Annotated in this window: 43 protein-coding genes, 2 tRNA genes, 1 other RNA gene and 4 pseudogenes (1 of these 50 cut by a window edge); 19 read left to right on the top strand and 31 right to left on the bottom strand. The window is 35.7% G+C overall.

Features of this window, described 5'->3' with window-relative positions; all coding sequences use genetic code 11:
• From ACFIJQ_RS05585 to ettA, 9 genes are all read right to left on the bottom strand, one after another.
• A protein-coding gene (locus ACFIJQ_RS05585; RefSeq protein WP_273788047.1) for a penicillin-binding protein 2 crosses the window boundary here: on the bottom strand, positions 1 to 214 show its start. Its footprint begins 1,529 nt before the window's first position; only the first 214 of its 1,743 coding nucleotides appear in the window; its start codon is at positions 212 to 214; its stop codon lies off the left edge, out of view.
• Positions 214 to 618, bottom strand: a complete 405-nt coding sequence (locus tag ACFIJQ_RS05590) for a hypothetical protein (protein ID WP_015856648.1) — start codon at positions 616 to 618, stop codon at positions 214 to 216. Before ACFIJQ_RS05590 ends, ACFIJQ_RS05585 begins: the two co-directional genes overlap by 1 nt.
• A complete protein-coding gene (gene rsmH / locus ACFIJQ_RS05595) occupies positions 615 to 1,613 on the bottom strand; it encodes a 16S rRNA (cytosine(1402)-N(4))-methyltransferase RsmH (RefSeq protein WP_273788046.1) in 999 nt (332 codons plus the stop codon). Before rsmH ends, ACFIJQ_RS05590 begins: the two co-directional genes overlap by 4 nt.
• Before the next feature lie 262 nt (positions 1,614 to 1,875).
• Positions 1,876 to 2,266, bottom strand: an RNA gene (gene rnpB, locus ACFIJQ_RS05600) — RNase P RNA component class A.
• A gap of 83 nt (positions 2,267 to 2,349) precedes the next feature.
• Positions 2,350 to 2,859, bottom strand: coding sequence for a lytic transglycosylase domain-containing protein (locus tag ACFIJQ_RS05605; protein WP_273788045.1), 510 nt, complete (start codon positions 2,857 to 2,859; stop codon positions 2,350 to 2,352).
• Between the two features lie 1,316 nt (positions 2,860 to 4,175).
• A complete protein-coding gene (locus ACFIJQ_RS05610; protein WP_375619649.1) occupies positions 4,176 to 4,553 on the bottom strand; it encodes a hypothetical protein in 378 nt (125 codons plus the stop codon).
• Positions 4,554 to 6,201: 1,648 nt separating this feature from the next.
• The gene (locus ACFIJQ_RS05615) at positions 6,202 to 6,462 is read right to left on the bottom strand and encodes a hypothetical protein (protein ID WP_375628996.1); all 261 of its coding nucleotides are present in this window, start codon (positions 6,460 to 6,462) and stop codon (positions 6,202 to 6,204) included.
• Between the two features lie 651 nt (positions 6,463 to 7,113).
• Positions 7,114 to 8,052 (bottom strand): ArsR/SmtB family transcription factor, encoded by a 939-nt coding sequence (locus tag ACFIJQ_RS05620; protein WP_375628998.1) that lies wholly within the window; start codon positions 8,050 to 8,052, stop codon positions 7,114 to 7,116.
• 669 nt (positions 8,053 to 8,721) lie between these two features.
• Positions 8,722 to 10,371, bottom strand: coding sequence for an energy-dependent translational throttle protein EttA (gene ettA / locus ACFIJQ_RS05625; RefSeq protein WP_375629000.1), 1,650 nt, complete (start codon positions 10,369 to 10,371; stop codon positions 8,722 to 8,724).
• Positions 10,372 to 10,532: 161 nt separating this feature from the next.
• Between ettA and ACFIJQ_RS05630 the strand changes: the two genes are divergently transcribed.
• Both ACFIJQ_RS05630 and pncA read left to right on the top strand, forming a co-directional pair.
• Entirely contained in the window at positions 10,533 to 11,069 is a 537-nt protein-coding gene (locus tag ACFIJQ_RS05630) for a hypothetical protein (protein WP_330167867.1), read from the top strand.
• A 46-nt stretch (positions 11,070 to 11,115) separates the two neighbouring features.
• Positions 11,116 to 11,724 carry a bifunctional nicotinamidase/pyrazinamidase gene (gene pncA, locus ACFIJQ_RS05635; protein WP_273722866.1) on the top strand — a complete coding sequence of 203 codons (609 nt, stop codon included), beginning with the start codon at positions 11,116 to 11,118 and terminating at the stop codon, positions 11,722 to 11,724.
• A gap of 455 nt (positions 11,725 to 12,179) precedes the next feature.
• On the opposite strand, the gene ACFIJQ_RS05640 is transcribed toward pncA, so the two are convergent.
• Positions 12,180 to 13,232: a DUF475 domain-containing protein gene (locus ACFIJQ_RS05640; RefSeq protein ID WP_375629002.1), complete on the bottom strand. Its 1,053-nt coding sequence runs from the start codon at positions 13,230 to 13,232 to the stop codon at positions 12,180 to 12,182.
• Between the two features lie 362 nt (positions 13,233 to 13,594).
• On the opposite strand from ACFIJQ_RS05640, the gene ACFIJQ_RS05645 reads away from it, so the two are divergent.
• Both ACFIJQ_RS05645 and ACFIJQ_RS05650 read left to right on the top strand, forming a co-directional pair.
• Positions 13,595 to 14,134, top strand: coding sequence for a helix-turn-helix domain-containing protein (locus ACFIJQ_RS05645; RefSeq protein WP_026500335.1), 540 nt, complete (start codon positions 13,595 to 13,597; stop codon positions 14,132 to 14,134).
• A 392-nt stretch (positions 14,135 to 14,526) separates the two neighbouring features.
• A complete protein-coding gene (locus tag ACFIJQ_RS05650; protein WP_015856658.1) occupies positions 14,527 to 14,706 on the top strand; it encodes a DUF1508 domain-containing protein in 180 nt (59 codons plus the stop codon).
• A 514-nt stretch (positions 14,707 to 15,220) separates the two neighbouring features.
• On the opposite strand, the gene ACFIJQ_RS05655 is transcribed toward ACFIJQ_RS05650, so the two are convergent.
• The 3 genes from ACFIJQ_RS05655 to ACFIJQ_RS05665 all read right to left on the bottom strand — a co-directional run bounded on the left by ACFIJQ_RS05655 (position 15,221) and on the right by ACFIJQ_RS05665 (position 16,326).
• Entirely contained in the window at positions 15,221 to 15,403 is a 183-nt protein-coding gene (locus tag ACFIJQ_RS05655; RefSeq protein ID WP_375629004.1) for a hypothetical protein, read from the bottom strand.
• A gap of 52 nt (positions 15,404 to 15,455) precedes the next feature.
• Positions 15,456 to 15,767 (bottom strand): hypothetical protein, encoded by a 312-nt coding sequence (locus ACFIJQ_RS05660; protein WP_273788037.1) that lies wholly within the window; start codon positions 15,765 to 15,767, stop codon positions 15,456 to 15,458.
• A 310-nt stretch (positions 15,768 to 16,077) separates the two neighbouring features.
• Positions 16,078 to 16,326 carry a hypothetical protein gene (locus ACFIJQ_RS05665; RefSeq protein ID WP_375629005.1) on the bottom strand — a complete coding sequence of 83 codons (249 nt, stop codon included), beginning with the start codon at positions 16,324 to 16,326 and terminating at the stop codon, positions 16,078 to 16,080.
• 759 nt (positions 16,327 to 17,085) lie between these two features.
• On the opposite strand from ACFIJQ_RS05665, the gene ACFIJQ_RS05670 reads away from it, so the two are divergent.
• Complete coding sequence (locus tag ACFIJQ_RS05670; RefSeq protein WP_007347852.1) at positions 17,086 to 17,400, top strand: helix-turn-helix domain-containing protein; 315 nt, start codon at positions 17,086 to 17,088, stop codon at positions 17,398 to 17,400.
• Here ACFIJQ_RS05670 and ACFIJQ_RS05675 read toward each other — a convergent pair.
• Positions 17,324 to 17,506 (bottom strand): hypothetical protein, encoded by a 183-nt coding sequence (locus ACFIJQ_RS05675; RefSeq protein ID WP_015856659.1) that lies wholly within the window; start codon positions 17,504 to 17,506, stop codon positions 17,324 to 17,326. The two genes, ACFIJQ_RS05670 and ACFIJQ_RS05675, sit on opposite strands and share 77 nt — an antisense overlap.
• Before the next feature lie 1,683 nt (positions 17,507 to 19,189).
• Positions 19,190 to 19,266 (bottom strand) — tRNA-Ile (locus ACFIJQ_RS05680).
• Between the two features lie 172 nt (positions 19,267 to 19,438).
• On the opposite strand from ACFIJQ_RS05680, the gene ACFIJQ_RS05685 reads away from it, so the two are divergent.
• Positions 19,439 to 20,182 (top strand): SIMPL domain-containing protein, encoded by a 744-nt coding sequence (locus ACFIJQ_RS05685; RefSeq protein WP_273788035.1) that lies wholly within the window; start codon positions 19,439 to 19,441, stop codon positions 20,180 to 20,182.
• A 28-nt stretch (positions 20,183 to 20,210) separates the two neighbouring features.
• Here the strand turns inward: ACFIJQ_RS05685 and ACFIJQ_RS05690 are convergent, their stop codons facing one another.
• From ACFIJQ_RS05690 to dnaG, 3 genes are all read right to left on the bottom strand, one after another.
• Entirely contained in the window at positions 20,211 to 20,672 is a 462-nt protein-coding gene (locus ACFIJQ_RS05690) for a YcgN family cysteine cluster protein (protein ID WP_015856661.1), read from the bottom strand.
• A gap of 592 nt (positions 20,673 to 21,264) precedes the next feature.
• A complete protein-coding gene (gene rpoD, locus ACFIJQ_RS05695; protein ID WP_375629007.1) occupies positions 21,265 to 23,280 on the bottom strand; it encodes an RNA polymerase sigma factor RpoD in 2,016 nt (671 codons plus the stop codon).
• Between the two features lie 390 nt (positions 23,281 to 23,670).
• Positions 23,671 to 25,608 carry a DNA primase gene (dnaG, locus tag ACFIJQ_RS05700; RefSeq protein ID WP_375629008.1) on the bottom strand — a complete coding sequence of 646 codons (1,938 nt, stop codon included), beginning with the start codon at positions 25,606 to 25,608 and terminating at the stop codon, positions 23,671 to 23,673.
• Positions 25,609 to 25,743: 135 nt separating this feature from the next.
• Between dnaG and ACFIJQ_RS05705 the strand changes: the two genes are divergently transcribed.
• The 4 genes from ACFIJQ_RS05705 to ubiC all read left to right on the top strand — a co-directional run bounded on the left by ACFIJQ_RS05705 (position 25,744) and on the right by ubiC (position 31,474).
• Complete coding sequence (locus tag ACFIJQ_RS05705; RefSeq protein ID WP_375629009.1) at positions 25,744 to 26,976, top strand: mechanosensitive ion channel family protein; 1,233 nt, start codon at positions 25,744 to 25,746, stop codon at positions 26,974 to 26,976.
• Between the two features lie 70 nt (positions 26,977 to 27,046).
• Positions 27,047 to 28,738 (top strand): Na/Pi cotransporter family protein, encoded by a 1,692-nt coding sequence (locus tag ACFIJQ_RS05710; RefSeq protein ID WP_375629011.1) that lies wholly within the window; start codon positions 27,047 to 27,049, stop codon positions 28,736 to 28,738.
• Positions 28,739 to 29,601: 863 nt separating this feature from the next.
• Positions 29,602 to 29,853, top strand: a complete 252-nt coding sequence (locus ACFIJQ_RS05715; protein ID WP_015856666.1) for a GlsB/YeaQ/YmgE family stress response membrane protein — start codon at positions 29,602 to 29,604, stop codon at positions 29,851 to 29,853.
• 1,111 nt (positions 29,854 to 30,964) lie between these two features.
• The gene (gene ubiC / locus ACFIJQ_RS05720) at positions 30,965 to 31,474 is read left to right on the top strand and encodes a chorismate lyase (protein ID WP_375629032.1); all 510 of its coding nucleotides are present in this window, start codon (positions 30,965 to 30,967) and stop codon (positions 31,472 to 31,474) included.
• A 677-nt stretch (positions 31,475 to 32,151) separates the two neighbouring features.
• On the opposite strand, the gene ACFIJQ_RS05725 is transcribed toward ubiC, so the two are convergent.
• Positions 32,152 to 32,604 carry a GatB/YqeY domain-containing protein gene (locus ACFIJQ_RS05725; protein WP_015856668.1) on the bottom strand — a complete coding sequence of 151 codons (453 nt, stop codon included), beginning with the start codon at positions 32,602 to 32,604 and terminating at the stop codon, positions 32,152 to 32,154.
• Positions 32,605 to 32,861: 257 nt separating this feature from the next.
• On the opposite strand from ACFIJQ_RS05725, the gene carA reads away from it, so the two are divergent.
• Both carA and ACFIJQ_RS05735 read left to right on the top strand, forming a co-directional pair.
• Positions 32,862 to 34,058: a glutamine-hydrolyzing carbamoyl-phosphate synthase small subunit gene (carA, locus tag ACFIJQ_RS05730; RefSeq protein ID WP_273788030.1), complete on the top strand. Its 1,197-nt coding sequence runs from the start codon at positions 32,862 to 32,864 to the stop codon at positions 34,056 to 34,058.
• A 581-nt stretch (positions 34,059 to 34,639) separates the two neighbouring features.
• Entirely contained in the window at positions 34,640 to 35,005 is a 366-nt protein-coding gene (locus ACFIJQ_RS05735) for a hypothetical protein (protein ID WP_375629014.1), read from the top strand.
• A gap of 24 nt (positions 35,006 to 35,029) precedes the next feature.
• Here ACFIJQ_RS05735 and ACFIJQ_RS05740 read toward each other — a convergent pair whose 3' ends face one another.
• A complete protein-coding gene (locus ACFIJQ_RS05740; RefSeq protein ID WP_375629016.1) occupies positions 35,030 to 36,250 on the bottom strand; it encodes an MFS transporter in 1,221 nt (406 codons plus the stop codon).
• Between the two features lie 770 nt (positions 36,251 to 37,020).
• Here ACFIJQ_RS05740 and ACFIJQ_RS05745 point away from each other — a divergent pair.
• A complete protein-coding gene (locus ACFIJQ_RS05745; RefSeq protein ID WP_375629018.1) occupies positions 37,021 to 37,857 on the top strand; it encodes a DUF1460 domain-containing protein in 837 nt (278 codons plus the stop codon).
• Positions 37,858 to 39,091: 1,234 nt separating this feature from the next.
• On the opposite strand, the gene ACFIJQ_RS05750 is transcribed toward ACFIJQ_RS05745, so the two are convergent.
• Positions 39,092 to 40,000 (bottom strand): cation diffusion facilitator family transporter, encoded by a 909-nt coding sequence (locus ACFIJQ_RS05750; RefSeq protein WP_375629020.1) that lies wholly within the window; start codon positions 39,998 to 40,000, stop codon positions 39,092 to 39,094.
• 764 nt (positions 40,001 to 40,764) lie between these two features.
• On the opposite strand from ACFIJQ_RS05750, the gene ACFIJQ_RS05755 reads away from it, so the two are divergent.
• Positions 40,765 to 41,574: a TrmH family RNA methyltransferase gene (locus tag ACFIJQ_RS05755; protein ID WP_375629021.1), complete on the top strand. Its 810-nt coding sequence runs from the start codon at positions 40,765 to 40,767 to the stop codon at positions 41,572 to 41,574.
• A 272-nt stretch (positions 41,575 to 41,846) separates the two neighbouring features.
• Here ACFIJQ_RS05755 and mnmA read toward each other — a convergent pair whose 3' ends face one another.
• Positions 41,847 to 43,076 carry a tRNA 2-thiouridine(34) synthase MnmA gene (gene mnmA / locus ACFIJQ_RS05760; protein ID WP_273788025.1) on the bottom strand — a complete coding sequence of 410 codons (1,230 nt, stop codon included), beginning with the start codon at positions 43,074 to 43,076 and terminating at the stop codon, positions 41,847 to 41,849.
• Positions 43,077 to 43,215: 139 nt separating this feature from the next.
• Positions 43,216 to 43,419, bottom strand: coding sequence for a hypothetical protein (locus ACFIJQ_RS05765; RefSeq protein ID WP_375629024.1), 204 nt, complete (start codon positions 43,417 to 43,419; stop codon positions 43,216 to 43,218).
• A 45-nt stretch (positions 43,420 to 43,464) separates the two neighbouring features.
• Here ACFIJQ_RS05765 and ACFIJQ_RS05770 point away from each other — a divergent pair, with 45 nt between their 5' ends.
• Positions 43,465 to 43,740, top strand: a complete 276-nt coding sequence (locus tag ACFIJQ_RS05770) for a DUF1153 domain-containing protein (protein ID WP_015856675.1) — start codon at positions 43,465 to 43,467, stop codon at positions 43,738 to 43,740.
• Positions 43,741 to 43,886: 146 nt separating this feature from the next.
• On the opposite strand, the gene ACFIJQ_RS05775 is transcribed toward ACFIJQ_RS05770, so the two are convergent.
• Positions 43,887 to 44,273, bottom strand: coding sequence for a hypothetical protein (locus tag ACFIJQ_RS05775; protein ID WP_015856676.1), 387 nt, complete (start codon positions 44,271 to 44,273; stop codon positions 43,887 to 43,889).
• Between the two features lie 563 nt (positions 44,274 to 44,836).
• On the opposite strand from ACFIJQ_RS05775, the gene ctrA reads away from it, so the two are divergent.
• A complete protein-coding gene (gene ctrA / locus ACFIJQ_RS05780; protein WP_015856677.1) occupies positions 44,837 to 45,538 on the top strand; it encodes a response regulator transcription factor CtrA in 702 nt (233 codons plus the stop codon).
• A gap of 219 nt (positions 45,539 to 45,757) precedes the next feature.
• Here the strand turns inward: ctrA and chpT are convergent, their stop codons facing one another.
• Positions 45,758 to 46,399 carry a histidine phosphotransferase ChpT gene (chpT, locus tag ACFIJQ_RS05785; RefSeq protein WP_375629026.1) on the bottom strand — a complete coding sequence of 214 codons (642 nt, stop codon included), beginning with the start codon at positions 46,397 to 46,399 and terminating at the stop codon, positions 45,758 to 45,760.
• A 216-nt stretch (positions 46,400 to 46,615) separates the two neighbouring features.
• On the opposite strand from chpT, the gene ACFIJQ_RS05790 reads away from it, so the two are divergent.
• Entirely contained in the window at positions 46,616 to 47,212 is a 597-nt protein-coding gene (locus ACFIJQ_RS05790) for a DUF1134 domain-containing protein (RefSeq protein WP_015856679.1), read from the top strand.
• Positions 47,213 to 47,239: 27 nt separating this feature from the next.
• Positions 47,240 to 47,882: pseudogene (locus ACFIJQ_RS05795) on the top strand (hypothetical protein).
• 325 nt (positions 47,883 to 48,207) lie between these two features.
• Here ACFIJQ_RS05795 and ACFIJQ_RS05800 read toward each other — a convergent pair.
• A complete protein-coding gene (locus ACFIJQ_RS05800; protein ID WP_375629029.1) occupies positions 48,208 to 49,326 on the bottom strand; it encodes a DegT/DnrJ/EryC1/StrS family aminotransferase in 1,119 nt (372 codons plus the stop codon).
• A gap of 49 nt (positions 49,327 to 49,375) precedes the next feature.
• Entirely contained in the window at positions 49,376 to 50,332 is a 957-nt protein-coding gene (locus ACFIJQ_RS05805; protein ID WP_273788085.1) for a Gfo/Idh/MocA family protein, read from the bottom strand.
• 180 nt (positions 50,333 to 50,512) lie between these two features.
• On the opposite strand from ACFIJQ_RS05805, the gene ACFIJQ_RS05810 reads away from it, so the two are divergent.
• Positions 50,513 to 50,589: transfer RNA gene (locus tag ACFIJQ_RS05810), tRNA-Met, on the top strand.
• 178 nt (positions 50,590 to 50,767) lie between these two features.
• Here the strand turns inward: ACFIJQ_RS05810 and ACFIJQ_RS05815 are convergent.
• The 4 genes and pseudogenes from ACFIJQ_RS05815 to ACFIJQ_RS05825 form a co-directional block, all read right to left on the bottom strand.
• A pseudogene (locus ACFIJQ_RS05815) lies at positions 50,768 to 51,436 on the bottom strand (DNA adenine methylase).
• Positions 51,437 to 51,708: 272 nt separating this feature from the next.
• On the bottom strand, positions 51,709 to 52,098 hold the full coding sequence (locus tag ACFIJQ_RS05820; RefSeq protein WP_273788019.1) for a VOC family protein: 390 nt from the start codon (positions 52,096 to 52,098) through the stop codon (positions 51,709 to 51,711).
• Positions 52,099 to 52,245: 147 nt separating this feature from the next.
• Positions 52,246 to 52,341 (bottom strand): annotated as a pseudogene (locus ACFIJQ_RS08940) (DNA adenine methylase); the annotation flags it as partial.
• A gap of 141 nt (positions 52,342 to 52,482) precedes the next feature.
• Positions 52,483 to 52,725: pseudogene (locus tag ACFIJQ_RS05825) on the bottom strand (late control protein); the annotation flags it as partial.

Below are 52,725 nucleotides of genomic sequence, written 5' to 3' on the forward strand. Positions count from 1 at the left end.
GAACTCCTGGCCCCTTTGCTTCTTCAATCTGTCCACCTTCCAACCCATAAGAAATAAGGCAAGCCCCCATGATGCCATATAAAATTAAAAAGCAGAACAACGAAAAAAGCAAACGTGGACGACTAGAATAGGGACGACGAACAGAAACATTATGATTATTCAACGAATTCTTTAAGCGCTTTTTCTTCTGTGAGAATAAAAAAGTCGATTTCATTACTGCGCGCCTTTTTGGACAACACCATTTATCTGAGAAGCCCGATTATTTGTCAAAATATCCTGATTATCTTCCAAAATATTTTGTTTAATCACTTCTTCAATTTGATCATGTATCCGTACCGGAATATCTTTAAACGCCACGATTTGACGCGGCTGTATAACCTCTAACTCAAGTTCTTTTTGATAACGTTTTGCAAGTTTTTGCATGCGTGAAGGCCTTATCATCACAGCCCACTCAGCACGAAGCAAACTTACCGTATTTTTTGCTGCAGCAATTTCATGCTCAAGATGACGAACTTCGTTCATTCGTTTTTGAACATCATATTTTACTTTATAAGTAAGACCTGCCATACAAATCATAATCATCACTAAGATCATATCAAATGTACGAAAAACTGTCATTTCTTGCCGCCTTCAAAACTGGCAATCTCTGCTAAACCAAATAATTTCATATCTGCTGCAAGAGCCTCTGCTTCAGTTCGTACACCAATACGCAACCGCGCAGAACGTGAACGAGGATTTTGCTGTAACTCCTCTTCACTTGCAGTTATCCCCCCTTTAAACAAAGGAAAAAATGTTGCTGGAGCCGTTTTTATTTCAGGAAGATAGCGTGATCTCATACACTCTCCTGAACGAAAAGAAAAAAATCTTTTGACCATACGATCTTCAAGAGAATGAAAACTGACAACACCCAAACGACCACCCGGTTTCAAAATGCGTTCAGCAGCAAATAAGCCACGTGCAAGTTCACCAATTTCATCATTAACATAAATGCGAAGAGCCTGAAATACACGCGTTGCAGGATGAATGCGATCTCCCGGCTTACGTCCTATCAACGCTTCGATAGCATACGCCAAATCACCTGTACGCAAAAAAGGCTGAACAACACGACGCTTTTCAATCATCCGTGCAATTCGCCCCGCATAACGCTCTTCTCCTAATATCTTAAAGATACGTGCCAAATCCCTTGCTTTTAAGTGATTTACAACATCGCCAGCAGTAAAACCAGTCTGAGCCATTCGCATATCTAATGGACCATCTTTTTGAAAAGAAAATCCCCTTTCAGCTTCATCAAGCTGCATTGAAGAGACACCAATATCCAAAATAACAGCGTCTACCTTCTCTTCAACAACGCGATCCAACTGTGAAAATTCGATTTGCACCAAACGAAGTCGTGGAAAAAATTCTTCAACAAGCGATTGTCCCGCACTAATAGCATGAGGATCACGATCAAGAGCGATCACCTCCGCCCCTGCCTTTAACAAAGCACGCGTGTAACCACCAGCACCAAAGGTGCCATCAATCACTTTTGCTCCAACCAATGGCATAAGCCCAGCCAAAACTGGCTGCAACAACACTGGAATATGGCGTTCAGCTCTTTGATCCTGCTTTATCAAAATAATCCGTCTTGAAGTTATGCTGTCTCAAATTAACAGCTCTCTCATAGCAACTGATTTTAGAGTAACCTAGCCTTCAACTTTCATATTAATCACAATGAACGAAAAAACTAAAGTTATCCCAAGACAGATCCTAACGCATTATACTTAAAGAAATGTTATAATTTTTTAAAATACTCTTTGCTCACGTGTCCATTTCAAACATATAGACTCCATAAAAGACCATATAATCGATCTTATAAAATATCGCGTATCATCATGAAATATCAGTCGGCCTATAAGCCGGGTTCTGTAGAGTAAAGCTTACACTTTACATGGCAACCATTCATCTGGGACGGATGTTACCATCCGCCTCGTGCAACCTACCCGAATGACTCGCCCGGAAATCGGCTGCAAATTAAATTTTGCACGTCATTTCTATTTGGTCTTGCTCCCGGTGGGGTTTACCTTGCCACATTCATTACTGAATGCGCGGTGGGCTCTTACTCCACCCTTTCACCCTTACCTATAAAAATAGGCGGTTTACTTTCTGTGGCACTTTCCCTAGGGTCACCCCCGCCGGGTGTTACCCGGCACCGTCTTTCCATGGAGCCCGGACTTTCCTCACCTGCCGCATTTCAGCATTAGACAAGCGCGGCTGCCCAGCCGACTGACGCATTAATTTATAAAGCATTTTCTGCTCCGTGAAAATAGCATCTTAAAATATTTTATAGCAAACCCGTCTAAAAAGATGTTTTTATTTTAATGAAGCCAGATAAGTTTTCACTTTTGCGCAATATTTCGCCGAAATGGAATTCATTTTTTTTGCAGCATGACCTGCGTTATATTTAAGGATTGTACCACACGTACTTCCACCACTGAGTTTATACGCCCGTGCCAAATAACGCATACCATATTCAAGATTGGTCGCAGGATCGTACAAATCCTGTACAGAACCACTAAAGCCCAACCCTCGTGCCGTAGAGGGTTTAATTTGCATCAAACCTATTTCGCCAGCAGCCCCCTTTATACCTGCCTTATAATTACTTTCAACTTTTACAACAGCATGTGCTAAATTAACGGGAACATTATATTTATTCGCAAGTTTCTGAATAAGAAACTCATAAGGACGATCAGGAATCTTAGAAGCAACAATCACTGAGGCTTCTCCTGATTCCGCAACATTTAAGACACTATGAGCCCAACTTACATCAAATACAAAAAATACAGCACACGCTGTATTTAACAAGATTTTCAAAAATTGCATTTTCTTTCTCTTCACTCAAACATTCTCAAATTCTAGCTGCAAATAATTTGCAAACGTATTGTACAAAAAAAGAAAGCAAAAGAACGGCTTGAAAAAGGAAAGAGTAAGACAATTTCAAGATAAAATTCTGCAACAAAAGAAAATCTCTTTATGCACAAATTATAGATTTATCTATATCATAAAATAAAAAAAATAAAGAGACTATAATTAATCTTATAGCGTATTAAATAAAATGATATAATCTGTAAGTTTCTGCTATCACTATTGTATCACTCAATTTTTATATTTAAAAAATAGCATCTTAAAGAGAGACAAGAACATCTTTTTACCGAAGATCCTCAATATCAAAAAAGTTTCACAAAAAATATAAACTGTTATCAACACTTCTCTCTGGTTAATAAACACCCACAGCACTCTTTATGTCCGATAAAACCCCAACAAATCATAAAACAAATCCCCACTCCCATCATTGCGCATAAAAAATTCATAAATATACTAAAACCATCATACTCTTTACCAATTCAAAATATTGCAACAGACTTTTAGCTCTCAAGATGCCTCAAAGAAGCTTTTTACTTCTTCTTTTGAAAGAGCTTTTATCCACACAAGCCTCTCACTTGTAGTGTACAAGAAACTAATTTTGATTTTTTCACCATGAATAAATTTAAAACGAGAGAATTTTACAATTCTTAAGATTCTCACTCAATATGAAAATGACAAATTATCATTATAAAACAATATGCTAAAAAAGCTATATACGTCTTTGTCTCTACAACAAAGCTTAACAATTACTTTTGTCTGTTTTTTGAAAAATGTTAGGAAACTCAATACCCCCAAAGCCTTTTAAATAAAAATAAACCCTCATCTTCATTCAAATATTTTTTTCTTTGTCACAAACTATCACCTTATCAGCCTTGCACCTCATTTTCAGAAATCATACAAATGAATAAATATCCTAAGATCCGTAGAACAAAGGAAGCTTAAATCCTTTAAAAATTTTTTTATTTGCCTATACAAGATAAAAAAATAACTGGCATATAAAATACGATTAACGTGCTTTATTATAGCCAATACTGCTTTTGCTTTTGTCATTGTAGCGATTGATAATACAATTAACTCGACCAATACCCTTGACAGACTTGCTTTCACTCCTGCAATGATTGCAACATTATCCTTATACTCCGATTGCTTACCTTTTGAGTAAGATAAACTTTGCTAATTATCTTACAAATTGATTATCTCCTCGCACTTTTCAAAAATTCATGAAAAGCTCTTGCTGCTTAAAATAAAACCCAAAAGCGCGATTAAAAAAACAGCTAAAAATAAGCATTAGCAATGGAAGGACGAGAAATCGCTTTTGAAAGAGCCATAGCAACAGTTTCACCAGATTTGTGAGCCTGCTCACGACTCTGACCACTTTTAAAAGCAAGCGCAATTACATCACGACGCAGCTGCGCAATAAACAACTCTTGCTGTTGAGGACTCATCTTAGAAAGATGCTTGATAATATCTGGAAAAGATACAGACAATCTTTCTAACAACTCCTCCTCTGTTACATCAAGCTTCTGAGAAGAAAAAGAAGAGCGGCCGGAAAAAAACTGATAAACAGCACCGCTTCGAGAAGCAAAAAAGACAGCGCCAAAAATAAAAAATACAAATAAAATAAAAACAATACGACGCGAAAAAGATTCCATTATCTCTTACCTAAAGATCACAGAACACAAACATAGATTCCTTTTATGATTCTCCTTATAGCATTCAACGATGCCTCAATAAAGAAAAATCAAATTATTGAAAATGAATACGCTAACACGATCCGCCCAACAAGACCTGCCCCTCTATGTATTTAGGTAGTATAGGCGAAACAATAACAGATCTTACACTTCCCCCCTAATAACACGCCACAACATCCCCCAAAACAATTATAAAAAGCCTGACTGAGGAAATCCTCAGTCAGGCCAGACAATCTAGGGGATCCACGCGGGGGGGGGGGAGGAGGTTCCCCGATCGTCCTCTCACATCAACCACTAAGATAGCCGATGCAATATTCTTGCTATGGAATAAAATTCTTTAAACAACAAGAAATTCTTATCATCTTCTACGCAAAAAAACATAAAAGAGTTATAAATTGTTTAAAAATGTTTAAATTTAGGCAAAAAAAGTTTAAAATGACCCAATTTGAAGCAATTTTATTTCAAGAAGCATCAATTAGAATCTACGATCATTATAACTTTTAAATAGTTTCTTTCATAACTCTGATGATCATAATTAAAAAAACCGTAATTTCTACGTATCCACCCTATAAAAATCAAACTATGTAAAAGTAGAATCACTTTTCCAACAGCAATCACCACAAAAATAAAAATGTAGATTTTTAAAATCTTACACAAATAACCGTAAAAAATGAAAAACATCTTCTTGCAAGAAAACAATAAATTAGAGAAATAAAATCTTATCTATCTTCATAAAAAATTCTGTAAATGATTATTAAAATATTGTCGCATCTCTCATGTAACAATCAATGAAGAATTTAAACAGCTTAATTTTATGAAAAAATGAGAACTCTGAAGATATTTGTTTCGAATCACGTTCTATAATCATTCCAAATAACGATAAACTATTTTACAATAACCAACAGGCTCTAACGCATTTTAACATAACAAACCGAGATCAATGCAGACAGTTTCTCTTAATCTCTATCATTTAAATGATTCCGTAAAATAATACACACAGTAGTTTCTACACTCAAAAATTGTTATAGTCTGTTCTTCTAACGTAAATAATGCATTGATTTACAATCATAACTCATCATTTTACAACTTACATGAGAGACCTCAAGAACGTAAGATTCCCTTATTTTAAATCTTCGTCTATTGAATCAATGAATAGCCATACTACGGCACATCACAAACAAGAAAAAGCATATGGATAAAAAACATAAAACGATGATTCCCTATCAATTTTACGCTATACTAACGAGCTGCGTCATAAAATGAACGGTAAGAATAAAAAGAAAAAATCACTTTTGGCAAGAAAAATGGACTTATTTAATAACCTTTTTAATAACCTTCATACTTCTCATGATAAAGAGATACGAAACTTTAGTGTAATATCACGCTTTTCTTTTCTACTTTCAGCCACGGACTATCCATAGATTATCGTCAATCTTATTTTTATGAATATAATAAAAAACACATAGACGAACGCCATATATGAAGCTTGTAAGAAGAAATAAACGTAAAGTCAGATACGCTATTATAACCATTGTTGTACAAAATGTTTTTAAAATTCAGAATATCACTCCAATCCATTACTAATTTATGAGTAATTTTATGGCGTCATCTACCAAGCTTTTACGTTTGCTATTACTTGTAAATCAACACCTGCTCCTAACATGGCAATATGCTTGAGATAAAGACTAGAGCAAATGAGAACCATGTAAACAGTCCCAGATTTTATATGCCCAATTAGAGTAAAAATATTTACGTCTGTTTGAGTAATCTTAAAAAAGCCATCATTTATTTTGAACGAAACATAAAAGCCCAAAGATAAAAACCTATTGCCATCTTTACCATCCCTTTCATTTGCCTTTACGACTTTCAAACACGCTCATAACGCTGTGTTTTAAATAATGAAAATCATGCATTGTCTTACCCTTTTACCCCTTCGTCTTTTTAGAGCATCTTTTTGCACCCCTCACTAAAAATTCCAAGGTACTTCTTATCTAAGCACCTGTTTTAAAGAGACATCGTAAGATCTATTGGGTACCACCATTTTTGACATTTATGAAGGTATGAGCCATCACTATATTGTATTGTGCGCTGTTACATCATATCGCCGCCGCTCTCATATTTAGAAATATGTATTTCCTTTTACAAACGGTATTATTTAGATAAATATCTTCTCTTGTAACAAACAAACAGACTCTTTTGGATTCTGAAACAGGAAATTTGAAATGAAAAAATATTCCTATATTCGAGCCTCTCATTGAAGTCTAAAAAATCAATATATTGGCTAATAAAACAAATATGATATCAAGACACCTTAAATAACGATCCTCATAGGCTTATCTCTATAGAAGGTGCTTTCATTACACAGTACACAGCCACCAAGCCCCTGTAAAACACCAATACTCTCATATAAAAACATAATACACATGTAAAAAACAATAGATTATCAATGATTGAATAAAGGTTTATCTCTACGCTATTCCTTAAGAAAAATCAGAGAATAAAGCAGGTCAACAAATGCGATTTATGCAAAATCGACTTGTTTATCTTTGATATCGTCAACTAATAAACGCGGATCACGAGCAAGCCAAAGCGTAACCATACCCTTCTCACTGTTTTCATTTTGTATAGGAGTAAGACAAACCGTTTGTTCTAGAACAAGTCCCGTATTTTTAAGCCATTGTTCTATTTGTAAAGCCGAAAATCCAAAACGTATATGTGCTTGATCAGAATATGAAGACTCAATTTCATGATAACCAAAATCCACAATCAATAAACGTCCATGAGGACGCAAAACACTTGATATCTCATGAAGAAACATTTCAGGATTTTCAAGAAAATGTAAAACCCAATGAAGAATAACTAAATCAAAAGTTGTATCTCCAACAGATAAGTGAAAAACATTGCTATCAAGCACAACTTCAACCGCATGCGTATAAAGATTAGAAAACAATTTTAAGACAGAGTCTCCACCTATTCCAATATTCAGCATCGTTTGAAATGGCTTATCGCCAATGATTTCAAGTAAAGCGTTTTCCACACCATGATCTGCCATATAGGATGACCGTAATACATCCCATTGCAACGTATTTTGTAAAAAATGCTTCTTCCTCGTTTTTTGACGCTGCTTTTTAACATCCTTCAAACGTTCTAAATCATGCGCTAACAACATATCATGCTTTGGCAAAGTCGAAAGAACACCCATCACAATGTCTTTACCCCAAAAATCATGACAAAGCTTAAAATAAAGGCTATCTCCCTTCTGATAACGCTCAATCAATCGTGCTTCGTACAACAAACGTAAATATCGTGATATACACGCTTGCGACTGATCAAGAATAAAAATAAAATCAGGAATTGTTAAATCTTCATGACGCAAGAGCGTAAGAACACGTAAATGGTTTATTTCTGCGACCGCTTTTAGCAGCACAATCATTGCATCTAAACTTGCACTTTTTTTCATAATTATCCCTTAAACATTCCTATAAACATTTGTTTACAGAAAAAAAAGTCAAGTATAAAACGCATATTCTCGTCTATTTTGTTCTCTCTATTTTATTATACTATGAAAAAAATAGGCTACTGTAAAAAACGAACAGATTATTCCCCTGCTTCTCGTTATAATGATAATGAATTGATTTATAATAACAATTAATCATTTTCAACTTGAATAAACATCGGAGTACCGTAAATTTTCCTCATTTCAAACCTATTCATGATAAATCAATCCAAATTATTCTCTTACAGCTCATAAACAGAGGAGACATATGGATAAAAATACTTTTTATAGTCATCTCAAAACAAGAACTGCACACTATTGAGAGAAAATAAATAACATGATGGTGCCAGCTTGCATTTTTATTAAGTAAAAATGATAATGCTCAATGACTAGAGCATTTGTAGAAATAGCGCTATACTCTTCATCCCCTCCTTTTCATTGCAATTTTACAAGCAATAGTCGGTTATATATCATGAGTAGAATAACCCTATCTAGGTCGTAATTTCATAAAGTATCTCTTACTATTTTCAATGAATAAAAACTTCCACAGAGTACACACACACTTTATTTATGAAATAACAAATGCAAAAAATACACCATTTTTTCAAAAACGTTGAGATAAGATAAAAAATTCTAGCGTGTAAGAGGTTTATAATTTGCATGCTTAGGATTAAGAGATTCCGCCCCAAGACGACGAACTTTATCAGCCTCATATTCAGCAAAATTACCTTCAAACCATTCTACATGGCCATCACCTTCAAAGGCTAAAATATGTGTTGCCAATCGATCAAGAAACATACGGTCATGCGATATGATAACTGCACAACCAGCGAAATTTTCCAATGCATCTTCCAATGCACCCAATGTTTCAGTATCAAGATCATTTGTCGGTTCATCAAGAAGAAGCACATTCCCCCCCTCTTTTAGAAGTTTTGCCAAATGTACGCGATTGCGCTGCCCTCCTGATAAATTTGCCACCTTCTGCTGTTGATCTGCCCCCTTGAAATTAAAAGCCCCGCAATAAGCGCGACTATTCATCTCATATTTGCCTAATTTAATAATGTCATTTCCACCAGAAATTTCCTCCCAAACAGTTTTATTCCCCACCAAGGAATCGCGACTCTGATCCACATAACTCATGTGAACTGTTTCACCGATACGTATTTGACCTGAATCGGGCTTTTCCTGTCCCGTCAACATTTTAAACAAGGTCGACTTTCCCATACCATTGGCCCCAATAACGCCGACAATGCCACCAGCAGGAAGTTTAAAAGAAAGAGAATCAATCAATACACGCTCACCATAAGCTTTAGAGAGATTATCAACTTCAATAACAACCTGTCCTAATCTTTCTCCAATAGGGATAATGATTTGCGCCTCTCCAGGACGACGCTCACGTGCTGCTTGAACCAACTCATCATAAGCCTTAATCCGAGCTTTTGACTTTGCTTGTCGCCCTTTTGGACTAGAAGCAATCCATTCTTGCTCACGTGATAACGCACGTTGACGCGCTGCCTCTTCACGTCCTTCTTGAGCCAAACGCTTGGCTTTAGCCCCCAAATAAGCAGAATAGTTCCCCTCATAAGGAATACCTCTCCCGCGATCTAACTCTAAAATCCAACCCGTTACATTGTCGAGAAAATAACGATCATGGGTTATCAAAAGCACAGCCCCAGGATATTCACGTAGATGCCTTTCAAGCCAAGCCGTCGTTTCAGCATCTAAATGGTTTGTCGGTTCATCCAAAAGTAACAAATCAGGTTTTGACAAAAGCAATTTACAAAGTGCAACACGCCGCTTCTCACCACCTGAAAGTTTTGTTACATCCCCATCGGCTGGCGGACAACCAAGAGCAGCCATAGCCATTTCCACTTGACTTTCTAAATCCCAAAGATTCTGACTATCAATAATGTCCTGAAGCCGTGCACTTTCATCAGCCGTTTCCTCGCTATAATTCATCATCAATTCGTTATAACGCTCAAGAATTTCTTGTTTATCTGCAACACCTTCCATCACATTGCCACGCACATCTTTGCTCACATCAAGCAAAGGTTCTTGTGGTAGATAGCCACAGCGTGCTCCTTCAGAAATCCATGCTTCTCCCGTATATTCCTTATCTAGCCCAGCCATAATACGTAAAATAGTTGACTTCCCTGCACCATTCGGCCCTAAAATACCGATCTTCGCATCTGGATAAAAAGACAAATGAATATTTTCTAGAACTTTTTTATTGCCGTAAGACTTGTTAAGCCCAGCCATATGATAGATAAATTGACGTGCCATAAATTTCTCTTTATATTGTGCGATATTAAAGATTAGGATTTTGAAAAAACTGCTTTTGCTTTTTGAAACTGTACAGTAAATAGCACTTACATTGTATCAAAAGCTTTCCGCTTTATATTGGTACATTTTTTCTAATCTCACAAGCCCCAGTATGGTCCTGAATGCAAAAAAACATCCCCCCAAAAAGCAAAAAGCAAATCTTTTTAGCTGTACCTGAAACCTGTTATCAAACATTGCCTCTCTTTTCCATACCAGATATAACATTGTATTTTTATCGTATTAAACCAACTTATCAATGTAATATGGTACCAAAAAGAAAAGCAATTCTCTATGCACCTTCTTTTTTCGCTTTATGGGCTTTATATTACGCAGTAAAAAATCCTTCCCTTTTTTCATCGATTTTTTGCTACGGGAAACAATGGTCTTCCCCCCTTGCCTTGATATGGCTTAAATTACGTTTACAAAATGATCGCCGCCTTATGGGATCTGACGTCCCAAGCCCAATGATCATGAAAGCTTTGCATCAACACGTAGCAACAAATGACTACAGTGCACTTCCCATTGGTACGTGGTTACAATTCGTAAAAAACTATAAAACCAATTGTAAAAACTTATCCATCCCCCTCTTTTGGCTTGATAATTATAAAAATAATATCAATATTCAGCAAATCATTTCAAAACTTCAAGACGAAATATAGCTTTTTAAAAATACGATAAAAGATCATCTCATATAGGAATATATTTATGGAAAAAAAAGCCTTAATCGTCATTGATGTTCAAAATGACTTCTTACTAGGTGGAGCACTTGCCGTACCACAAGGTGATGCTATCTTACCCGCCGTCAATAATCTCATAAATCATTTTGACCACGTTATCTTAACCCAAGACTGGCACCCAAAAAACCATTGTAGCTTTGCTTCCTGCTATCCTGAAAAAAAGCCCTATGATACCATCATTCTTGACTATGGTCCTCAAATACTCTGGCCTGATCATTGCATACGAGGAACACAAGGAGCAGAATTTCATCCATCTCTTAGAGTAGAAAAAGCACAACTTATCCTTAGAAAAGGCTATAATCAAAAAATGGATAGCTATTCTGCTTTTCTTGAAAATGATCAAAAAACACCAACAGGTTTACAAGTTTATCTCAAAGAACATGGTTTTACCAAGCTCATTATGTGTGGCTTAGCAACTGATTTTTGTGTCGGATTTTCTGCTCTTCACGCTATACAATGCGGTTTTAAAGTCAGTGTTTCATTAAATGCCTGTGCTGGTATTGATGTAAACGGATCACTAAACACTATGCTTAAAACTATGAACGAAGCTGGTATAGAGCTTTTAATGGTCTCTTAAAATATTCTTCTCTAATCTACTACTATAATATACTGATTTATAAAGGATAAATTATTTTTCACATATTTAAGTGAGAGTCCAGAATATTGTAAATTCTCTGATTTCAAACCTGTTTCAAAACCATTCTCCTACACGTTACAAAGAGAATCAATGTATGAATAAAAATCATTCAAAAAAACAGTAAAAACACTTCTCATGAACCATTAAATGCAGGAGCTTGTCATAATATTGAAAGCTGGTAAAAAGTATAGCATCAGCTTTCTGTCTTAAATTTAGGTCAAAAAGCACCCTAGAGATTGTACACGATTCCCTTCATGGGTAGTATCATGCAATGGACTCAACTTTAAAACAAAAACGCAAATAAGCAATAAAATAGTATTTTATTTTGCATAAAAGACCTCTTTCTATTCAAAGATATGCGATAAATAAAAGCCTGAGAAAAGAAGAAATCTCCATTACTTAGACACAACATGTTTATCCAATTGACGATGCTTAAAACGAATCGAAGAATATAATGCCATTCCAATAATACAGACTCCCACAAGTCCTGTTAAAACTTCAGGAACCGATATAATCGTTTGCAGATACATAATCACTGCAAGAACCAAAATTGCATAAAAAGCACCATGCTCCAAATAACGATAATGCAATAATGTTCCTGATTCAACCAACATAATTGTCATAGAACGAACGTAAAATGCACCGATACCAAGACCTATCGCAATAATAAAAAGGTTGTGTGAAAAGGCAAAAGCACCAACCACGCCATCGAAAGAAAAACTAGCATCAAGAACTTCTAAATAAAGAAACGCCCCTACTCCCCCGTGAGTTACTGTTGTTAAAGTCTTTTGAGGGGTATCCAAGAGATGACCGACAACTTCAACACCGATAAAGGTCAAAAGTCCATAAAGGGCTGCCAATAAAAAAGTTATTTTATCTTCTGTGTCAATCTGACCTGAAACAAATAAGATCAAAATCAAAACAATTGCAATATCAATCCCAACAAGCGCCCCAAACTTTTGAGCAGGTCTCTCTATAACATTAAGCCAATGTACCTCTTTTTCAGAATCAAAAAAATATTTTAAGCCAACCATCATAAGGAAAGTGCCTCCAAAAGCAGCAATCCCCATATGTGCATCGGTTAAAATTTCCGCATATCGGTGTGGTTCCCATATCGCTAATTTGACTGCCGCAATTGGATTAATCCCAACAGCAACGACAACCACCAATAATGGAAAAACAATTCGCATCCCAAATACAGCTATCAAAATGCCCCATATAAGAAAACGACGACGCCACAACGGATCCATTCTACTAAGAACACGCGCATTGATAATAGAATTATCAAAAGATAAAGAAATTTCTAAAACTCCTAAAACAAAGCAAATAAAAAAATATTTAAGAAAACCAGTAATACTTTCCGTTTCAAACCAACCAATAACCCCTCCTAAAAAAACACCAATAATCGTGAAAAAAAAAGCAAACCCAAAATAGCGTAATAGGGCCATGATCATTCCTCAAAGTTTATTTTCTCATTCATCTAAAACACACCCAGTCCAAATCCAAAGTTTGCATCTCTTTAAAGTTGCATCTATTGATGCAGAAGTGTATAGAATATATATGGTAAAGTTACATGAAAATTCTCTCAAAAAAAGCAAGAGACAAATGTAGCAAACAGAGAATTTTGTTTTGAAATGAATATCAATTGTCAATACAACAAGCGAAAGATTTCTTTCTATCCACGAAAATAAAAAAAATAAAAAGAAATTAAAGCTATAAATATTGACATTATATCATAGAATATTAATACATAGTGTGCTTTTATTATTTAATGATTTATACCATGATGATTTACTGAGGGAGATAATTCGTGGCACGTCCTGAAACTGAATCAAAAACCATATTTGGAAAACGTTTACGTTATGTACGTCTTGCTTTAGGCGATCCATCACGTGAGACCTTAGCTAAAAACTTTAGCATGACAAAAAATTCCATTGCTTTTTACGAGCGTGGAGAGAGAGAACCCAATCTTAGTGTCTTACAAACATACCGCACGTTATATGGTGTCAATATTAATTGGCTTTTAACTGGGCAAGGAAAAATGTTTGACACCGAATATACAAAAGGTGATTTTGACTGGAATTATTTTATTAAAAAAATCGAAGGACTGGAAGAAACACTTGCCAATAGTGATCGTAATGAAAAACCAAATCAAGAAAAAATCGACAGTTCTTATGAAAAATTGCAGCAATATTTGTCAAGACAAGGTTTATCAAATGGACTTAACCCCAAGACTACAACCTCTCTGATCGATATGAAAGCTAAAATGGCCAATTCTTATACTCTTAGCTTATTCATTGATTTACTCATTCGAAGCGTATCCCAAAAAGAGGTTATAGCTAATCAATAAACGTCTGTTTCAAAAGAAAAAGCAAGAAATGATAAAACTCTACCAGTATGGAGAAGAGTATTTTTTACTTTATCCATGCTGGTGAAATTTTGTATAATTTATAAAACTTATTTCTGTAATGACAATAAAAACATTCGCATTTTAAATGAAAGTATAGTGTCTTTAAATTAAAAAAAATAATTTTATAGTATAAAATTCTCATTCATATCTTATTGACAAGAATTTTTTTCTTGTTAAAAGAATAATAGCTCTCATAGAAATTATTTTTTAAGGTCAGAAAATTTAAGGGGAATATATTGACGACTTCCTATAGAGACATACATTAGTGTTCACGTACGGATTAGTTAAATATTTATCCTGAAAATTATCAGCTATTTTATGAGGTGGGAAGCATGTATTTTGAGGTGTTTCAAGGAGTTCACAATCAATGGTACTGGCGTTTAATCTCAGGAGATGCACAAAAAATTGCTTTTTCTAGTAAAGGTTATCCAACAAAACAAGATATCCTAGTCAATATTGAACAAATCAAAGAAATTACACATAAGGCTCTTATTAGAGAACTACAGTCCTGACGTTCTTTACCATTAAAACAAACGTTTATTTTGTGTAATGGTATGGTGAGTTGCTTTTGTGACAAAAAGAAGTGATGGTTTTTCCCTCAATGGGAGGAGGTTTTTGTATTATTTCTGATACTCACAATAACAATCACATTCTTGCAGATTATTATGTTTGTTTTCAATCATACTAATCATACTTAAGTCTCTATAGCATTTATCAAAAAGAAAGTCTCTTAAGTCTTGTATTTTTCATAAAAAATAAACACACATGGAGAAAAGATAATTTATCAATGAGAATATAATTACTTTACAAGATATTAATATCTTTTATGTTCATATTCCTCTTCTGCATTTGATAATCATAACTGACTTACCCATTTCATCTTCATAAAAAGAAAATATCTCTTTCTTTCTATTATTATGCAATTTTTTAGACATATTAGCTGAAACTATCGTAGCATTTATATCTTATATCTAAAAGGAACGTGCAAAATTGTTTCAAGCATACTGGATTGTATAGACGCGCTTTTTAATAACCAGTATACCTATAAACTGGTTTATCATCATAAACTCTTATTTTATAATCAAAGACGCTCTGTCTTATAAACTTAAATGTTTTCATAAAATCAGAGTAAACTTGAATATTCTCTTTCAATACAATCTCTCCATCAGCACCATAATTAGCTTCATTAAAGTTTATCTCTCTCGTCATTCCAATCTTCCTAACACATTTCCAAGCCCTTTAATGCAAAATATAAATACAATCACTCTTTATCATCTTCAGATTTAAGCATTTTTTGATATTTCTTTTCATTTTTTTCATATTGTTTAATTTGTTTTTTCAGTTTTTCAATTGCTTGGTCACGTCTTTTAATCACCATACTTTGCTCTCTAATAGCTCTATCTCGTTCTTCAGTCATCTTCATAGAATCTCTTAAAAACTCATGCTTTATTCTTCTAGATTCCTCTTTTAAAACTTTCACTTGACTGCGATAATATAAAGAAAACCGAAATATAACCCCACTGCACAACAAAACAACAACCATTGCTCCCAATAAAATTTCGTTTACACTCATTTGGATCTCCCTTAATTGTCGCTCAAGTGATCATCTTGACCAATTTGTTTCATCCTCAATCAAAAAAAGAATGCAATAAACCGCATGTTCCAAGTGTGAACAATCACTCTCGGCATTCTTATTTTCTCCATTAAAGCCATTGATAAATGACGCAAAAAAAATCTCTGAAAGCGGCTAAATCTACACGCTTACACCAAATTATTTGCGACACATTTATTGACACAAAAAACAAAAAATAAGGAACGTCAAATAAAACTAACGACGCAACGCAATCGTACAAGCCTTGCCCAAATCGTTCCTATCTTCCTTTTTACGCCATGGGGAATGCGGCTATATATGAAAGTTCTTCATTATTACAAAAATCATCAGTGTCACAAAGCACAGCATTTCTGTAAAATTTTGCCTTCCCAAAAATCTTTACATCACAATAAATTAAAGCATCACTATAAACTCGAGCCTTTCTATAATCACGAGTATCACCATAAAATTCAATACATTGAGCATTCAAAACTTGATCAAAAAAGACCGCATTAGCGTAAACATATGCATCTCCACTCATATTCAAATAACTATAAAGTTCTTATCTTTCATAAACATGCAAACTCTTAGGAACGACTACACAACCATATGTTAATACATTGTTATAAATAACAATATCATTGTAAACACAGACTTCATTATAAACTTCAGCTGCCTTAAAACACACCCACCCCCGTAAGGGCATTGATCGAATGTATACCCCCTACCAAACAACCACCTATGTGACTCAGATTACCTTCCTGTTTAATAAAATATCCAAGATCACTTTTTTGATATTTCCCAAATTTTTTAACGCATATATACGATATACCATCTGATAGTGATCTAATTTATTACAATAAAGCAGAAATCAGTATTCTTTGCCTATGAATTTACATTTTTTCTACAGCCATTATCCTATCTCTTAAGGCTCTAAAGCTTCGTTATACTCACACACCGCCTCAACGCAGAATTTTTTTTACAAATTCTGATGTTGGGGTATATCTTGATTTATAATGCTGCTACGTATACTATCACAGTGAAATCTCATAAACATACGAGTGTGTATCGCCATTTCTGGTATACACGTTTATTTTTTCACAACCGTGGAACCAAGCAACCATTTTTTATTGATTCGAATCTGAAAGTGTATGGGGACATTTTGTTATTAGTTAAAAACAACTCTATATGCTTCATTAGCGAAGAGCTACACATGGATATTTTCACGCTCCTTGTATCATATATTCTGGATTCGCAACGCAATATTAACGCTATAGCGTAAATATGTAAAGGTCTAAAAATGACAAAGACTGAAAAAGATTGGTTCCAACGCTTAGTTGAATTGATTAAAAGTGACGGACGAACAATGATTGAAATAAGCAGAGCTGCAGGCTGTGGACAAAATTACGTCCAACAAATGATAAATGGAGGAAAGAGGCCTTCAGTAGATAAACTCATGGCTATTTTGAACACACTGGGAAATGCTAGTGCCATATATGTAATAACTGGTTTCAACATCTCCGATGAAGACTTAAAACTCATAACTTTGATTTCGTCTGGAGATAAAAAGAAGATTGAAGCCTTAAATGTTCTGTTGAATGAGCAGAATCTGTAGAATTTTCTACTCTATCCAATATCGCTTGCTTTTGAGACGTCGACAAAGACTCCCATTTCACAATAATATCAGATAAAGTTGTTTCAAATTTTTTATCATTCTTCATAGTCATACTCCATGTAGTCAAACTATATAACGCTAAAGCGTTTAAATATATCTCATACCTTAGAAAAAAATATTTGCAATAGGCAGTATGGAAGCAATTGTGTACAAACTTATTTTACAAAATCAGATGAAGTTCTATTAGTCATGTACCATGGTGAAACAGAAAGCATCACACGATCCAGATCTTCTTATGAAAATTGGTATGATCTATCAAAAATGCGAATAATGTTACGCATATCTTGTGATTCGGACCAATAACAAACTAATGTGAAAATATCCCTGAAGACACTCCTGAACTCTATATAAGAGAACACGAAAAAGCTTTTTTGAAAAAAAATATATCACAATTTTATTCTACATAGCACCATCTATGTTTTTTTAACAATATTGCAAAGCAAGAATATAACAATGTTATAGGAATAAATTCTTATAAACAGAGCCACACTACCTAAAACTCTGTAACAGGTTTATAGGTAACCTCCCCTCTAAACGCACCTTGTAAATACTAATATAAGTCTCTACCATAAGCAAAAATGATACTATTAAAAAATAAAACGAATCACCACGCATACTCTTTGCACGTAAATTGTATTGCAGATTTACAACAAGAGAGAAATTCCTTTATGTAAATGAAGAATTATATTTTCAAAGTATGATTTTGAAGAAAAGTATACTTTTCCAAAAAAATTACCCTCTCTGCCAATAATTTTTCATAAGAGAGAAAACTCATAACAAAAATAAAACTCTCTACACAATCAATACGAGAAAAATGTTAGTAATACAAAAAAGTGCTAGGTTTAGCGAAATATTGCCAATCCCTTATGAGAGTAAAATCAAAAAAGACTTCTGCTCTTCAATAATAATTCGGATTACATGAAAACTCTATAATTTGAGCATCAAGCGAAAAAGACAGAAAACGGCATTTTAACGAATTTTCCAATATAATAGAAAACATTTCTTACAGAATAATAAAATGCTTATTACAATAAAATCTGGATGATGCAAAGCGATAGAAACAATCACTCAATTGACTTTTCAAAGAACAATTAATGAAATCCTTTTCAGAAAACACGCCACCGTCAATATTTCTCAAAAATCAAATAGAACTCCTCTTGGGAAAAAGAAAATATCAACAAATGTTATCATCGTTGACCCCATGATACATACGATCGCCTATGGATCACATTCTCTTATATACAACCTTTTATCACGATAATGCTATTCGAACGTCTAAAAGACATTAACATCACCCAGAAAAAAGCAAATTTACCCTAAATGTTTTTTGAGCCATTTGTTCTAAACAGGTACAATCTTTAAAATTGGTTTTATTGGGATCTGTTTATTTACAGAACAAGCATAAATAAACTTATCCAATGAAGCTTTTAGCCTTCTATTTTATGAAGAACATCATACAGAAAAAGTACAAAACAGTATATGAATTAAGAAAGTAAATAGCGCCACATATCAGTTAATCCAAATGCTACAATGTTTCAAATGAGAGCACTTCTTTAATGAGACTAAAAAACATACCATCACTTTATATTAAAGCGACTGATAGAAAAAAACAGCAACAAACAATGACAAAGGATTTTAGAACGAACAGGAAAATAAATAAAAAACGAAAAAGGTAGAATCCCAAAATTTTTATATAAGCGATCCATTTTTCTATTGGCCATTTCCCTATTGGTGGGCCCGGAGGGACTCGAACCCCCAACCAAGCGGTTATGAGCCGCTGGCTCTAACCAATTGAGCTACAGGCCCCATATATAGGTTGTTTCTCTCTAAACTAAAATGCCCTATGATACAAGAGCTGACAAAGATTATAACCCATCTTTTTCTCTTTTCTATTGGTTTTTTTTTCAGTGCCCTAATTTCTTTACAAGAACTCTTAAAAATGAGAGAATAGTTAACTGACAAATATAAAGGTATAGATATGATAGAAAAGAAAATTCAACCACTGAAGGGTTCTCTGGTTAAAGCAGTTATATTAGCATTTACACTCTTAGCTACATCGCTGACTGTACGTGCTTATGCTGAAGAAAATAAAATGAAAAATGCAACGATTACAGTGACTGCAATCGGAGAAAGTCAAGCTGCACCGGATATGGCAATTATTAATCTAGCCGTTGTTACCTATGACAAAACTGCCCAAAAGGCATTAGCTTCCAATAATCAATCCATCAATGATATTATACAAGCTTTTAAAAACAATGGCATCCAAGCAAATGATTTGCAAACATCAGGTTTATCCATTTATCAGTCGACTTCTGATAAACACCACGAAAAAAAGAATAATGAAAAACTCTATCATGTTTCAAATTCTTTAACCGTGCGCATTCGTGATCTTGCCAATGCTGGTAAAATCTTTGATCAAGCGATGACTCTAGGTGTTAATTCAGTTAACGGCATTACTTTTACCAACGCAGATACAAAGCCGTTTTATCAAGAAGCACGTAAAAAAGCCATTACTGAAGCCATTGAAAAAGCGCAAACGATAGCGCAAGCAGCCGATTTAAAATTAGGAAAAATTATTGAAATCAATGAAAGGGATGATTACTACCACCCAACACCACGTCTCATGAGTAGAGCAGCAGATGCAAGCTACGCAAATACAAATTTTGCAGGTGGTGAATTAAATTATAATGTGAGCGTCACTGTCGTCTTTGCGATCGATTAAATCACCAACTGTTGTATAAAAAATCATATTACTGGCCTTTACATAGAAGGCCAGTAATGTGATGAAGATAATCTTCCTCAGATAATAATTCGTCTTCATAAACCTCTATCTGTCCGCGTGCAGAAATATGCGCTGTATGTACCGTCTGGCAATCTCCTGATACCAATGGATGCCACCAATGAAGATCTTTTCCCTCATAAATTAATCTATAAGCACAACTTTCTGGAAGCCAACGCGCTGTTTTAACTGTCGTAATGTCTAGCGATATACAATCTGGTACAATTGATTTACGATGAGCATAATCTCGACACCTACAAGTTTCCCCATCTAAAAGACGACAAGCAATACTGGTTGCATAAAGGTCACCCGTATCATCGTCCTCAACTTTATGGAGACAACAACGGCCACAGCCATCACAAAGGCTCTCCCACTCAGAAATGGAAATCTCTTCTAATTTTTTTACTTTCCAAAAGGGAAGTTCTCCACTCATAAACTCAGACACACCTTTTTTAATTAAGACGATCTATAAAAAATGAAACGTTTAATTTCTATAATTTCATCTATTTCTGTCTCTTAAAAAGATTCAACTCAATGTATACTTTAAACCGTTTTCTTAAAATCTATCTGAATAAAAAGAGAATATTCAAAAAATAGCGCATATAAATGAATATCACCTATTGAAACATCCCTCTATAAACTGACAAAGAATAAAATGCGTCACCTAAAATGATAGAAAAATTCCGCAACGAATACACATTTCTCATCAAAAAGTCCGTATGTTGCAATATAAGTTTATTCTTAATAAATCCTATTTCTTAAAAAACGAGCCGCTACACACAAGATAATGTTTTTCGTTCATTTTTTCAAATGACTACCACACCAGTATTTGCCCTACATCTGTTATTTTCAGAAAGAGAAATACAAAATTCAAAAGCTAAGAAAAAAATTAAACATCGTAAACTTTCTGGATTATTCAAATTCTTCCCATATTTTCTCAAAAAAGCATCCAAGTACAATGTGACACACCTCCCCTTCATTAAGAAGAAAGAGGGATTTATTAAAATGCACACGAATTTCTTTATTTAAGAATCGAGAAAACTACGCAATTTTCGTGAACGGCTAGGATGTTTTAATTTACGAAGTGCCTTTGCTTCAATCTGACGAATACGCTCTCTTGTAACTGAAAATTGTTGTCCTACTTCTTCCAACGTGTGATCTGTATTCATCCCTATTCCAAAACGCATCCGCAAAACACGTTCTTCCCGCGGTGTTAATGAAGCAAGAACGCGTGTTGTCGTATCTCGCAGATTAGCTTGGATAGCTGCATCAATTGGTAATAACGCATTCCTATCCTCAATAAAATCACCTAAATGGGAATCATCTTCATCACCAACAGGCGTTTCGAGTGAAATGGGTTCTTTTGCAATTTTAAGAACTTTTCGTACTTTTTCCAACGGCATAGAAAGCTTGCTAGATAATTCTTCTGGTGTTGGTTCTCGTCCAATTTCATGGAGAATCTGACGCGATGTACGAACGATTTTATTAATTGTTTCAATCATATGAACAGGGATACGAATAGTACGCGCCTGATCAGCAATTGAACGTGTAATAGCCTGACGAATCCACCATGTTGCATAAGTTGAAAACTTGTAGCCGCGCCGATATTCAAACTTATCCACAGCCTTCATCAAACCGATATTGCCCTCTTGAATAAGATCAAGAAACTGCAAACCACGATTAGTGTATTTTTTTGCAATTGAAATGACAAGACGCAAATTAGATTCTACCATCTCTTTTTTCGCAATTGTTGATTCGCGTTCACCTTTCTGCACCTGCATAACAATCCGACGAAATTCACCAATCGAAATAGCCGTTTCTTGCGCAAGATTTTGTATCTCACTTCGCAGTTTTTGGATTTCTTTTGCTTCACGCATCGAAAATTCTTTCCAACCAGGTGTAGGCAAAGCAGCAATATAATTCATCCAATCTGCGTCCAATTCACGCCCTTGGTATTCTTTTAAAAAATCCTCGTGGCCAATGCCATAACTGTTGGCAATCCGTTTCAGCTTACCTTCATTATGAATCAATCTCTTATTGATGTCATAAAGCTGTTCAACCAAAGCTTCGATACGATTTTGGTTTAAAGAAAGAGATTTTACTGCTTGAATCAACTCACCCTTTAATTGAATATATTTCTTCTTCTGAGAAGATGTAAGGGCCCCCTCTTTACGCTCTGCCAAACTGCTTTCAACATGCTGATCTTGTAATTTTCGTAACTTCACATAGGTTTGAGCAATAAAATCCAATGTTTCCATAACTTGAGGACAAAGTTCATTTTCCATTGCAGCAAGCGATAAGTTAACATCGTCATCGTCTTCTTCATCATCGTCTTCAATGTTTCTCTCTCCTGCGCTCTCCCCCATATTACGTATACCAGAAGACATTTTTTCTTCTTCTGTCTTATTCACTTCACTTCGCTCAATAACAGGAGCCTGCTTTGCTTCTGGACCAGCATAAGTCGTTTCAAGATCAATAATTTCACGAAGAAGAATACGCTGTTCTTTTAACTCGTCACGCCATATAATAAGAGCCTGAAAAGTTAAAGGACTCTCACAAAGTCCCGCAATCATTGTCTCACGCCCTGCTTCAATACGCTTAGCAATGGCAATTTCACCTTCCCGTGAAAGAAGCTCAACAGCTCCCATTTCACGCAAATACATACGCACCGGATCATCCGTACGATCTGTTACTTCGCGTTTATTCGTTGTCGTTGCAACTGCGTGGCTAGAGGCCTCTACTAAATCACCACCCTCTACTGTAACTTCTTCTTCATAATTTTCAGACTCAACTTCATCCTCATCATCCACAACATTAACCCCCATCTCAGAGAACATCGCCAAGATATCTTCAATTTGTTCGGATGTAACCTCGTCAGAAGGAAGAACAGCATTGAGTTCATCCATTGTTACGTAGCCATTTTTTTTGGCAAGTTTAATCATTTTCTTGATGGCATCATCAGAAAAATCAAGAAGAGGACCATCCAAACTTGCTTGGCTTGTTACTTCTGCATTATCTTTCTGTTTAACCTTTGTTGCCATACCATAACTCCACTCGACCACTTCACAGTTTCCATGTAACCATAGTTTCCATGTGACCAGTTTTTTTTGCTCTCACTAAAATCTACCAATAGTTTCTCATATATACTTCCTTTTAAGAGATTACTATTGGAAAGAATACATTTTGTATACGCCTTAACATCCAGACAAGCTTGACATCCAGACAAAAACGCGGGAAAACTCCAGAAGTTTCCCCGACACCTCTCAGCCCTTCTGAGATAATCTCTGTACCCTATCGTAAGAACCAATTTCCCGCTTTTCCTAAAATTTACCCGCTTTTCCTAAAATTTAATTGCCATCTTTATGAAAATGTCACTCCCATAAACTTCCTCATCTAAAATTTAAGTGACTGATTCGCATTAAAAAAGCGAATCATTTTATCGTATCTTGTGTATTCCCGTCTATTTTTTCATCCAACCAACTTCCAAACCCTTCAATTAACGCTTCTGTTGCCTGCATCTGCTCCAGCTCATTTTTTACCTCACGAAGCAGATCAAAAACCTCACTCTTAGGATTTTCTACAAGTTGCTCTTTAATATCCTGTAATCTCTTATGTAGGTGGTGTTCTTGAAGATGCAAGTAGACAGCTTGTTTTAATATCGCACGTGCATCCTCTATAGAAGCTCTACCAAAAATAATACGCATACCAATATTTTGCACAAGATGTTTCATACGCTCTAACAGAGCCTTTTGCCCTCTTTTTTCTAAGAGCGCAACCATCGTCTCCTTATCATGAAGCTGTTGATTCCCAAGAATTTCCAACATAGCTTGATGAAAGCACATCAATTGAGTATTTTTTAATTCTAACTCAGAAAGAATTTCAAAATTTTCATACCACAACTCAGGGTAGTAAGCTAAAGTGAGTAAAATCACTGCTTCTCGCAAAGGAATAGATTGCGAAGAATTTCGTACTATTTCAGAATTTGCTAACAGAGAAAAGGATTGATCTTTAAAGATCCTATTTGATGAAGATTGATCATATCGCCCTTCTCCCTTTTTTTTCGAAAAAGAGGAACGAAAAAAATCAAAAAGGCGTTTTTTTACATCTTGCAAATAATAACGACGGACATCTTCATCCTTAATCGTAAAAATTTGTTGTTTTAGTTGTTTTTCTAGCGCTGCTCGTGTCTCTGGAGTTTCAAAATGCTTTCCATAGGTAGCTCGCCACCATAAAAGCTCACTCAAAGGAATTGCTTTTTGCAAAAAAGAAGAAAAAAGTTGTGCTCCACCAGCACAAACAATTTCATCAGGATCTTTTCCTTGTGGCAACAAAACAAAGCGTACACAAACCCCAGCCTTTAAAAGAGGCAACACACGATCAGCAACACGAAAAGCAGCGTTTAAACCAGCATCATCACCATCAAAACACAAAATGGGCTCCTTCCCCATCTGCCATAAAAGCTCAATTTGCGCTTCCGTTAATGCTGTCCCTAAGGGCGCTACAACTCCTTCAAAACCAGCTTTAGTCAATGCAATGACATCCATATACCCCTCAACAACAAGGAGTGAATGATTTTTTTCATCGCCAACAAAGCGACTGTTTTTGCGAGCTGCTACCGCGTTATAAAGTATATTTCCTTTATGAAACAGCACTGTTTCAGGGCTATTGAGATATTTTGCTCGTGTCTCTTTCTCTAATGCACGCCCTCCGAAAGCCACCACACGTCCGCGCAAATCTTCGATAGGAAACATAATGCGATTTCTAAATCGGTCATAAGAATCCGCACTCCCCTCACGCACTGTGAGAAGTCCACATTCTTCCATTTGCTTTATTGAAATGCCCCGTGCACTCAAAGCTTCTTTCAAAGCTGTACGCCTTACCGGTGCAAAACCAATGCGGAAACGCTCTACGAGCTCTGGTGTCACACCACGTGCATCCAGATAACGACGTGCTTGCACACCTCCTTTATCGCGTAAATTATATTGAAAAAAATCTGTAGCAATTTTCATCACATCATAAAGTTCAGCTTTTTCCAGTTGACGTTTATGACTTTGTGAATCCAAAATAGGGAGTTTCATTCCCGCAAAATCAGCCAAACGCTCTACACTTTCTGAAAAGTGCAATCCATCAAGCTCACACAAAAAGGTAAAAATATCTCCACTGACACCACAACCAAAACAATAATAGCGCCCTTTATGATCATCACAATGAAAACTTGGCGTTTTTTCACCATGAAATGGACAACAACACCAAAAGTCTCCCCGTGAAGGCTTACTTTTTCGAGGATCAAAATCCACCCGTTGACCAATCACTGTTGAAATTGGGAGTCTAGTACGCAGTTCATTAAGGAAATCGGGCGGAAAACGCATTATCTCTCACAGAGTTTGAAAATTCTTTTTTGCATATTTAACGACTTTAGAGCATAATTCCAATACTTCCTCTTAAGTAGTTGTAAAATTTTAAACTCTTAACTGCATATAATTTTAGAAATGGAGAGTGGAAAAGTGATCGAATTTATTGTTCAATATCCGTGGTTAGAGGCTCTTTCTTGGCTTATTATTCTTACTATATTTGCCCTTTTAGTCAACTTTCTAGGACGAAAATTACTTATTCACGGAGCAAAAAAACTCTCTTCTTTTCTCCCCCAAAATACAACGATCGATATTAATAATGCTATTCAATACATAGCGGATATCATTTCAGCCTTTATTATTTCGGTTGGTGTTAATTTTATACCAACATTGCCCAATGCATTCAGTACTGTCATCGGTAATGTCGCTAACGCCTTCATTATCTTTTTTGTTGTTCTGACAATTTCTGCCTGTCTGAATGTCATTAACATCCTCTACGAACAACGACCAACAGCACGGTTAAAACCAATAAAAGGTTATATTCAAATTGCTAAAATTGCACTTTTTGCTGTTGCGACAGTTTTAATGGTCGCTACATTGATTGACCGCTCCCCTCTTATTCTTTTCTCCGGTCTTGGTGCAATGGCCGCAGTTCTCATGTTAATTTTTCAAGATACGCTTCTTTCTCTCGTTGCCGGTATTCAAATTTCATCCACTGACATGGTTCGCGTTGGGGATTGGATTGAAATTCCCAATCTCGGTGCCGATGGTGATGTTATTGAAATTGCCCTGCATACTGTTAAAGTTCAAAATTTCGACAACACCATCACCTCAGTTCCTATCCGTAAACTTGTGACCGACCCTTTTAAAAATTGGCGTGGAATGCAAGAATCGGGTGGAAGACGCATTAAACGCTCCCTTTTTATTGATCAATCAAGTATCCATTTTCTCACAGAAGAAGAACAAAAATATCTTTCCCGATTTAATTTATTAGAAAATTATTTCACGCAAAAAGTAGCAGAAATTGACCAATGGAACGCTCAATTAGATAAAAATCATGATGTCTTAGCCAATACGCGCCGTTTAACCAACATTGGAACTTTTCGTGCTTATGTTTTTGCTTATCTACAACAACATATAAACATCAACCCTAATATGACCTTTATGGCACGGCAATTACCTCCTACAGAAAATGGTTTACCATTGGAAATTTATTGCTTTACGAACACCACCGTTTGGATAGACTACGAACAAATTCAAGGTGATATTTTTGATCACCTTTATTCCATTCTTCCCTGTTTTGGTCTAAAGGTTTTTCAAAATCCAAGCGGTTATGATTTTAATCAAGTATTATTTAATCAAGTATTAAAAGCAAAAACGAAATAAAAACGATAAACTTTAATTTATCAATTTTGAGGCAAACATACTCATAACAACAGAGAAAGAATAAAGTATCATGAATGGTTCATTGGTACTCCTTCATCTTGCCGGCGCTATTTCTTTACTTCTCTGGGCCACACGCATGGTGCGCACAGGAATTGAACGCGCCTATGGTGACAGACTTAAATATAAAATGTGCCACGTCATTTCAAAACCATTGTTTGCGGTAAGTTTTGGGCTTTTTACAGCAATGATTTTACAAAGCTCTACAGCAATAACGCTCCTTGTTGGTTCTTTCGTTGAATCTGGTTTTGTCTCTGGAGTAGCGGGACTTATGGCTGTACGCGGAGGAGAATTAGGATCAGCAATCGTTGTTAAAATTCTCACCTATGATCTCACACTTGTTGTACCCCTTTGTCTTTTAATTGGCACTTGTATCTTCATGACAACAGAAAAACGTGAGTGGCGTCAAATAGGACGTATTGTCATCGGTATTGGTCTGTTAATTTTATCTTTAGAGATGATAAGTACAGCGACAGAACCTTTACGTGAAAGCGAAATTTTGCCTAGCATCATTCGTTATCTTTCAACCGATCCTGTTTCCACTTTTTTGTTGGCTGCTGGCTTAACCTACCTCTTACATTCATCTATTGCAGGAATCATTTTGCTGGTCAATTTTGCCAACTACGATCTTATCCATACGCAACTCTGTGTTGTCATGGTTCTTGGTGTCAACTTTGGCTCTTCTCTTATAGCACCACTTTTAACGCGCAACGCCTCTCCTAATACCCGCCTCGTTCCCTTAGGAAATTTACTCATGCGTGGGGCCGGTTCAATCCTTGTACTTATCTTATTTCTCTCCTTTCGCCCTCCCATCACATGGCTTGGCAATAACGCCCCTACTCAAGTGATCAACGCCCACATTATTTTTAATGTTTTCATTCTCCTTGCTGGAATACCGCTTTCAAAATGGGTTTTAAAATTAACCACTCAAATTGTTCATATAAGTGCAAAAAAAACGCAAGCCGACAAAACGCTCAATTTATCGGATCAAACAGCTCTTGATGACAGTGTGCTTGAACGCCCCTCTCTCGCTCTCTCAAATGTCATGCGTGAAGTCATTCATATTTGTGATCTTGTAGACATCATGCTAGAAAAAATCATGGGACTTTATGAAAATCCTGATCCCAATATTATTCGTGAACTCAACCAACTCAACACCATATTGGACAAAAAACATATCGCCATCAAACTTTATCTTGCACGATTAGCGGGACAAAAATTATCTGACGAAGAAGCTCTTCAAACGCAAGAACTTCTAGGCGCCTGTATAAAATTAGACCAAGCAGGCGATATCATTATTCATAATATGCTGATGCTGGTTAAAAAGAAACAACAAAAAGGTTTACAGTTCAGCAGTGAGGGCTGGAATGATCTCCTTCGTTTCCACGCCATTGTACTAGCCAACGCGCATATAGCATTTAACGTTCTCGTCTCACGTGATACACACACTGCACACCTATTGGTACAAAAAAAGGATCAACTACGAAACTTAGAAAAGGAGATGAGTTTAAAACATTTTAAACGTTTGCGTGAAGGGGATCTCAAAAATATAGAATCATCCAGTCTTCATCTCGACACTGTCCGCGACCTCAAACAAATCAACTCTCTTTTGACCTCAATGATCTACCCCATTTTAGAAGAACAGGGACTTCTTCAAAGTTCTCGCCTACGCAACCCTGCTGAAGAACAAACAGAAAAACCTTAAACTTTTAAATAACTTGAATAAGAAATACATCATATCGATTACTCGATTTTGAATATGGTCAAGATATTGATTTAATTAAAATATTTTATTATTTGACAATTTAAATGAGCTTTCTGCATCGTAACTTTCTTTCATTTAAAATCTATTCATGATGAATTACTCAAAGTCATTTGCTTGCACATTATAAACAAAGCAGCATGTAGAATAGAACTCTTGAAGAAAGACGTAAAAATGCCTAATCATCTCAAAACCAAGACTGTTAAACACATAAAGAGAAAGTCAAGAGTATAATAGTTCCAACCTAAACTCGCCTTGTAAAAAGGAATTGCCCCACAGTAGCAGCAAAAACAGAAATACTCTAATAAGGGATGCAAAACTCCACAAAAATGCAACATTTATATCAAGATTGGTAGAGGCTCAACCTATACAGCCATTCTATAACGTGTCAACAAAACAGTTTTAATTTCATTTCAAACATCATTGATATCAATTAGCAAGCTCCAAACTTTTAAATATCCATTTTACTTATTGCTTTAATCACAATTGTTTTTTTAAACTTAAGAGAGAGCTTAAAAAAGCTTATAAATAAACTTTATGACTTCTTAAAGCATTTTCACTAATACTTTCTTCTTTTATTCATATTTTCTCAAATAATTAATTTATTTATAAATTAAAATGTGTTATATATTTACGCTTGTTAAGTATTATTATGATATAAATGTGAATATTATTTTAATATAAAGGAAAATAATAAGTAAAATTTCTAACAGAAATATCCTTTCCACTGGATAAAAAAGGAATAAATCTTGATTTTTATAAAGTTTACTCTAGTTACAATTTAAGTTCAGGCAAAGGAGGGTATCATGGAAGATGCAAACATCGGTTGGATTGCAGCTATTATTATCGGCGGGATCGCAGGTTGGGCTGCACAGTATATTATGAAAAGCCAAACAGGAATATTGTTAAATATTATCTTAGGGATTATTGGCGCTGCGCTAGCAAGCTTTCTTTTTAGTCTTTTAGGTGTAAGTTTTGCTGGTTGGCTTGGCTATCTTATTTCAGGTTTTATAGGAGCCTGTATTCTTATATGGATAGGACAAAAAATTCGATCATAGAGTATTTATTTTTTTACACCTTTTTAGGGATTCAATAAAAAACTGGGAAACAACTAGAAAAGTTTGAAATATTTCCCTGTAACTCGTTGTTACCAGTTTTGATATGATGGTGAGATGCTTAAGCTGCAATTTTGGGCATACACCATCACCGTATTTTAAAACGATTTTAAAACGAAATGCAGTAAAAACCTTTATAACGCACCATTTCATACCTATATAAACTTACGCATATCAGGAGAGATATGTTGCGTTATTTTAACGAAATACGAACTTATTTTTGTACCGTGTGCGCAAATCTAGCTCATCTCACTGCAAATCTAGCTCATCTCACTGTAATAACAATCCATAAGGTTACAAAAATCACTAACGATGATTAAAGATTCTACCGCACAGCACTTAAAGCCTATACACTTTATCAATAATACCTTTTTTACCGAAAAAATCGAAGAGCTCTTTTGCATTCTTAAGAAGTAAAGAGAGAAGGTAAGAAAAAATGATAAAGAAATTTTTTCTAATCTGTGAAATAAAAGAATATCTAAAGTAGATATACTATAAATACATATGAATATAACTTTATTATAAAATAACTACACATTCTGTAATATGAAGTAATTTATTACAATTTAAATAATATAATCTATTTTAAAGTTTTCAAAAATATATGCTTACTATAAAATTCTTGATTATAAAGAATACGATCTTCTTTACATCTCAATTCAAAAGGTTTGAATATCTCTTCACTTTCCAAAATATAAAATAAAGTTTTGTTTCTCTTACAGTTTCCTCTTTATATCATCTTACATAGATGATTTTTTATATGCGTTACAAACAAATTTTAAAGCACAAAACATTTTTCCCATTGCTCTCATGCGATAAAGAAAATTCTGTAATGCATTGTGTGAAAGCGCCTTGGATCAAACATAATACCTTATTTTGCCTTTTTAATGAAAATGATCCTATGATAGGTATTTTCCGCATATCTTCTTTTAAAGACCTTTGATATCTTTCTGTTAAAATCTTGCTGCTTTTATACTCCTTGTATTACAATAGAGCTATTTATTTTAGTTCGCCCAACATAACATATGGAATAAGACTTTAAATGTGGAGTAAAATGATGTCTGATCTTGAAGATTCCATCTTACCACCTCTAAAGTGGCTCTCTGATCAAAATCCTCCAATACCAGAAAATATTCGCGATTGGCTCATGGAATCGGGCTCAATGACGCTTCGATTAAAGAAATATTGTACCTGCCTCCAAGTTCAACCACAACGCGAATGTTTTATTACGCGAGATCAATTAACAGACGAAGCAGAGCATCTCCCCGAAAGTGCGCGTTATTGGCTACGCGAAATCATATTGATGGGAGATAATAAACCTTGGCTCCTTGGACGCACTGTAATTCCACAAGAAACCCTCCTACACAATCAAGCCTTGATGCATTTGGGAACTGTACCTCTAGGACATTATTTATTTAACCATGACCAATTAACCCGCGATTACATTCATATTGGTCAACAAGGTGTGCTATGGGCACGCCGTTCCCGTTTACGGTTAACGGGTAAGCCATTGTTGCTAACTGAACTATTTTTAACAGATTCACCACTGTATCCCTACAAATAGAGATTACTCATTTTATTCTGCATAATTTATAGATTTTATATAGCTTATAAGGGATTTAATCAGAGAAAAGAATTTCAAAATCAGCTCAAAACACATTACAAACAAAGACTTATTTTAAAAATATCTTTTCATTTCATCAACTCAGCTTAAAAATGTCTTCTATAGAAAAAACGTTTTAAAGTTCTGATTTTCTTATCATTAAAACCAGCGCTTGAATTAAGAAGATACACATCATATTGATAAATATCATCTACATTTAAATTTCTTACCGAATAATCACCACTCTAAAAAATACGGCAACTCTTTATTAAAAAAATGCTTTGAAACAGCAAAAAAGACAGCAACACACTCCCCAAAATTAGAAATCTGTATCAATTAGCTTAATCATCCTATTTTAAAATTTTTAACAGTGCAGACAATAGATTTTTTTTAAGTAGAGACTCTATAATTTTTTTATTTTGTTAATGATCTAACAGCTTTGAAGAACAGAAAAATATAATACATAAAAGATGTTTTTATTGCCCTATGAGCTCCCAAAAAGATTCGTTTATTTTAAAAAAATATTTTTTGAAATAATTATGTATGTACAAGATAAATGATATTTATCAAAATCCTACTGACTTACAAAGGCGAAGCACAATAAAAAATATTTCCCAATCCCCTTGAATTAATAAGATCTATTGCAATTTCTTACGAAGACTATTGCACACTTTAGAAAAATTCATTTGCCCCGCATACCGTTCCTTAAGCCATGCCATCACCTTACCGATATCGCGTAATTTTTCAGCTTTTGTTTGTGCTAAAGCTTCACAGAGAACCTGTTCTACTTCCATCTCCTTAAGTTGATAAGGAAGAAACTCACGAATAACTTCTATTTCTGCTTGTCCTCTCTCTGCCAATTCTAGGCAACCAGACTCTTTATAGACTCGCATCAATTCTTCACGCTGTTGAAGCATTTTAGTGAAAACAGACTGTATCTGCTGATCATCCACTTCTAACTTCCCTTGATCATAATAAAGGATATCACGATCCCTAACTGCAGCATTCATTAAACGAAGTGTAGCAAGACGCGCACTATCTTGCGCTTTCAAAGCAGCCCTAAGAGCCCCATCAATCTGGTTACGCAACATAAATTTATCCAATTTTGTTCAAGAAAAAAAGTCTTTTAACCAATCTTTATCCATCTTGCAATGGAGGATAAAAAAATAATTAAGGACTCGATCTTCGAAAAGCTAAAACAAGACTTTACCTCTTCATGGAATGTACTTATACTGCCTATTTCAAGCGAAACATTACCAGAATAATATACACAGCATCTGTTAAAGGTATGATTTTTGTGTAAAGTTGATCATTATACCTTTCAGAGAATAAATTGTGGATACATACTATGATACAAACGACTTCACCCAGCCACCCTTGGAGTATCAAAAAACCTACAGCCCTCTTAGTCTTAGCAGATGGAACCGTTATTGAAGGCAAAGGAGCAGGTGCTACAGGTATCGCTGAAGCTGAAGTGTGTTTTAACACCGCTATCACAGGCTATGAAGAAATCCTCACAGACCCGTCATACACACAACAAATCGTTAATTTTACTTTTCCTCATATAGGAAATGTAGGGGCAAATAGCGAAGATATTGAAGATCTCTCTCCTCTCAATTGTCATGGTGCTGTTGGCGCTATTTTCAAGGCAGACATTACACATCCCTCAAATTATCGTGCCAATGAAAATCTTCATCAATGGCTTAAAACGCGTAAAATTATTGCACTTTGTGGTATTGATACACGTGCGCTCACAATTCTTATTCGTGAAAAAGGTGCGCAAAATGCTGTCATTGCACATGATTCTAATGGAATTTTTGATATTCCTTCATTAAAGAAACGTGCGCAAAAATGGCACGGTCTCGTCAATCTTGACCTTACGAAAGACGTGACATCTCAATCATCAATGCAATGGGATGAAAAACCATGGAGTTGGAATAAAGGATACGGTACAAACAATGTGCACAATCTTCATATCATTGCAATTGACTACGGTATTAAACGTAATATTCTTCGCCTTATGGCAACACAAAAAGCACGCATTACTGTTGTACCTGCCCACACAACTGCAAAAGAAATTCTAGCAATGAACCCTGATGGCGTTTTTCTTTCTAATGGACCAGGGGACCCCGCAGCTACGGCTCAATATGCCGTTCCAACGATCAAAACATTAATTGATCATAATTTACCAATTTTTGGAATATGTCTTGGTCACCAACTTCTCGCTCTTACGGTTGGTGCAAAAACCGTGAAAATGCACCAAGGACATCATGGTGCCAACCACCCAGTTAAAGACCTCAACACTGGAAAAGTTGAGATTGTATCGATGAATCACGGTTTCGCCGTAGATTCTGCCTCTTTACCACAACATGTTCAAGAAACACATATTTCTCTCTTTGATGGTTCAAACTGTGGTATTCGAATCATTGGAAAACCAGTTTTTTCTGTTCAATATCACCCCGAAGCTTCTCCTGGACCACAAGATAGCCACTACCTCTTTCAGCATTTCTGTGATCTCATTATGAATTATAAAAAAATATCTTAAAATAAAATATCTCACTTTCTAGCTTCTCTCCTTTAAATTATATCATCTTCCCATACATAACTATATTATTTGTATACCTACAACTTATTGAATAAGTGTTATTATTTACCATTTTGCAACTAAGATGAGAGCACTGAATAACTTGAATTTTTCTCATGACCTCTCCTCTTAGAATTGTATTCATCAAAATCATTGGCTTCCCCCTAAGCAAGATAAGTGTGTCGATAAAAACCATTTTTAAAAAGAGTAAAGCACCTAACCGTACCAAGAGCTCAGAGCTATCGGAACATTAGAAACTAGCAAAGTGAATGATTGGTGCTGCATCTTTTATATACGTAAAGTAAGTAGTGTACAGCAGATCTTATACCATTGACAGTGACTTTTACCTTATATTCTTTATTGGCACTATCATGAAATTGGCGCAAACACATTGAAAGCTATTCCTTCAAATAACTATTAGATTCATAATACAATTTTAAGCATTCTATTTTGCATGAGAAGCATAATTCCTATTAAAGAATAAAAAACTAAAGTGTGAGACCATGTAACAAATCTCTACTTTTTAAAAGATATTACCGTAGATGGTTTTGAAAGCTGCAAAGCCGAATAAAAAAGTGACGGCAAAACAGGAAACGGTTTTTCAATTTTACAACTTTATATTCTTCCAAAATGAGTTTTTTTCGATTCCAGAAGTGAGGCAAACAAATATACGCAATATTTTACTTCCAACTTGCCATATAAAATTTGGAATTGTTCGCACAGTACTGATACATCTAACGCAGATACGTTTTAATCTTTGTTTTCAATATGCTGCTGCATTAGCACTGGATATTAATTTACACGCAATAGAAAAAATACGGACTCTACTATACAAACAATATCACAAAAAGCTTTTTACCTATAAAATGATGCATTTTGTTTATCTTGTGCATTCTCTAGCAAAATAGTACGTACCAGCTCCCCTCAACAAATTAACGTACCCGCAAGACAAAAATAACTGTCGCAACGACAAGAAGAAAAAAGCCTCCAACAAAAGGAGCACCAGAAAAATAAAACTGTGCATTTTTATCTGTAAAACATTCAAAAAGAAACACATAAAAAACAGAACCAAATATTAAACTTAACGAAACAACAGATGTCATCGCTCCTTGCAGTTCTCCTTGTACATTTGTTGGTACCTGCGCTGAAGCAATAGCACGTATAGGTGCATGAACAAGATATTCAAGCATTGTACACGCACAAACCATATAAACCATCCACCCCTGCGTTGCGAATGTATAGCCTAGCATAGCAACGGAGGCAAACAAAAGCCCCACTATAACAATATGCCAATCACTCCATCGTTTAGAAAAATAAGGCAAAATGAGAGCGACTACAATAAATTGGCCTATCCCAAAAACACTATAGGAGAGCCCAATAGAAAAAGAACTCCAATCATAGCGTTCTTTTGCAATGAAAGACCAAATGCTTAACCATACAGATTCCGCAAACCAATAAAGAAAAAAGACCAATAACACCCAAAGAACCATCGGATATTGTTTCAGGTGCCAAAAAGCACCTAAGGGATTTGCCCGCTTAATATCAAAAAAGCGCCTATTCCATAGAGAAAGAGTTTCTGGAAGCATAAGCCAAGAAAAAATAAAATTAATGAGTGAAAAACCAGCAGCAAAATAAAACGGAATACGCGGACCAAACTGACCTAAAAAACCACCAATAAACGATCCTAAAATAAACCCCAATGCGGATGCAACGCCTAACAGACCAAAATTGCGTGTACGGGTTTTATCATCGGATATATCCGCAAGATAAGCTGTACAAGTTGCAAAACTAGCACCACTCATCCCTGACAAAAGACGCCCGATAAATAACATAGAATAACTCCATGCTATAGCACATATGAGGTTATCAAGAGCAAAGCAGATAATAGAGAGAAGCAAAATAGGACGACGACCATAACGATCAGAGAGATTGCCAATAACAGGAGCAAACAAAAACTGCATCACTGAATAAGCTGCAAGTAATTTTCCTCTTTCTACAAAAGATGTACTGACATCTTTTCCAGTTAATTGAGAAAAATATTCAGGCAAAACAGGACAAATGATCGCAATGCCAAGAATATCTAACAATAAAGTGATGAACACTAAAACGAGCCCACGCTGAACAAAATTCGGATTGAGCATTTGGTCTTGCATAACATACACACTATTTTACGCATACAACTACTCCCCCGCTATCTTTTTACTCCCTTTTCCTTTTAAAAGTATTCTATACCATATACTTGTCATATATAAAATAATAACAAAGTAAAAATTTAAGTAAGAGTCAAGATAAAAATATAAAATTACGTTTTAATTAGTATATCTTTAATTGGTATATCATTGTCAAAGCATAAAAATATTTTTTTGCATTATACGAATAAAATATTTGTGCGACCAACTCATAAACAAAATTTCATGAAACACAGAGCATTTCCAATAGTTTTAGAGACATTATGATAGATTTTATCAGACATCATTTCCCCTTCTCATACCACCGTTTTCAGGAATCTCAATTCCATTTGATACGTTAGATATCCTATAGCAATTGAAACCTTTTAAAAGATAAGCTCTTAAAGAATTTTCTTACCCTCAGAATGTGCTATAAGGTTAAAGCAGCATCACCCAAATAGCTTAACAATGCAAAAAGCTCATCATATTTTTAAAAGTATTTATCTGACAATCATTTTATTTAAAAAATAAGTATATTATAGAGAAATATTCTTTAATTCTATAATCTTAGAAACTATTCATATCGCTTGCAATTTTTGTAACCTTAAAAACCATGATTATATCTTTATATTCATTGATGCTCTTAATGATTATATGCTACTGTTAAATCTAATGATGATCGTGATACGCATTTAAAAAATAGCACTTTTAGAAATAGTTAGTCATGAATTGTTAATGCAAAAATGGTATATAGAATGCGAAAAATATCTCTATTAGTTCTCATTTTAATATTGGTAACAGGATATGATGTTCAGGATTCTGATTCACAAGAGAGTATTTTAGGAAATAAAATAAAAACACAACAAACAAACAACGTAAAACTAGATCCTTATACTCTAAATAAACTAAATGCTCTTCTCAAAAAACGTTCAGAAACAAATTATCAGGAAAAAGGGGCACTAATTGACTTTCTTTCTGAAGCTTTTTTAGGGACACCTTACCAAGCAAATATGTTACATGGCTCAGAAAATACACCAGAAAAACTGATTATTGATTTTAGAGGCTTAGATTGCTTCACTTATCTGGATTATGTTGAAGCATTACGCAAATCAACATCCCAAACAGAATTCATAAATAACGTCATAAAAACGCGTTATATTAACGGTAATGTTCATTTTTTAAATCGCAAACATTTTTTTACAGACTGGGCTTATAGAGAATATAAACTCGCCACTGATATTACCGCTGAAATAAGTCCCCATGCGGTAAAAATAGAAAAATATCTCAACAAAAAAGCTGATGGTGGAAGCTATCTACCTGGGTTGCCAGTTGTGAAACGCACGATAACATATATTCCAAGCAACTTTATTAATGAGGAGGTTATAGGTCGTTTACAGTCTGGTGATTTTATTGGTATTTATACAAAACTTGCTGGATTGGATGTAACACACGTGGGCTTCTTTATCATGACAGATAAAGGTCCAATGTTAAGAAATGCTTCTTCACAAAAAGCAAACGAAAAAGTCGTTGATTCTCCTTTTATGGATTATGTTGCAAAAACACCAGGAATCATTGTTTTAAGAGCTCTTTAATAACATCATAGTGATATGAAATATCTTCTCTATTCTTAAAATATATACTGTAGTTATTCAGGTAAACATCTAACTTCGTTTATAGGTATGATAAAATCACTTGTGACAAAATCACAGATTTGGGATCACTTTTACTGGTTAAACGATAAAGACAGGCAAAACTCTACTATAGTATCACGCTTTCCTTTCATATTCTCAACCAAGAGTTATCTATAGATAACCGCTAATCTGATCTTTATGAATATAACGCAAAAGACATAAACGAACGTTTGTAAAAATAAGTAAAAGTAAAGCCAGATATGTTTGGTTGTTGTCTCATAAAGTATTTTATAAAAATTCGATCTATCTCTCTAATTTATTGCGTATAAATTTTTGACTTTATAGCATTATTTTCCTCATAAAGTCTTTGCTTTTTCTTGTTGTCTATACATTAAAATAGCTCTGATATAGCAGCATATTTATGATTAGGATGCACCAGTACTGTACGCGTCATTGTAAAATTTTTGATGCTAGATTGGAATGAAAATATGAAAGCATCAATTAAAAACCAGTTTCTATCTTTAGCATCATTCTTTAGTTCAGCTTTGCGATTTTCTAAAGCAACGACAATAATATCCTTTAAAGAGTAGAGATATGAGCATTATTTTTTGTTTTTTCATTCTTTAATGTGTCCCCTATCCTTCATGCAATAAAGAACATTTAAAACAGAACACATTTTATCGGTAAAACAACACATTTATTAGCAACAATAATGATGATTGATCTATGATCACAAACTTTAAAATTCTATTCATAACTTTTATATAAAATTTATAATTAAATCTCATTAAACTTATTACGAAAGCTTCATTCTTCTTTGCCCTAAGAAACGAAACATCTACTCCCAACAGTCTGTAAACAATCCGTTCTCTTAAGTGAATTTAAGCGGCTAACCATTTCATGAGATTCACTTACACAAGAATACATCGGCAAGCCCTATTTTGAATATTTACTCCACACTCTAAAAACACTTAATAGATCAAATTTTATATGCCTTATCTCCCCCCACCTTAAATGACAGTATTTTAACGAAATAGAATAAATCTTGCCTTAAATACTCTGTTTAACCTTTTATAATTGATTGATGCAAAAATTAAATCAACGAAAGAGATTCATTGTATTTTCGAGAGGTATGAATCGCCCCATCATAAAAAACAATCTCCATAACATGACAGGCAATTTGAAAAAAATCTTTTTATATAAAAGGGATCACCGTTGTACCGGGAGGCAATTTTGCCTCATCTTCAGGCTCGACATGAATAGAAATACGCACATTATCAAATTCTTTTTGAAGAACACCTTCGATTTTATCACAAATTTTATGTGCTTCTCCTACCTGCATTACAGCAGGCACAACCAAATGAAACTCTATAAAAGTAACCCTCCCAGCAACACGCGTCCGTAAATCATGAACCTCAAGCGCACCAGATGCATTTGCAGAAATCAGCTCCCGAATCCGCATGCTTTCATTCAATTCAACGCCGACATCCATTAATCCCTGAACAGCATTTCTAATCACCTTCCATCCCTGCAAGAGAATATTAACGGCAACGATTATCGCTAAAATTGGATCTAAAACTCCCCATCCTCCTACAAAACCAGCAATCAGACCAATTATAATTGCAAGCGAAGTAAAAACATCTGTTATAAAATGGACTCCATCAGCTTTAAGAGCCGGTGAGCGATGATGTTTTCCCTGCCAAATAAGGACCATTCCCCACATACAATTTATGACAGTTGCAATAAGATGAATAACAAGCCATATTCCAGGCTTCTGCAATAATTGAACGGTAGAAAGAGCTATCCATGCTTCTCTTAAAATAACAATTGCCGCAATAATAATGAGTATCCCTTCAAGAATGGCAGAAAAATATTCTGCTTTATGATGCCCAAAGGGATGATCCTGATCCGCTGGCTTCATACTCACTTTAACAGCCCACCATGCTGCCAATGACGCAAGAATATTAACTATTGATTCCAATGCATCAGAATAAAGTGCAACCGAACCTGTGATGTGATATGCCCAATATTTCAAAGCAAAAACAATACACGCAATAAAAATAGAGTATAAAGTTAAGCTTTGTATATTGATTTTTACATCCATGAACCTCATCCTTTTCTTCACGAAATAAGGGATTAATATTTTCAACCATATAATTATACTTTTGGCATATCGACAATATTTCCTCAATATTACAAAAGCTTCAGCATACAATAAACGCTTCAGCTCACATTATTATCGTAAAAACTGCTCAGTTACACGAACAGAATCAATAAAGGAAGAAGAGAGGAACAGAATAAACAAAGAGCTTTCCCAAGAGCAATCAAACACATCACCTTCATTATTAATCGTTTTCTGAATAACTTAAAGCCATCTCACATCTCATAAACGAAAAACTTTTTTGCTCAAATGTATCATGATCATGCATTACTTTTCAGTCTTATGATGCGCATTATAACCCATCTATAAGCCATCTTTGAACCCTAGAAAAATATCTTAGCACTCTACTGTAACCTTACAGGTCAACTGCATTTTGAAATGTGATTTACTAAAAAATTGAGATATAAATAAAGAAAAACAATGACTACCCTCAAAAAAAGAATCTGGGCATTGGGGACCCAGATTCTTTTCCCTTAGAAATTAAGGGCATACAGAACTTGGGAAATAGCGGGGACCCAAGACACTGCACCCGATACGAGAAAAATATATGATTCCGTACCAGTGTTTTTATACTATACCTATGGTTGTATATTGTCAACATAAATTCTACCATAAGTTTCAAAATAATGTTTTTTTATCTCTTTTTTTTTAAATAAAATAAATTCTAACATCTGGAAATCATAAGAAAAAAGCACTAAAAATCTCGCATGCATTTGAATATCATAACAATCAATGAAACAGATGATCCACGCCTAAAAGCCTATCATAATATCCGTGAAAAAGATCTTGTTGGACGGCAACATCAATTTATTGCTGAAGGCAAAGTAACATTGTCCGCATTACTGCACTCGAAAGATTTTTCTGCCATCTCACTGCTCATCGTAGCAAACCGTCTCTCTGGACTTCTACCGCTTTTAGAAAAAACACAGCCTCTATGTCCCATTTATTGTGTTCCACAAAAAGTCATGGATAATATCACCGGCTTCCATGTTCATCGTGGTGTCTTGGGTATTGGTAAACGCAAAACACTGCCATCCTTACAAAGTTTTCTACAACATCTTCCAGAAAAAGCTTTGATTCTTGTTTTATGTGGTATCTCGAATCACGATAATATGGGATCAATTTTTCGTAATGCAGCAGCCTTTGCCAGCAATGGCATTATTGTCGACAAAACCTCATGCGATCCACTTTATCGTAAATCAATAAGAGTCTCTGCCGGCGCTGCTTTAAAAGTACCCTATACGCAAAACGCTGATATAAATGACATTATAGCTGCTCTAAAGGATAAAAACTTTCATCTTTATGCACTCTCCCCTTCTGCTTCACACACTCTCAAGCAAGCCAACAAAACTAAAAGAATGGCACTTATTTTTGGAACAGAAGGCGATGGCTTACCGCCCCATATACTACAACAATCAAAAACCTTACGTATTCCCATGACTAACGGTTTTGACAGCCTTAATGTTGCCACAGCCTCAGGTATTGCACTTGCCCATTTTACCAACTTTGACCACTAAAGATGATAACACTTTAAGTTGTAAAACATATCCGATGCTGTATGTTATCTATCAGTCCCAATAATGTTGCTGTTCCCTAGCATTTGAAAGCATTGATTAAAAAACATTTTATATTTTTCTTATCAATACTTTCCACCCCCTAACCCCGCTCATGACGTGCAAAAGACATAATTTTGATGGATCCAATCATAAAACAAACTCTCAATGAAAAAACCTTCTGGAAGTCTCTCATTCAAGTTTAAGGTTGAAAATTATCGTTATAAATCAATCAACTATGTTTTATGAAGCTGTTGTTTTAGTTCAGAGGAAACAGAATCTTTTGTTTCAAGATTGCATAAAACGCGCTTCAACATCATTTCAGTATCGGCCGCACGTTCTGAATGTGTTACAAATCCTCCCCCAAGAATACGCGCCTCATGACCATTTCCATCATAAAGAACGCAAGCTTGCCCTGGTGCCACACCATTTTCACATTCCAATAAATCAACGGAAAAAATACCTTCTTTATAATGTAAGCGCGCAAGGTGAGGAGGACGCGTTGAACGCACCTTTACAGCTACCTCAATACCTTGAGAAGGGAAATTATCTAACGACTCATCACCAAGCCAATTCACATCACGTAAAAAAAGCTTATGTGTTTCTAACATTTCACGCGGTCCAACAATAACACGTGCATTTTCCACATCGAGATAAACTACATAAAGCGCTTCACCCGTTGACACCCCAATACCACGCCGTTGACCAACCGTATAATTAACAATTCCCGAATGTTTACCTAAAATCTTTCCATCAATATGGACAATAACGCCAGGATTAGCGGCTTCTGGACGCAGTTTTGCGATAACATCTGAATATTTTCCTTGTGGAACAAAACAAATATCCTGACTATCATGCTTATTGGCAACCACAAATCCCATTTCTGCTGCCATTTCACGAACGCGGGCTTTTGGAAGGTCACCAAGTGGAAAACGCAAATAATCAATCTGTTCTTGTGTCGTTGCAAAGAGAAAATAACTCTGATCACGATCATTATCGAGAGGACGAAAGAGTGCTCGATGCGCTCCGTGGGAACGCGAACGAATATAATGTCCCGTAGCCAAAGCATCTGCCCCCAATTCACGTGCTGTTGCTAATAAATCAGCAAATTTAACCGTTTGATTACATGCAATACATGGTACTGGTGTCTCTCCATGAGCATAGCTTTCTGCAAAAGGGTCAATAACAGCTTCGCGAAAACGCTTTTCATAATCAAGAACATAATGCGGTATTCCTAATGTTTCTGCAACGCGGCGAGCATCCTCAATATCTTGTCCTGCACAACATGCCCCCACCCGATGCGTTGCTGCCCCGTGATCATAAAGCTGCAACGTAATGCCAATAACATTATACCCTTCCTTTTTCAAAAGACCTGCAACAACCGATGAATCAACCCCCCCCGACATTGCAACAACAATGCGAGAATCCTCAGGTTGCCCTGGTAAATCAAGACTGTTTAAAAACATGTATTCATTCTCTATTTAATGCTCTGTTTAATGGCTACCCATATGTTAACATTTTGATGTACGCTCTTCAGCACTTTTACACGATTGATTGTCTTTATATTGTTTTTTTATCTTTTCCACAACCATAGGCATTACTTTCTTAAAGGCTGCTGCAAACAAAAAAAGAATGATAGAAATAAGGCATAATGGCAATCGTTTGGGAGAAAACCTTTTTTGCTCTTTTTAAAATCTGAAAAATATTACAAGAAGTTCTTCTACACACTTCACTTAAGCTTCTTTTTACGTGCTCAATCACTTTATTAATTTTTTCTTTCAGCGCGTTTAGCTCTTTTTTAAATTTCATGCTCTATAAACGAATCAAGTCCTTGACTAAAGGTAGAGGATACGAATGACCAATTTGATAAAAACACAAATGAAATATGTTATTGGGCCAGATGGAAGTCCGCTTACAATTGCCGACCTACCGCCGCAAACAACACGACGCTGGGTGATTCGTCGCAAAGCTGAAGTTGTTGCGGCTGTCAGAGGTGGATTGTTAAGTCTTGACGAAGCGTGCCAACGTTATACTTTGACTGTAGAAGAATTTCTTTCATGGCAAAGTTTGATCGATGAACACGGTTTAGCGGGATTACGAACGACCAAGATTCAAAACTACAGGCATTAAGTTGCCATTGATTACGATTCGATAACATAAAAAAACTTATAAAACAGCCAAATTTGATAAAAATTTGGCTGTTTTATACTATACCCAAAAGATAAATCTAAAAGAATGGATTTTTCAATAATTGCTTTTATCATCCAACCGTTAAATTAGCCAACCATTGAATTAGATTGAATCAAAATATCCTCATCATCCGCAGCAATCTTCTTTTCTCGTGCTTCCAAAAGCTGTGCACGTTGCAGCTCTGTATTAGCTTCATGGAGAGCAATTTCAGCGTTTGTTTTTTGAAGCTGTAAATCACGAATTGAATTGATCAGATTATCACGTCTTTGCCGCGCTGCACGCGCAAAAGCAGAATAAGCAAAATGGTGAACATCATTGTTTCCAGATTTACGTTCTTCATGAGTAATCTGTGCTTCCAGCTCTAACACCATTCGTTCAAATTCTGCGATCATCATCTCAAGCTGTGCAATTTCACGGCGTTTTCCACGCACTTGAAACATCCTCAATCGCACCATATTTTCTCGTGGCTTCATACTCACTACTCCTTGATTGCGCCAACTCAAAACTCGCATTTACACCCAATAAATATCTTTTAGTTATATGTCTATCCAACAAAAACAGTCTATTGACTTGAAATTATAATATTTCGCCTTTCATTAAAGCGTCTGAAAATACAGTCTGCTTTAAAGAGCAATAACTATTTCTTTACTTTTCCCCACATTATAAAATGAAGAGATTTAAAGCTCAGTAAACAAACACTGAAATTGTAAAAAAGTAATTTATAATGCTCTTTTACAAATTTTTTTAAGTTAAAGTTTATAGAAAAAGCCCTTCTTTTTTTATTATGTTAAAAAATATGCGATTTTTCTAAAATAATTTTGTAGCCTCTTTCAAAAATAAAAATATTTTGTTAACCACTATCATGGATAGTGGGGAATTTAGTAGTGATTGTTACGCGTACTACTGAAATATACATAAACACTTTGTTATAAGTGTTTGATTTCATGAATTGTTTTTATAACAGTGGCTTTGCTAACTGATTATAAAATAGAAATGCTCCTTATGATTCGTGAAGGAGCGAAGTGAGGGATCTAAAATGCGCGTATTATTAATTGAAGATGATAGAGCAGTTACTCAAAGCATTGAGTTAATGTTAAAGTCAGCTAACTTTAATGTTTATATCACTGATCTGGGTGAAGAAGGTATCGATTTAGGAAAACTCTATGATTATGATATCATTTTGCTTGATCTGAATCTCCCTGACATGTCAGGGTATGATGTCTTGCGGACTCTAAGGTTGGCAAAAATAAAAACTCCTGTCCTAATCCTTTCTGGTATGAATGCCATTGAAGACAAGGTCCGTGGTTTTGGCTTTGGAGCTGACGACTATATGACAAAGCCTTTTCATAAGGATGAGCTCATTGCACGTATCCATGCAGTTGTTCGTCGTTCTAAAGGACATGCACAATCGGTTATTGTTACCGGTGATCTCACTGTTAACCTTGATGCAAAAACCGTCGAAGTTGCAGGGCGCCCCGTTCATTTAACCGGAAAAGAGTATCAAATGTTAGAGCTTCTCTCTTTACGCAAAGGTACCACCCTTACCAAGGAAATGTTTCTCAATCATCTCTATGGTGGAATGGATGAACCAGAACTAAAGATTATCGATGTTTTTATCTGTAAATTGCGGAAAAAATTGGAAGCAGTCTCTTCTAGTGTAAATTACATTGATACAGTTTGGGGACGTGGTTATGTATTACGTGATCCAGTTGAAGAGAACGTACGAAAAACCGCTTAAGCAGTGAACATGCACTTTGTAAAATCTCGGAGTGTAGCGGGCCGAGATTTTTTCCCGAGATCTGTTCTCTGTTAAAAGTAGAAAACTCGCACACCAAGAATCTCATATAGAAAGCGCTTAAAGCTTAAGAAGTAACCACACAGAATTTACATATATAACCCTATTGCTCATAAGTTCAATCGAAGCCACTTTTCCCAACACGGCTTAAGCGCTTCTCTCTTATTCAAAGCTTTTTTCACTTTCTAAAACAATACAATGATCATTTTCATCAATATTTATTTTCATCTCTGTCATCTGAGAAAGTAACATTGTGTAATAAAATTGGATGACATGTGCATCAATAAGCTCTTCTTGAACTTCTCCACGAAATAACGCAAGAAAATGAGGGGGTATACGGAGAGTTTTACCGAAAACCTCAAATCGAAAAGAACGTTTATTTTCTTCTTGCAAAATCATAACAACAATTTCACCACCACGAGAAACTGTCGCGTTTGCAATCAATAATAAATTAAGCAAAAGTTTAACTTCATCTTTTGGTAACAATAAAGAAGAAGCTTGCCATTTTAAAGTTGCTTTTTCTTCTTTCATATATTGTTGAGCAACCTGCTCTGCAGCCCGTGTATCTATTTGTCCTCCACTTGCACCAGCAAAACCAAAAGCCAATCGCGCAAATTGTAGACGTGCAGCAGCACTCGCAACGGATAAACGCACCAATTGTAAAGCATCTTCTTCAGCTCCTCCTTCATCATAAAGCTCCATTGCATTTTGAATAGCCCCCACAGGTGAGATCAAATCATGGCAAATACGACTACAAAGCAAAGCAGCAAGATCCGTAGGATTCAAAGAAATATCTAACGTCATAATGATTGAAAACTCCTAGATTCAAAAAAACAAACTTTATTTTAAAGAAAAACTCTTAATATCTGATGCATAATAGGAAACATTAACAATCATGCTAAAAAAATTTCAGAAATAAATTCAAGAATTTAAATAACCTTATATCTTATTTTTTATTTGAATAGAATGAAAATTCTAATATTATCTTTTTGTTTATCACTAATAAAAGGAGAAAACTTCATGGCTCTCTCTCTGCTCAAATACTGGTACAAAAATATTATATCTTTAATCCTCCTTTTATTCATCACCATAAACACTGCACATGCTCAACTACAACCAATAGAGCAAAACGAACCCCATTATTCACTCCAAGAAATTATTGATTCTGGTCATCTTTTTTTTGGAAAAACAGCTAGTGGTCTGGCTGTTGCAATTCAAAATATTTTTTCACAATACGGTTATCCCAATGCTTATATTTTAGGAGAAGAAGCTTCTGGTGCCTTTTTTGCTGGATTAACCTATGGCGAAGGAAAAGTTTTTACCAAAAGCTATGGTCAACATAAAGTTTTTTGGCAAGGTCCCTCAGTAGGATGGGATTTTGGTGGCCAAGGCTCCCGTTTAATGATCTTAGTTTACAACCTTAATAGCATAAATAATTTATGGAAACGCTATGGTGGTATTTCAGGTTCGGCCTATTTAATTGCAGGTGTTGGTTTTCATGTCCTCAAATACCATAATACCTTGTTAATCCCAATACGTACAGGAATCGGCGCACGCCTTGGTATCAATATAGGATATTTAAAATTAACACCTAGACCGACATGGAATCCGTTTTAAACGTATTCTTATTTGAAAAGGGGTATTATGCTTATTCAATCGTTTCTTTTTTTTATTCTTGGAGTTGCTTTCACTTCTTGGGTACTGGTCCTTTTGTCTCCTTTTATTTGGCGTAAAGCCGTTCATTTTGCGTATAAAGATGTTTGTGCGCAAATGCCATTATCACTCGCGGAAATAGAAGCAAATCACGATTTTCTTCGTGCACAACATGCTGTAGAATTAGCAAACAACCAACAAAAGTACGAGTTTTTGCAAAAAAAATACGCCCAACAAAAAATACAACTGAGCCAAATAACAGAACAATTTTATCGGCTATGCCTCCCCACACAAGACACTCTCACCAAAGAAGCGATAGCAATCAAACAAAATCTCGCCACAATACACACTTTCAAAGGAAAGAAAAATGATGCGTGAAAAAATCGCACACTATCAGCAACGTTTACAAAAAATCCAAACTCATGAGCTTGACACGACTGCTAACCACCAATTGCTGGAAGAACTCCGTGAAGAAACAAAAGAACTTGCAGCAACATTGGCAGCTCAAATAGCGCTACAAGAGGGGAATACATCACCCATCAATACATTGATTCAAAAATCAAAAAGCAAAAATGACCTCGCATCACGTATTCGCAAAAAAATCACTTGTCTCTCCAAAAGCCCCGTTAAATAGGTTATCTTTTAAAACACCTTGAATGAAGAGTAAAACCAACAAAGGTTCATTGTAACTTTCATAACCCCAATCCTTTTTATTAAACGTGACTTTCTTGCTAAGCTAAAGGACAAAATTTCTTAACCCATACCGTTCTGCTAAAAAGCATCTTCTTGTCTAGCAGATTCCACTTGCTAATCATATCACCGCCCTAAAGGACAACATTTCATAGGTCCTAGAAAGCAAATAATACCAAAAACATTGGTCACACACTCTAACAAAAGATACCTTCTAAGATGAGTCACCAATAGAGCTTTGACCATAATTTAAGGATAAAAATACGCTCTCAAGAGTGATAAAAATCTCTTATTTTTTGGATAATCATATCCTGATCCGTTTGTGTCAAGTAAGGATGCATTGGTAAACTTAAAACACACTCTCCTAAAGACTCTGAAACAGAAAGGGAATCTTTTACATAAGGAAAGTGTTTATAAGCTGGCTGTTGATGTAAAGGAGTTTTATAATAAATCATTGTAGGGATAGAATTTTTTTGTAAAAAATCTTTTAATTTATCACGTTCTTTTACCTTAATCGTATATTGTGCATAAGCAGAACGAATATTTTCTCCTATTTCTGGAACTGTAACAATATCTCTTAAGCCATTGGAATAGCGTTGAGCAATTTCTACACGCTTTTCCATTTCATCTTCAAAGATCGCAAACTTTTCTAGTAAAATTGCAGCCTGAATGCTATCTAAGCGCGAATTCATGCCAATACGTACATTGTCATATTGCGTTTCACCTTTACCATGAAACAAAATAGAACGTAAAAGTTCTGCAAAATGATCATCATTGGTCATCATAGCGCCTCCATCGCCATAACATCCTAATGGTTTTGCAGGATAAAAACTTGTAGCAGCCACATCACCAAAAGCACCGCACATGGTATTACCGCTTCTTCCACCCATAGATTGAGCAGCATCTTCAATTACAAAAAGATTTTCCTTTGCTGCCACTTGAGCAATTTGCACATAGTCAGCAGAAAGCCCAAATAAATCAACAGCAATAATAGCCTTTGGCTTTAAACGTCCCTCTTTTTTTACCATTTCGATAGCGTGAGAAAGTTTTTCAATATCAATATTGAATGTATCAGGTAAAACATCAACAAAAACAGGCTTAGCCCCCACCAAAGCAACCACTTCAGCCGTTGCTGAAAATGTAAAACTAGGACAAAACACAGCATCCCCTGGACCAATATTTTTAGCCATAAGAGGCATCTTCAAAGCATCTGTTCCATTAGCACATGCAATCACATGTTTAACGCCAAGATATTCTGCCAATTTCTCTTCAAATTCTGTTACTTCTGGTCCCAAAATATACTTACCACTAGCGACCACATGTGCAATTGCAGAATTAATTTTATCTTCAATACGCGCACGCTGCGCCCCAAGGTCGATGAATTGCATATTAACTCCATTGATCATCACAAGAATGCAAAAGCGCTACCTATCTCTTTTATCTATCATAATTGACACCAGCAGCTGTTAAAATCCGTAAAACCGCAATAGCATCATCACCATTTGTACGAGGTGATTGACGCGTTTCAATACAATGAAGAAAGTGCCGTAATTCGCAAGTAAGCGGCAAATCTTCACAAACATCAATATAATTCAGCTCATCCATGCTAAAAGCCCACTCTTGATTTTCTTTCCAAACGGCAAAATAGTGCATTGCCAATTTACGACTCCACGGTTCCATATCATCAAAAACGAGCATAGCTTTTGTTCCAACAACAGTTAAACGTCTCTCACGATAAGAACTCAAGCGTGAAGTAAAAAGATGACTACGCACACCATTTGGAAAAGTCATATGAATATGAGAAAAATCAGAAATCTGATCAACGACAGCAGCCCCTTCACCGCGAATTTCGGAAGGTTCACACCCTGTCAACGCCAAAATCATTGAGAGATCATGAGGCGCAAGATCCCATAAAGCATCGCTGTGTGTGTGAAATTTTCCAAAGCCTAATCTATGAGAATAAATATATCGCACATCTCCCACTTCTCCGTTTTTCACCAATTCACACATTTTTTCAAAAGCCGGATGAAAACGTAAAATATGGCCCACCATAAAAACTCGCTCATAAGCCTCAGCCTCCTGAACTTGGCGTTTAGCATCAGAAACATTCAAGGCTATTGGTTTTTCCACCAAAACATCTTTACCATTTTTAACAGCACGGAGCACATTTTGCGTATGCAATTGTGGCGGCAGTGCTAATACCAGCGCATCAATATCTCGATGCGTAAAAAGATCATCTGGTGTAACAAGCTCTACACCATACATCGTTGCAAAACTAGCAGCACGATCATTATCAATATCAGAGACTGCTGCCAAAGCCCCGAGAGAATGGAGTGTCCGTATATGATTTTCACCCCAATGACCGCATCCTAAAACCGCTACACGTGGCACCATTTTCATGCCTTACCCTACTTTATCATATAAAATTATACTTTTACATATCGAGGATAAAATAGAATGACAAGAGAAAAGCTTAAAAACGATGCTTGACATCTTACTATTCTACCCCTTATATCCGCAAAAGATGTAATTCTTTACAATTATGATTGCTTATTTTGTATGATTGCTTATTTTGGCGGAGTAGCTCAGTAGGTTAGAGCAGAGGAATCATAATCCTTGTGTCGGGGGTTCAAATCCCTCCTCCGCTACCATTACTTTTTTTGTTGTGTAGTTTTAGTTTGTCATCGGTGTAGCTTGCCAGCGGTTTTTTTATATTTTGACACTAGGCTTTGTACCAATTTATTTTTTTCTCAAAGAGTTTTTAAAGGGGTCTTCAAAGACCTTTCAAAGGTCGTTTAAAGCCCCTTTCATGAATCTTTTTCTCTTCTTCTAAAAATCACAATTTGAGATGATGAGCTTTTGAACCAGAGTCTGATTCTTTGAACCGCATGTATAAGATATACTCACCTCTTTTATCTTAAATTGGCTAAAGGTTTTTCGCATCCCTGACACATCATTAAGAGACACAAGAAACTTCCCCTTTAATTGTGCAAGCAGTTTGGACATCGTCTGATAATCTTTCCGCTTAAACAAATCCTTTCCACAGTAATCCTCAACGCCAAAGTAAGGCGGGTCAAGGTAAAACAAGGTATTTGGCCAGTCATAGCGCTTGATAAAGTCAAACCAATCTAAATATTCAATGATCACACCTGCCAAGCGCCGGTAAATAAGCTTTAATAAGGCTTCAGGTTTGAAAGAGTCAAACCCATGCACCACGATGTGGATCAACTCCAAATATCCGCTTTGCCACCTGACCAGAAAAACTCAACCGCTGCAGATATAAAAACCGCAAAGCCCGCTCTAAATCCGTCAGGGTGTTTGGATCTTGTAGAGCGAAACGCTGAAACGCCTCACGGTTGCTTATCTGGAACTCCAACAGCTCCATAAAAGGGTGACAATGGCGTTGCAACACCCGAAAAAATTCACCACATCGCCTGAACGATCATTGATGACTTCATATAAGGGAATCAATTTCCGCCTGAAGAATATTCCCCCCATTTCAAAAAAAGGCTCAGCATAAGTGCGATGGAGAATGCCTTCAATAATTTTGATACAGTTACTGATCACTATCCATGCAATAACGCCGCCCGATTCCCAAACCAATTAGACCGCCTGTGGGAATAGGTAGGTTGTGGGGCTGAAAGTGTAATGGAACAGTACCAAACAGATAAGCCACGCGCCGCAAGTAAGCCTCTAGGGTGCATAGCTTATAGATTTTGGAAACAGACAATTATTATAATTCAGGCAATTAAAGATCGGGTCTAAGACTTTTAATCTAGTGGACAAACACGAATAATATGACCGTCGGGATCTTTGATTAGGAAGGTACGTCCAAAAATGTCAGTATACGGTTCCTTCAAGACATTTATCTCAACGGTGGTTTGCTCTTGCCATTCCGCATATAGCTTATCTACGTCCTCTCCCTTAGGCAACATAATGCCGATTTCTGAAAAACGAGGCACATTTTCCTCAGGTGCATCGCCCCCAGACCAGATAGCAAAGAGTGCATCACCCGAAGAAGCAAATGCAACATAGCGTGGTGAGATGAATACAGGCTCTTTCTTGAAGATGAATTTGTAAAAAGCAGTAGAATGCTCCACATTTGATACGTATACCAACTGCAGGTTTGGGGTAACAGGATAAATAGGAATATTACTCATAAATTCTCCATAATTTGCGATTGCCTAACATGCTATACTTATGAGAATATTACAACAAGAGTTTGTGATGCTTCCGTTTGCAGTGTGCTCTATTTATATGTTTTTACTCTCTTATTACTATATGTTAAAATACCGAAATCGCTACTACATCGTCTTCGCCAACTTGATTTTGCCACCAATATAAGCAGCAGCTGGTTCTATAGGATCAACAGATTTTAATGTTTCTTTACAAAGTGCATCCATCATTTTTTAACACTCTTTCATCTATATTAGCCATCTTCTCATTGCTTTAAGTGATAAGAAGTGGCTGCGATATTGAGTTGTGTTACGTCGGACGGGTTTGTCGCAAAACTATCCCCGTTGGCTGGGCAACCAGCCCAGCCTCTATTCTTTGTTGCTTTCCTTTCCCTTGTCTGGTGCCTCAAAGGTGATTTCTGTTGTGTATCCGCTTTGTTTCTCATAGCAGTGGGTGACGGTCGCGGCTTTCCATGGACCATTGATTTCACCACGAAACCCTTGCAATAAAAGAGGTTGGTCGGCCATGATTTCGGGGCGCCCCGCAAGGGTCAAAGAACCACTGCCCACAGCACGACACAACCTGTCCGACTCGGAAGTAGCAGCAGCTCG

It is taken from the genome of Bartonella sp. TT67HLJMS (genome assembly GCF_042193375.1).
Classification (GTDB): Bacteria; Pseudomonadota; Alphaproteobacteria; order Rhizobiales; family Rhizobiaceae; genus Bartonella; species Bartonella grahamii.

Bases quoted from the DNA above. Each gene is read 5' to 3' on its own strand.
- ACFIJQ_RS05650 (WP_015856658.1), top strand. From the start codon at position 14,527: ATGTATTTTGAGGTGTTTCAAGGAGTTCACAATCAATGGTACTGGCGT.
- ACFIJQ_RS05620 (WP_375628998.1), bottom strand. From the start codon at position 8,052: ATGAAAAAAAGTGCAAGTTTAGATGCAATGATTGTGCTGCTAAAAGCG.
- ACFIJQ_RS05805 (WP_273788085.1), bottom strand. From the start codon at position 50,332: ATGGTGCCACGTGTAGCGGTTTTAGGATGCGGTCATTGGGGTGAAAAT.
- ettA (WP_375629000.1), bottom strand. From the start codon at position 10,371: ATGGCACGTCAATTTATCTATCATATGGCTGGGCTTAACAAGTCTTAC.
- ACFIJQ_RS05800 (WP_375629029.1), bottom strand. From the start codon at position 49,326: ATGCAATTCATCGACCTTGGGGCGCAGCGTGCGCGTATTGAAGATAAA.
- carA (WP_273788030.1), top strand. From the start codon at position 32,862: ATGATACAAACGACTTCACCCAGCCACCCTTGGAGTATCAAAAAACCT.
- mnmA (WP_273788025.1), bottom strand. From the start codon at position 43,076: ATGTTTTTAAACAGTCTTGATTTACCAGGGCAACCTGAGGATTCTCGC.
- ubiC (WP_375629032.1), top strand. From the start codon at position 30,965: ATGATGTCTGATCTTGAAGATTCCATCTTACCACCTCTAAAGTGGCTC.
- ACFIJQ_RS05725 (WP_015856668.1), bottom strand. From the start codon at position 32,604: ATGTTGCGTAACCAGATTGATGGGGCTCTTAGGGCTGCTTTGAAAGCG.
- ctrA (WP_015856677.1), top strand. From the start codon at position 44,837: ATGCGCGTATTATTAATTGAAGATGATAGAGCAGTTACTCAAAGCATT.
- ACFIJQ_RS05710 (WP_375629011.1), top strand. From the start codon at position 27,047: ATGAATGGTTCATTGGTACTCCTTCATCTTGCCGGCGCTATTTCTTTA.
- ACFIJQ_RS05640 (WP_375629002.1), bottom strand. From the start codon at position 13,232: ATGGCCCTATTACGCTATTTTGGGTTTGCTTTTTTTTTCACGATTATT.
- ACFIJQ_RS05655 (WP_375629004.1), bottom strand. From the start codon at position 15,403: ATGACGAGAGAGATAAACTTTAATGAAGCTAATTATGGTGCTGATGGA.
- ACFIJQ_RS05820 (WP_273788019.1), bottom strand. From the start codon at position 52,098: ATGAGTAATATTCCTATTTATCCTGTTACCCCAAACCTGCAGTTGGTA.
- ACFIJQ_RS05790 (WP_015856679.1), top strand. From the start codon at position 46,616: ATGGCTCTCTCTCTGCTCAAATACTGGTACAAAAATATTATATCTTTA.
- ACFIJQ_RS05690 (WP_015856661.1), bottom strand. From the start codon at position 20,672: ATGAGTGGAGAACTTCCCTTTTGGAAAGTAAAAAAATTAGAAGAGATT.
- pncA (WP_273722866.1), top strand. From the start codon at position 11,116: ATGGAAAAAAAAGCCTTAATCGTCATTGATGTTCAAAATGACTTCTTA.
- ACFIJQ_RS05665 (WP_375629005.1), bottom strand. From the start codon at position 16,326: ATGAGTGGAGATGCATATGTTTACGCTAATGCGGTCTTTTTTGATCAA.
- dnaG (WP_375629008.1), bottom strand. From the start codon at position 25,608: ATGCGTTTTCCGCCCGATTTCCTTAATGAACTGCGTACTAGACTCCCA.
- rpoD (WP_375629007.1), bottom strand. From the start codon at position 23,280: ATGGCAACAAAGGTTAAACAGAAAGATAATGCAGAAGTAACAAGCCAA.
- ACFIJQ_RS05750 (WP_375629020.1), bottom strand. From the start codon at position 40,000: ATGGATGTAAAAATCAATATACAAAGCTTAACTTTATACTCTATTTTT.
- ACFIJQ_RS05660 (WP_273788037.1), bottom strand. From the start codon at position 15,767: ATGAGTGTAAACGAAATTTTATTGGGAGCAATGGTTGTTGTTTTGTTG.
- ACFIJQ_RS05740 (WP_375629016.1), bottom strand. From the start codon at position 36,250: ATGCAAGACCAAATGCTCAATCCGAATTTTGTTCAGCGTGGGCTCGTT.
- chpT (WP_375629026.1), bottom strand. From the start codon at position 46,399: ATGACGTTAGATATTTCTTTGAATCCTACGGATCTTGCTGCTTTGCTT.
- ACFIJQ_RS05670 (WP_007347852.1), top strand. From the start codon at position 17,086: ATGACAAAGACTGAAAAAGATTGGTTCCAACGCTTAGTTGAATTGATT.
- ACFIJQ_RS05610 (WP_375619649.1), bottom strand. From the start codon at position 4,553: ATGGAATCTTTTTCGCGTCGTATTGTTTTTATTTTATTTGTATTTTTT.
- ACFIJQ_RS05685 (WP_273788035.1), top strand. From the start codon at position 19,439: ATGATAGAAAAGAAAATTCAACCACTGAAGGGTTCTCTGGTTAAAGCA.
- ACFIJQ_RS05590 (WP_015856648.1), bottom strand. From the start codon at position 618: ATGACAGTTTTTCGTACATTTGATATGATCTTAGTGATGATTATGATT.
- ACFIJQ_RS05745 (WP_375629018.1), top strand. From the start codon at position 37,021: ATGCGAAAAATATCTCTATTAGTTCTCATTTTAATATTGGTAACAGGA.
- ACFIJQ_RS05770 (WP_015856675.1), top strand. From the start codon at position 43,465: ATGACCAATTTGATAAAAACACAAATGAAATATGTTATTGGGCCAGAT.
- ACFIJQ_RS05715 (WP_015856666.1), top strand. From the start codon at position 29,602: ATGGAAGATGCAAACATCGGTTGGATTGCAGCTATTATTATCGGCGGG.
- ACFIJQ_RS05605 (WP_273788045.1), bottom strand. From the start codon at position 2,859: ATGCAATTTTTGAAAATCTTGTTAAATACAGCGTGTGCTGTATTTTTT.
- ACFIJQ_RS05775 (WP_015856676.1), bottom strand. From the start codon at position 44,273: ATGAAGCCACGAGAAAATATGGTGCGATTGAGGATGTTTCAAGTGCGT.
- ACFIJQ_RS05765 (WP_375629024.1), bottom strand. From the start codon at position 43,419: ATGAAATTTAAAAAAGAGCTAAACGCGCTGAAAGAAAAAATTAATAAA.
- ACFIJQ_RS05755 (WP_375629021.1), top strand. From the start codon at position 40,765: ATGCATTTGAATATCATAACAATCAATGAAACAGATGATCCACGCCTA.
- ACFIJQ_RS05675 (WP_015856659.1), bottom strand. From the start codon at position 17,506: ATGAAGAATGATAAAAAATTTGAAACAACTTTATCTGATATTATTGTG.
- ACFIJQ_RS05630 (WP_330167867.1), top strand. From the start codon at position 10,533: ATGCAAAAAAACATCCCCCCAAAAAGCAAAAAGCAAATCTTTTTAGCT.
- ACFIJQ_RS05735 (WP_375629014.1), top strand. From the start codon at position 34,640: ATGGTTTTGAAAGCTGCAAAGCCGAATAAAAAAGTGACGGCAAAACAG.